General features: G+C 30.1%; 45 protein-coding genes, 2 tRNA genes and 1 pseudogene (1 of these 48 running past the window's edge). 31 read left to right on the plus strand and 17 right to left on the minus strand.

The genetic code is table 11. The features are described from left to right. Nucleotides 1-178 precede the first annotated feature (178 nt). Nucleotides 179-1,093, minus strand: a complete 915-nt coding sequence (gene pdaA, locus VIM70_RS18835; protein WP_331947321.1) for a delta-lactam-biosynthetic de-N-acetylase — start codon at nucleotides 1,091-1,093, stop codon at nucleotides 179-181. A 214-nt stretch (nucleotides 1,094-1,307) separates the two neighbouring features. Between pdaA and VIM70_RS18840 the strand changes: the two genes are divergently transcribed. Beyond that, a complete protein-coding gene (locus VIM70_RS18840) occupies nucleotides 1,308-2,807 on the plus strand; it encodes a LexA family transcriptional regulator (RefSeq protein ID WP_331947322.1) in 1,500 nt (499 codons plus the stop codon). A 114-nt stretch (nucleotides 2,808-2,921) separates the two neighbouring features. Here VIM70_RS18840 and VIM70_RS18845 read toward each other — a convergent pair whose 3' ends face one another. Then, nucleotides 2,922-4,160, minus strand: coding sequence for an MFS transporter (locus tag VIM70_RS18845; RefSeq protein WP_331947323.1), 1,239 nt, complete (start codon nucleotides 4,158-4,160; stop codon nucleotides 2,922-2,924). A 192-nt stretch (nucleotides 4,161-4,352) separates the two neighbouring features. Beyond that, on the minus strand, nucleotides 4,353-5,168 hold the full coding sequence (locus VIM70_RS18850; RefSeq protein WP_331947324.1) for a hypothetical protein: 816 nt from the start codon (nucleotides 5,166-5,168) through the stop codon (nucleotides 4,353-4,355). 399 nt (nucleotides 5,169-5,567) lie between these two features. Between VIM70_RS18850 and VIM70_RS18855 the strand changes: the two genes are divergently transcribed. Further along, entirely contained in the window at nucleotides 5,568-6,425 is an 858-nt protein-coding gene (locus VIM70_RS18855) for a DegV family protein (RefSeq protein ID WP_331947325.1), read from the plus strand. A gap of 93 nt (nucleotides 6,426-6,518) precedes the next feature. Here the strand turns inward: VIM70_RS18855 and VIM70_RS18860 are convergent, their stop codons facing one another. Beyond that, the gene (locus VIM70_RS18860; RefSeq protein WP_331947326.1) at nucleotides 6,519-7,400 is read right to left on the minus strand and encodes an FUSC family protein; all 882 of its coding nucleotides are present in this window, start codon (nucleotides 7,398-7,400) and stop codon (nucleotides 6,519-6,521) included. A 446-nt stretch (nucleotides 7,401-7,846) separates the two neighbouring features. Here VIM70_RS18860 and VIM70_RS18865 point away from each other — a divergent pair, with 446 nt between their 5' ends. The 10 genes from VIM70_RS18865 (at nucleotide 7,847) to argH (ending at nucleotide 22,282) form a co-directional block, all read left to right on the plus strand. After that, entirely contained in the window at nucleotides 7,847-8,893 is a 1,047-nt protein-coding gene (locus VIM70_RS18865; RefSeq protein ID WP_331947327.1) for a carbamoyl phosphate synthase small subunit, read from the plus strand. An 87-nt stretch (nucleotides 8,894-8,980) separates the two neighbouring features. Then, nucleotides 8,981-12,187: a carbamoyl-phosphate synthase large subunit gene (gene carB / locus VIM70_RS18870; protein ID WP_331947328.1), complete on the plus strand. Its 3,207-nt coding sequence runs from the start codon at nucleotides 8,981-8,983 to the stop codon at nucleotides 12,185-12,187. 334 nt (nucleotides 12,188-12,521) lie between these two features. Beyond that, nucleotides 12,522-12,689, plus strand: coding sequence for a hypothetical protein (locus tag VIM70_RS18875; RefSeq protein ID WP_331947329.1), 168 nt, complete (start codon nucleotides 12,522-12,524; stop codon nucleotides 12,687-12,689). 68 nt (nucleotides 12,690-12,757) lie between these two features. Continuing rightward, the gene (locus VIM70_RS18880; protein ID WP_331947330.1) at nucleotides 12,758-13,825 is read left to right on the plus strand and encodes a carbamoyl phosphate synthase small subunit; all 1,068 of its coding nucleotides are present in this window, start codon (nucleotides 12,758-12,760) and stop codon (nucleotides 13,823-13,825) included. 86 nt (nucleotides 13,826-13,911) lie between these two features. After that, nucleotides 13,912-17,118, plus strand: coding sequence for a carbamoyl-phosphate synthase large subunit (gene carB, locus VIM70_RS18885; protein ID WP_331947331.1), 3,207 nt, complete (start codon nucleotides 13,912-13,914; stop codon nucleotides 17,116-17,118). Between the two features lie 258 nt (nucleotides 17,119-17,376). Then, nucleotides 17,377-18,168 carry an ABC transporter substrate-binding protein gene (locus VIM70_RS18890; protein WP_331947332.1) on the plus strand — a complete coding sequence of 264 codons (792 nt, stop codon included), beginning with the start codon at nucleotides 17,377-17,379 and terminating at the stop codon, nucleotides 18,166-18,168. Between the two features lie 105 nt (nucleotides 18,169-18,273). After that, entirely contained in the window at nucleotides 18,274-18,921 is a 648-nt protein-coding gene (locus VIM70_RS18895; protein WP_331947333.1) for an amino acid ABC transporter permease, read from the plus strand. A 15-nt stretch (nucleotides 18,922-18,936) separates the two neighbouring features. Beyond that, nucleotides 18,937-19,668: an amino acid ABC transporter ATP-binding protein gene (locus VIM70_RS18900; protein ID WP_331947334.1), complete on the plus strand. Its 732-nt coding sequence runs from the start codon at nucleotides 18,937-18,939 to the stop codon at nucleotides 19,666-19,668. Between the two features lie 65 nt (nucleotides 19,669-19,733). Continuing rightward, complete coding sequence (locus VIM70_RS18905) at nucleotides 19,734-20,939, plus strand: argininosuccinate synthase (RefSeq protein ID WP_331947335.1); 1,206 nt, start codon at nucleotides 19,734-19,736, stop codon at nucleotides 20,937-20,939. Between the two features lie 29 nt (nucleotides 20,940-20,968). Beyond that, entirely contained in the window at nucleotides 20,969-22,282 is a 1,314-nt protein-coding gene (argH, locus tag VIM70_RS18910) for an argininosuccinate lyase (protein WP_331947336.1), read from the plus strand. 119 nt (nucleotides 22,283-22,401) lie between these two features. Here argH and VIM70_RS18915 read toward each other — a convergent pair whose 3' ends face one another. Beyond that, a complete protein-coding gene (locus VIM70_RS18915) occupies nucleotides 22,402-23,412 on the minus strand; it encodes a patatin-like phospholipase family protein (RefSeq protein WP_331947337.1) in 1,011 nt (336 codons plus the stop codon). 198 nt (nucleotides 23,413-23,610) lie between these two features. Between VIM70_RS18915 and VIM70_RS18920 the strand changes: the two genes are divergently transcribed. The 6 genes from VIM70_RS18920 (at nucleotide 23,611) to VIM70_RS18945 (ending at nucleotide 30,048) form a co-directional block, all read left to right on the plus strand. After that, nucleotides 23,611-23,910 carry a hypothetical protein gene (locus VIM70_RS18920; protein ID WP_331947338.1) on the plus strand — a complete coding sequence of 100 codons (300 nt, stop codon included), beginning with the start codon at nucleotides 23,611-23,613 and terminating at the stop codon, nucleotides 23,908-23,910. Nucleotides 23,911-24,063: 153 nt separating this feature from the next. Then, complete coding sequence (locus tag VIM70_RS18925) at nucleotides 24,064-25,821, plus strand: DEAD/DEAH box helicase (RefSeq protein ID WP_331947339.1); 1,758 nt, start codon at nucleotides 24,064-24,066, stop codon at nucleotides 25,819-25,821. A gap of 101 nt (nucleotides 25,822-25,922) precedes the next feature. Then, nucleotides 25,923-25,997, plus strand: a tRNA-Glu gene (locus tag VIM70_RS18930). Nucleotides 25,998-26,012: 15 nt separating this feature from the next. Then, a tRNA-Gln gene (locus VIM70_RS18935) sits at nucleotides 26,013-26,087 on the plus strand. Between the two features lie 224 nt (nucleotides 26,088-26,311). Next, nucleotides 26,312-26,515, plus strand: a complete 204-nt coding sequence (locus tag VIM70_RS18940) for a cold shock domain-containing protein (protein ID WP_331947340.1) — start codon at nucleotides 26,312-26,314, stop codon at nucleotides 26,513-26,515. A gap of 245 nt (nucleotides 26,516-26,760) precedes the next feature. Next, nucleotides 26,761-30,048 (plus strand): DEAD/DEAH box helicase, encoded by a 3,288-nt coding sequence (locus VIM70_RS18945; protein WP_331947341.1) that lies wholly within the window; start codon nucleotides 26,761-26,763, stop codon nucleotides 30,046-30,048. A gap of 87 nt (nucleotides 30,049-30,135) precedes the next feature. Here the strand turns inward: VIM70_RS18945 and VIM70_RS18950 are convergent, their stop codons facing one another. Then, entirely contained in the window at nucleotides 30,136-30,960 is an 825-nt protein-coding gene (locus VIM70_RS18950; RefSeq protein ID WP_331947342.1) for an MBL fold metallo-hydrolase, read from the minus strand. Nucleotides 30,961-31,398: 438 nt separating this feature from the next. Between VIM70_RS18950 and VIM70_RS18955 the strand changes: the two genes are divergently transcribed. Beyond that, on the plus strand, nucleotides 31,399-32,706 hold the full coding sequence (locus VIM70_RS18955) for a UDP-glucose/GDP-mannose dehydrogenase family protein (RefSeq protein WP_331947343.1): 1,308 nt from the start codon (nucleotides 31,399-31,401) through the stop codon (nucleotides 32,704-32,706). 62 nt (nucleotides 32,707-32,768) lie between these two features. On the opposite strand, the gene VIM70_RS18960 is transcribed toward VIM70_RS18955, so the two are convergent. The 5 genes from VIM70_RS18960 to VIM70_RS18980 form a co-directional block, all read right to left on the minus strand. Further along, complete coding sequence (locus VIM70_RS18960) at nucleotides 32,769-33,764, minus strand: NAD-dependent epimerase/dehydratase family protein (RefSeq protein ID WP_331947344.1); 996 nt, start codon at nucleotides 33,762-33,764, stop codon at nucleotides 32,769-32,771. Nucleotides 33,765-33,788: 24 nt separating this feature from the next. Further along, nucleotides 33,789-34,925 carry a glycosyltransferase family 4 protein gene (locus VIM70_RS18965; protein WP_331947345.1) on the minus strand — a complete coding sequence of 379 codons (1,137 nt, stop codon included), beginning with the start codon at nucleotides 34,923-34,925 and terminating at the stop codon, nucleotides 33,789-33,791. Between the two features lie 12 nt (nucleotides 34,926-34,937). After that, a complete protein-coding gene (locus VIM70_RS18970) occupies nucleotides 34,938-35,942 on the minus strand; it encodes a CotS family spore coat protein (RefSeq protein ID WP_331947346.1) in 1,005 nt (334 codons plus the stop codon). A 21-nt stretch (nucleotides 35,943-35,963) separates the two neighbouring features. Further along, nucleotides 35,964-36,986, minus strand: coding sequence for a CotS family spore coat protein (locus tag VIM70_RS18975; protein WP_331947347.1), 1,023 nt, complete (start codon nucleotides 36,984-36,986; stop codon nucleotides 35,964-35,966). Between the two features lie 200 nt (nucleotides 36,987-37,186). Then, nucleotides 37,187-37,453 carry a hypothetical protein gene (locus VIM70_RS18980; protein WP_331947348.1) on the minus strand — a complete coding sequence of 89 codons (267 nt, stop codon included), beginning with the start codon at nucleotides 37,451-37,453 and terminating at the stop codon, nucleotides 37,187-37,189. A 260-nt stretch (nucleotides 37,454-37,713) separates the two neighbouring features. Here VIM70_RS18980 and VIM70_RS18985 point away from each other — a divergent pair, with 260 nt between their 5' ends. The 3 genes from VIM70_RS18985 to VIM70_RS18995 all read left to right on the plus strand — a co-directional run bounded on the left by VIM70_RS18985 (nucleotide 37,714) and on the right by VIM70_RS18995 (nucleotide 40,852). Beyond that, a complete protein-coding gene (locus VIM70_RS18985) occupies nucleotides 37,714-38,472 on the plus strand; it encodes an exodeoxyribonuclease III (protein WP_331947349.1) in 759 nt (252 codons plus the stop codon). Between the two features lie 134 nt (nucleotides 38,473-38,606). Beyond that, complete coding sequence (locus tag VIM70_RS18990) at nucleotides 38,607-39,620, plus strand: WG repeat-containing protein (protein ID WP_331947350.1); 1,014 nt, start codon at nucleotides 38,607-38,609, stop codon at nucleotides 39,618-39,620. Between the two features lie 293 nt (nucleotides 39,621-39,913). Then, complete coding sequence (locus VIM70_RS18995; RefSeq protein ID WP_331947351.1) at nucleotides 39,914-40,852, plus strand: glycosyltransferase; 939 nt, start codon at nucleotides 39,914-39,916, stop codon at nucleotides 40,850-40,852. A gap of 124 nt (nucleotides 40,853-40,976) precedes the next feature. Here VIM70_RS18995 and VIM70_RS19000 read toward each other — a convergent pair whose 3' ends face one another. The 5 genes and pseudogenes from VIM70_RS19000 to VIM70_RS19020 all read right to left on the minus strand — a co-directional run. Next, entirely contained in the window at nucleotides 40,977-41,099 is a 123-nt protein-coding gene (locus VIM70_RS19000) for a hypothetical protein (RefSeq protein WP_331947352.1), read from the minus strand. 3 nt (nucleotides 41,100-41,102) lie between these two features. Further along, nucleotides 41,103-41,426, minus strand: a complete 324-nt coding sequence (locus VIM70_RS19005) for a hypothetical protein (RefSeq protein WP_414648730.1) — start codon at nucleotides 41,424-41,426, stop codon at nucleotides 41,103-41,105. A gap of 31 nt (nucleotides 41,427-41,457) precedes the next feature. Then, nucleotides 41,458-41,736: a hypothetical protein gene (locus tag VIM70_RS19010; protein ID WP_331947354.1), complete on the minus strand. Its 279-nt coding sequence runs from the start codon at nucleotides 41,734-41,736 to the stop codon at nucleotides 41,458-41,460. 2 nt (nucleotides 41,737-41,738) lie between these two features. After that, the gene (locus VIM70_RS19015) at nucleotides 41,739-42,281 is read right to left on the minus strand and encodes a hypothetical protein (RefSeq protein WP_331947355.1); all 543 of its coding nucleotides are present in this window, start codon (nucleotides 42,279-42,281) and stop codon (nucleotides 41,739-41,741) included. Between the two features lie 67 nt (nucleotides 42,282-42,348). After that, nucleotides 42,349-42,429, minus strand: a pseudogene (locus VIM70_RS19020) (GTP-binding protein); the annotation flags it as partial. A gap of 219 nt (nucleotides 42,430-42,648) precedes the next feature. On the opposite strand from VIM70_RS19020, the gene VIM70_RS19025 reads away from it, so the two are divergent. The 4 genes from VIM70_RS19025 to VIM70_RS19040 all read left to right on the plus strand — a co-directional run bounded on the left by VIM70_RS19025 (nucleotide 42,649) and on the right by VIM70_RS19040 (nucleotide 48,984). Beyond that, nucleotides 42,649-45,027 (plus strand): U32 family peptidase, encoded by a 2,379-nt coding sequence (locus VIM70_RS19025; RefSeq protein WP_331947358.1) that lies wholly within the window; start codon nucleotides 42,649-42,651, stop codon nucleotides 45,025-45,027. Nucleotides 45,028-45,094: 67 nt separating this feature from the next. Continuing rightward, nucleotides 45,095-47,461: an endonuclease MutS2 gene (locus tag VIM70_RS19030; RefSeq protein ID WP_331947360.1), complete on the plus strand. Its 2,367-nt coding sequence runs from the start codon at nucleotides 45,095-45,097 to the stop codon at nucleotides 47,459-47,461. 33 nt (nucleotides 47,462-47,494) lie between these two features. Further along, nucleotides 47,495-47,974 carry a DUF523 domain-containing protein gene (locus VIM70_RS19035; RefSeq protein ID WP_331947361.1) on the plus strand — a complete coding sequence of 160 codons (480 nt, stop codon included), beginning with the start codon at nucleotides 47,495-47,497 and terminating at the stop codon, nucleotides 47,972-47,974. After that, nucleotides 47,971-48,984: an alpha-hydroxy-acid oxidizing protein gene (locus tag VIM70_RS19040; protein WP_331947362.1), complete on the plus strand. Its 1,014-nt coding sequence runs from the start codon at nucleotides 47,971-47,973 to the stop codon at nucleotides 48,982-48,984. Before VIM70_RS19035 ends, VIM70_RS19040 begins: the two co-directional genes overlap by 4 nt. 84 nt (nucleotides 48,985-49,068) lie before the next feature. Here the strand turns inward: VIM70_RS19040 and VIM70_RS19045 are convergent, their stop codons facing one another. Beyond that, the gene (locus tag VIM70_RS19045; protein ID WP_331947363.1) at nucleotides 49,069-50,559 is read right to left on the minus strand and encodes an aminotransferase class I/II-fold pyridoxal phosphate-dependent enzyme; all 1,491 of its coding nucleotides are present in this window, start codon (nucleotides 50,557-50,559) and stop codon (nucleotides 49,069-49,071) included. A gap of 328 nt (nucleotides 50,560-50,887) precedes the next feature. Here VIM70_RS19045 and VIM70_RS19050 point away from each other — a divergent pair, with 328 nt between their 5' ends. The 5 genes from VIM70_RS19050 to VIM70_RS19070 all read left to right on the plus strand — a co-directional run. Beyond that, the gene (locus tag VIM70_RS19050; RefSeq protein WP_331947364.1) at nucleotides 50,888-52,639 is read left to right on the plus strand and encodes a phospho-sugar mutase; all 1,752 of its coding nucleotides are present in this window, start codon (nucleotides 50,888-50,890) and stop codon (nucleotides 52,637-52,639) included. 106 nt (nucleotides 52,640-52,745) lie between these two features. Continuing rightward, entirely contained in the window at nucleotides 52,746-53,816 is a 1,071-nt protein-coding gene (locus VIM70_RS19055; RefSeq protein ID WP_331947365.1) for a tetratricopeptide repeat protein, read from the plus strand. Between the two features lie 282 nt (nucleotides 53,817-54,098). Then, on the plus strand, nucleotides 54,099-55,007 hold the full coding sequence (gene galU / locus VIM70_RS19060) for a UTP--glucose-1-phosphate uridylyltransferase GalU (RefSeq protein ID WP_331947366.1): 909 nt from the start codon (nucleotides 54,099-54,101) through the stop codon (nucleotides 55,005-55,007). A gap of 460 nt (nucleotides 55,008-55,467) precedes the next feature. Beyond that, nucleotides 55,468-56,784: a nucleotide sugar dehydrogenase gene (locus tag VIM70_RS19065; RefSeq protein ID WP_331947367.1), complete on the plus strand. Its 1,317-nt coding sequence runs from the start codon at nucleotides 55,468-55,470 to the stop codon at nucleotides 56,782-56,784. A gap of 169 nt (nucleotides 56,785-56,953) precedes the next feature. Next, nucleotides 56,954-57,671 carry the 5' portion of a Gfo/Idh/MocA family oxidoreductase gene (locus VIM70_RS19070; protein ID WP_331947368.1) on the plus strand. It continues 371 nt past the right edge of the window, so 718 of the gene's 1,089 nt are visible here — the first part of the coding sequence; the start codon lies at nucleotides 56,954-56,956; the stop codon falls past the right edge of the window.

The raw sequence follows: 57,671 nt of genomic DNA on the forward strand, positions 1-57,671 counted from the left end.
TAATCATAATTAAGACCTCCGAGTTACAAAGTTTGTATACTCTATATATTCGACATTGATGGTCCAAAATCCTTTTTGCCTACAAAAAAAACACTCCAATTTATTAGAGTGTTTTACATTTTATGTTTGTCAACAGTCTGAACCTATCTACAGATAGGTTTTTTTAGTTGAAATATTCTTATGGTTTTGAAGGTAATTCATCTAAGCTTTTAAGCACATATCCTTGGTTTTCCCATTCTGTAATTACATTATCTAATATTTCTGCATTAGTTTTTGATACTGCATGTAGTAACATAATTCCACCATTATGCGTTCTTTGCATAATACGTTTTTTTGCAGTTTCATGTGAGGGTTGATTGTCTTTAATCCAATCCATGTAGGCAAAACTCCAAAATATAGTTTTATATCCGTAGTTTTTAGTATATTGTAAGGATAATTCACTATATTTGCCCATTGGAGGTCTAAAATACATTGCCATCTTTTTCTGAGTAATATTTTCAAATGCTTCTTCTACATCAGAGAGTTCCTTTTTAAATTTTTCTTCATCCTTTATTGAAGCCATAGAGGGGTGATGATTACTATGGTTGCATACTAAGTGCCCATCAGATACCATTCTTTTGATTAATTCTGGGTTAGAAGTAATATATGGTTTTACAACGAAAAATGCTGCTTTTACATTATGTTTTTTTAGAACATCTAAAATTGGAGCAGTATAACCAGCTTCGTAACCTTCATCAAAAGTTAGATATAATATTTTCTTTGATGTATCACCCAAATAATAACATCCATATTTTGATATAAATTGACTGGTTTCTTTAGGCCCATCAGGGGGGGTATTGTCACTGCGGGGTTGGAAATACCAATTATATTCTTTAGTGCTTAAATTAGTTTGAATTTTATTATTACTTAAGACATTTTTGTAAATTTTTTTTATGGTAGGCATTTTCACTTTATCATTATTATGGTGCTTAATAAATTCATTTTTAGAGTTTTTATTTGAAATATTTGTTATATCTTTACTGTAAGTTATTTTTGGAAAACAATTAACAAAAAGCATTGAAGAAATAAGAATACTTAACATTTTCCTTTTCAAACTAATCACCTCGAGTTCATTCATTTAAAAATCAATTAATATACAACTTAGTATGCTCAGTAAATGTGTTTAGTTATTCATAAATCAAGTTATGATACATTGGTAATTTTTTTATATTTTTAAAAAATATTATGTTTTTATGGTTTTATAAAAATTTTACTTTAAGTATATTATTATTGTATACTATAAGTATGTCCACAGCGGAGGTGGTTAAATGCAACTAAGTTTAGAACAACAAAAAATGATTCACGATAAACCCTCAAGATATAACTTAATTAGAGGTATTCAAAGAACAGGCAAAACAACAGCAGCAATTTATAGAAGTCTTTATTTGGAAAATAATTATTGTTTATATGAAGAGGATAAAATATTAATGTTGACGTGTAAGGATGAAGACATAAATTACATTGAAAATTTATATAATAAGGCAGAGGAAGAAACAAGGTTAGACTATTTAACCCTATTTTCTAATAAAACAAGAAAATTTCATGTACTTACTTTAGAAAACATTTTACATAGATATTTTATAGAATACAAAAATGAACATAAATTAAAGATTAATATAATTATGGATAATAACAAAAAAATTAAAATTATGAAAGATTGTATAATGAAGATTAAAAACATTTATCCAAGGCTAAGAATATTACATACAAATTATATTCAATTTTTTTTAGAAGAGGTTAAGTGGATTAAAAGTTGCAATTACTTAAACGCCCAACTCTATTTACAAGTAAATAGAACAGGAAGAAAATGTGAAAGAGGACAAGGACCACAAAGAATTCTTAAAAATTCTACTGCTAGGAAAGCAATATTTGAACTTATGCTTATGTATAATGAAAGGCTTAATTTCGAAAATTTAGTTGATATTGAAGATGCTAATATATATGCATTACGGATGGTCGAGTCAAATACAATGGATAAGTACACTCATATTATAATTGACAATAGTAACAATTTAACTAAGGTTCAGTTAGATTTTATTAATGTCTTATTTAATGAAAAATCCTATTCTAGCATGTCGTTTATTGTTGACATGGATAGAACTCACAATACTAGTTCATGGATGCTAAAAGGTAAGAGGGTAAACACAAAGCCATTAGGAGAAAAGGTGAAACCTTATTCATTTAAAAACAATTATGAAACAGATGGAACCTTGGAAATAAATAAGGATATAACAAGCAAAAATCTAGATATAAATGCATTGGAGAACTTTAAGTATTGTGATATAAGACATAACAGAACATATGAATTTATGAGAGATTATAGTAGAATATCCGATATTATAGTGAATGATGAAAAAGGCAACTATGAGTATATAAATGAGGAATTATTGGAACTACCTGTCTACAGTAATATAGCTGCAGGTGAACCTATACAAATTAATTCTGAAATAGAAGGCAATTTTTATATTCCTAAATATTGGTTAAAGGGAGTGAAAACTCCATTCATTTTAAAGGTTAAAGGTGACAGTATGATTGGGGCTAACATTAATCATGGGGATTACGTAGTAATACGACAGGAGCAAGCTGCAAATAATAATGATATTGTGGCAGTTGATATAGGAGGTAATGCCACTTTAAAGAGGCTTTCTATAAGACGTGATAGAGTGTTACTTGTACCAGAGAATAAAAAATATCAGCCAATTTTAGTAGATAGTGAAGATACATACATTATTGGCATTGCTGTGGGAATTATAAAGCATAAAAATTAGTTTTTAAAAGAAGTTTAATTTGTATGAAGATATTTTTTATTTGCGATATAGAATATAATGTCATAATAGAAATAAAACACTAATACCTCAGGACACCCTGAGGTATTAGTGTTTCTAAGACAATTTTCTCTTTTCATTTAAATAGAGTAAATACATACAAGTAGAAGCTAAAACACCAAAAATAAATACAACAAGCCATGCTGAGTTTATTGGTCTATTTCTAATAAACAAGCCCATCATAAAGGGACCAACTGCAAAGCCTGTACCAGTAATTAATGGGATAACTGCATTAAACCTACCTCTATGGGACATGGGGGTATGATTTGCAATATATACTCCAGAATTGGTAGCAGATAATATTTCACCAATTGTCCATATAATTGTAGAAATAACAAAGACTATATATGTTTTTGCAAAAAATAACATTCCGAAACCTATGGAGAAAAACAAACCAGCTAAAGTAATATTAAATATAGGTTTAAGTTTTTTTGTTACAGCAGTTACTATTATGGTCATAGTAACGACAACTAGTCCATTAATAGACATTAGAGAACCATAAAGTTTTGGACCACTGCTGCTGAAAAGTTTATCTATTTGCATTGGTATTATGAAACCGTATTGAGAATACATGAATGAATAAATCATTGATACTAAGGCGAAGGCTATAAGATAAGGCCTTTTTAAAAGTACACATAATAAGGTACCTTCTTCAGCTTTTTCATTTTCGTTATAAAAATCAGTATTTACTTTTTCTTCAATATTTGTCTTAGAGGGAAGGGTTTCTTCTACAAATACAGCAACTAATATTAATGAAAGTATAGTTGTAGCGGCATCACCTAAAAACAAAATTTTCAAATAATGGTTGTATAAAAAGCCTGCAATTAGAGGGCCGAGTGAAAAACCTATGTTAATCCCTAAATATAAGAGCGAGTATGCTGCTTTTCTATTTTTAGTATTTGTTAAATCTGCCAACATAGCGCTATTTGGTGGTTGAGCAGCTCCGCCAAAGAAGGAGGAAATAATTAAAAGATAAGGGATTATTATAGATTTACCCAAAAATGCACAAGGAATCAAACATAATGCAGCCAAACTTTGAGAAATAATAACAATCTTTTTTCTACCTATATGATCTGCTAACTTTCCACCTATTAGTGAACCAGGTATAGAAGAAAAGGCTGCCATCATTAAAAATAAGCCTACAGTTTCAGTTCCGAGGCCTAAACTTTTAGTAAGAAATAGGGTTAGAAAAGGATGAACAAAGCTACCCATACTATTAATAATTCTAGCAAAAAATATAACATAAATACTTTTGGGTAAGCCAGAATAATATTTTAAAATATTAGAATTTTTCATTAGGACCTCCTTATTTTTATCCTTTTATTGGTTAGAATAACTTTAAAATTCAGTTTATATATAGTTTACTAAAATTGTTCGAAAATTTCCAGTTATAATAAAAAATAAATTAAACAAAGGATAACCATTTGGCTATCCTTTGTTTGCTTATTACAAAATTAATTACTTCTTTTATGATATTTCATTAATAGTTTATTTTCTAAGAAAGAAACTGAATTTATCCTTATTTGTAGTTGTAATGGATAAATTTCGTTTATGTAGCAAATAACCAAATTCTTCCACTTGTCCGTCAATTACATTGGCATAGTTAGTTTTGCCATTGCTTACCCAACCCATAAATACATATGCATGAGAAGGGACACCAGGTCTTTTCGGCATATCTGTAGTGAAGCATATATCACCTTTTTCTAATTTAGAGAAGTCAGTATTTTTTTTCCATTCCATAGAAGTTAAATCTATCACCAATTGTTTGATAGTAGATGTTTTCGTAGGTATGGCAATATTATTAGATCTTAAAATTTCTGCTAAGAGATATACAGTAAGACCCTTTTCACTTCCTTCGTTTAACTCAACTGCATTTTTTAAGACAGTTTTTTTATTTGCTTCTACATTTAAATATTCGAAAATTTTCGTAGGAGTATCAATAGGGTTAAGAGCTTTTTTCGCAGTAGAAGAACTATCGGTAGTATTGATAACGGCTTTACTTTCAACTACATCAGTTTTAGGTTTCATGAATGAAGTGTTCATGATAATAGAAAATATAATTACAGATACTATAATTACACCAAGTAATGAAACAACTACATTGTTCTTAAACTCGTTTTTGTCTGCTAAATCATGCATTTCTTTTATGTATTTTTCACTTTCTTCATCATGTTTTAATTTAACATTCCTACTATGCTCGGTACTTGAGTTATGTTTTTCAAAAACGGTATTATTAGAATACATGGTATTTATTATTTCATTATTTTCTTTATTTTCATTATTTTCCTTACTATTTTTATCCATTTTTCCCTGCTCAGAAATATAGGTTGAGAATAAGTATTTAACCTATATTTATGCAGCACCTCCCTTTGATTTATATTTATTATATTAAATCATTAATTTTAATAAATATTGATTTAAAGCAAAATATTTACTGAATTATGTATACCACCCACTTTTTTTCAATACTAGTATAACATATGAAGCGCCATATAAGTGCTATTTATAGGAGTTCAAAATAATTTAATAATTTTTGAAAAATATTACATTTATTATCTCTATAAATGTTTATTTAATTAAAAGACAACCATTATTTATAACAAAATTTGAATATTAATATGATAAGTCTGACGCTAAGGTATTGTTTAGCACAAGAGTGTAGTATAATATGGGTAATATTTAATAATAAGTGAGGGATTAATAATGACCGTAAAAGTAGTAACTGATAGTACCTCGTATATAAGTGAGGAGTTAAAAGAAAGATATGATATTTCTATAGTCTCTCTAAGTGTTATTTTTGAAAGTGAGGAGTTCAAAGAAATTGATATTAAGAATGAAAATTTTTATGAAAAACTTAATAAGAGTTTAAATATTCCAACCTCATCACAGCCATCACTTGAGGAAATGTACAATATCCTAGAAAAACAAGTAATAGATAATAATGAAGTTGTTGGTGTATTTTTGTCCTCTGAGATGAGCGGTACCTATTCAAATGCGTGCCTTGCAAAGAGTATGATTATTGAAAATTACCCGAATGCATTAATTGAAATTATAGATTCAAGATCCAATTGTATGCAATTAGGATTTGCTGCATTAACAGGTGCTAGGGCAGCTTGCCAAGGAAAATCAATAAATGAAGTAGTTGAAATAGTAAAGGACAATATAAAAAGAAGTAAATTTTTATTTATACCAGACACTTTAGAATACTTAAGAAAAGGTGGCAGAATAGGTGGTGCAAGTGCATTAATTGGTACCGTTTTACAAATAAAACCTATTCTTACTGTAATAGATGGAAAAACAGAATTGTATGATAAAGTAAGGACTAAAAAACGAGCAATTAAAGCTATGATTAATAAATTTATAGAAGATAAAACAGCACATGGACTAGGAGATGTAATTATACATCACATAAATGATGTGGAAGGGGCACTAGCTTTTGCAAAAACAATTGAAGAATATATAGGCAAAAAAGTAGATATAGCTCCAATTGGTCCTGTAATAGGAACTCATGTTGGACCTGGGGCACTAGGTATTGTATATTATACAGAGAAGAATTTATAAAAAAACATGCTGGGATATGCAACATGTTTTCTATTATATAATAATACGAGAAAAACATGAAATATAATTAATGAGTTATGATTTCTAATATTGCTAGTATATCTCACTTAAGATAGTTAAAGTTATAAGTAAATTTTGAAGATGGTAGTTAAATACTATGTTTATATCGTTTGTATTATATGGAATACTAAGTATATGTTCATCAAATAATTCATTTATTCTAGTGCAGTTACTTTCGGTAAAACAACGATTAAAGGGATAATGGGTTAGGGTTAAAGAGTTTAGTATAACTAAATGATTATAAGCAGTTTTTGAAAAATTTATGACTTTATTAATTTTAAGTATATGTTGGGTTTCAACATTCGCACTTTGTATTTCACTTAAGTACGAGTCTAGAGATTTTTCTAATTTGGATATTTGAATGTTTAATATAGAAAGATTAATGCTAACATTGCAATTAATCATCTCTTTAGAAATTTCAAAAACATCATGAGCTAAAGTTTTCGCATTTTTATGTAAGTTATCTAAGTATTTAGGATGGGATATAAGATAGTTTACTAAAACTGATACAAATATACCTAGAAAAGTTTCTGCAACTCTACTTAAACTATAAATAAGAGGTGTTGCGTCTTTAAGATTCGTCATTATTGCTATAAAAACTATGCAGGCAATACTGATTGATTTTTTTCGCTTAAGTAGATTCAAAGAGTAAATTACAAACACTATTCCAATTCCGGTAAGAAATATATTACTTGGACTTATTAACGCGAAAATTAATCCCCAAATTGCACCTATAATAGTACCTATCATTCTGTTTTTGCCTGTAGTAAAGGAATCATGGACAGCACTCTGCATTGTTATTACAGCAGCTATACATGCATAAAAGGGAGATGTATTGTGAAAAGCCCTTAATATTATTATACATAAAAAAACTGAAATTGCAGTTTTGATATTTCTCATTCCTATTTTTTGCATATTATTGCCTCCTGGCTATTTTATGTCGTAGATACATCATAAAGAATTATAAATAATTTTAGATACATCTAATATATTATCAAATTTGAATAAATTTGCAACTAAAAATAATATCTATGCATTGACAAATTATAAAATCTAAATTACAATGAGTAGAAATTATAAATAAAAGAGAAGTACACTTTTAAGTTAGTCCTGTGAGGCTAGGAAGGAGTATAGATGATTATGTTATGTGTTTTTTGTTCGGCCAATTTTGAATTTAATACTAATAAATATAATACAGTTAATGATTTTTGCAATAAAACTGTAAGTATATTTTCTATTTCGTTAATAAATGGGATTAATATATTAAGAAGGATAATAGAGGGATTATTTAGATAATCTCCCTATTATCCTTTATTTTGTTAGAAAAAATAAGCTTTTATTTTTACTTAGGAGGATTTAATATGAAAGGTAAGTTGATTTTAGAGAATGGAATAATATTTGAAGGTAATATATTTGGGTATTTAGGGGAAAGTGTAGGAGAAGTAGTTTTTAATACAGGTATGACTGGATATCAAGAAATTTTAACGGATCCATCCTATTATGGACAAATAGTAACTATGACATACCCACTCATTGGGAATTACGGAATTAATTTAGAAGATGTAGAGTCAAAGTCGCCTAAGGTGAAGGGTTTTATTGTTAGAGAGAAATGTGATTATCCCAATAACTTTAGATGTGAAATGGACCTTGAAGGATATTTAAAGCAAAATAAAATAATAGGACTGGAAGGCATTGACACAAGGGCATTAACAAAAATGCTTAGGAATAATGGAACTATGAAAGGAATTATTGCGACGACAGATTTATCGCAAAGTGAGATAGACGAAAAGCTAACGAGTTTTAATAATAGTGATGCAGTAATGAATGTTACTTCAAAAGAATGTTATACAATTGAAGGTACAGAGCAACATGTAGCAATTGTGGATTTTGGAATAAAAGAAAATATACTGCGTTCATTTAAGCATAGAAATTGTAAATTAACAATTTTTCCTGCAGATGCTACTGGGGAAGAAATATTAAAAGTTAATCCAGATTTAATATTTTTATCAAACGGACCTGGAGACCCAGAAGATTTACAAGAAGTAATTAAGATGTTAAAAGAAATTATAGGTAAAAAGCCAATAGTGGGAATTTGCCTAGGACATCAGCTTTTAGCATTAGCCCTTGGGGGAAAAACTGAAAAACTTAAATTTGGTCATAGAGGTTGCAATCATCCAGTTAAAGATATAGAAGAAAATAAAGTATATATTACATCGCAAAATCACGGATTTTATGTAAGTACATTGCCAAAAGATATGGAAGTTACTCATGTAAGCGTAAATGATGGAACAATAGAAGGAATGAGACATAAAAATCTACCGATATTTAGTGTGCAGTTCCATCCAGAAGCTTGCCCAGGTCCCAAAGATATAGATGTAATTTTTGATAAATTTCTTTCGCTAATATAGTGTTTAAATAAATGTAGATAACATATAGTTTAGAAAGTTTAGGATACACAAATAGAAGTCAAGAGATACCATATAGGAGGGATTCATATGTCATTAGATATAAGTATTAAAAAAGTACTAGTAATTGGGTCAGGTCCAATAATAATAGGTCAAGCTGCTGAATTTGATTATTCAGGGACACAAGCTTGCCAAGCATTAGAAGAGGAAGGCATAGAAGTTGTACTTGTAAATAGTAATCCAGCAACAATAATGACAGATAAAGAGATTGCGGATAATGTTTATATAGAACCATTAACAATAGAATTTTTGGAAAAGGTTATTAAAAAGGAAAGACCAGATAGTTTACTTGCTGGTATGGGGGGGCAAACGGGACTTAATTTAGCCGTGGAACTATTTGATAATGGTATTTTAGAAAAATATAATGTGAGAGTAATTGGAACCTCTATTGAGGCTATTAAAAAAGGGGAAGATAGAGAGCTTTTTAGAAATCTTATGCTGGAAATTAAGCAACCGGTTGTTGAAAGCACAATTGCTACAGATATAGCAGGGGGAGTAAGTTTTGCAAGTACGATAGGTTATCCTGTAATCGTCAGACCAGCATACACTATGGGAGGAAGCGGAGGTGGAATTGCTGAAACAGAAGAGGAATTAATTGAAATTTTAAAATTAGGTTTAGAATTAAGTTCAATCGGGCAGGTTCTTTTAGAAAAGTCGATTAAAGGGTGGAAAGAAATAGAATATGAAGTTATGAGGGACAGTAATGGCAATTGCATTACAATATGTAATATGGAAAATGTAGATCCTGTTGGAATACATACAGGAGATAGTATTGTTGTAGCACCAAGCCAAACCCTTTCAGATAAAGAATATCAAATGCTTAGAAGTGCTTCCATAGATATTATAAACAGTGTAGGCATAGAAGGTGGCTGCAATGTGCAACTTGCACTCGACCCCAAAAGCTTCGAATATGCAGTTATAGAAATTAATCCAAGGGTAAGTAGGTCCTCTGCACTAGCTTCGAAGGCTACAGGATATCCCATTGCAAAAGTAGCAGCGAAAATAGCGCTTGGATATACACTGGATGAAATAAAAAATGCAGTAACACAAAAAACATATGCGTGTTTTGAACCTTCATTAGATTATGTAGTTGTTAAAATTCCTAGATGGCCTTTTGATAAGTTTGATGGTGCAAATAGAGTACTCGGGACAAAGATGATGGCTACTGGAGAGATAATGTCAATCGGGAGCAATTTTGAAGCAGCTTTATTAAAAGGAATACGTTCTTTGGAAATCGGACAGTATTCAATGCAATACGATTCGCTTTCACAAAAAAGTTTAAAAGAATTGAAAAAAAGAGTAATGGCACCTGACGATGAGAGAATATTTCATTTAGCTGAAATGCTTAGACGTGATTATAGAGTGGAAAAGGTTTCGGAAATTACAGGGATAGATAAATTCTTTGTAAATAAGATTAAGTGGATAGTAGATGAGGAGGAAAAGATAAAAAACTCCTCACTTAAGGATATGAATAAAGAATGGTTATATTTATTAAAGAAAAAAGGATTTTCAGATAAAGGAATTGCAGACTTATTGGGTGTAAGTCCAGATGTTATTTATGAATTGAGAAATACATTGGATATTAAACCTGTATATAAGATGGTAGATACATGTGGAGGGGAATTTGAAGCCTTATCGCCATATTACTTCTCAACTTATGATGAATATGATGAGGTTGAGGTAAGCAATAGGAAGAAGGTTATGGTAATAGGCTCAGGTCCTATAAGGATAGGACAGGGGATTGAGTTTGATTATGCATCAGTTCATAGTGTAATAGCCCTTAAAAAGCTAGGAATTGAAACTATTATTGTAAATAATAATCCAGAAACGGTAAGTACAGACTTTAATATTTCAGATAAATTATATTTTGAACCTCTAACTGAGGAAGAAGTATTTAATATTGTTGAAAAAGAAAAACCAGATGGAGTAATACTTCAATTTGGAGGCCAAACCGCTATTAAACTTGCTAAATTTTTAAGTGAAAAAAATATTTCCATATATGGAACTAAGCCTGAGCAAATAGATGCTGCGGAGGATAGAGAAAAATTTGATGCACTTTTAGAAGAGTTAAATATAAATAGACCAAAAGGAAAGGCAGTCTGGAACTTAAAAGAGGGCTTAAATGAGGCTAAAAAAATAGGTTATCCGGTTTTGGTTAGGCCATCTTATGTACTAGGCGGACAGGGAATGGAAATAACTTATGAAGAAAAGGAATTAAAACATTATTTAAAGCATGCATTTATTAAAGATAAGAAAAATCCTGTTTTAATAGATAGATATTTATTAGGTAGAGAGATAGAAGTTGATGCTATTTGTGATGGCGAGGAAATATTAATACCAGGTATTATGGAACATCTAGAGAGGGCAGGAGTTCATTCCGGAGATAGTATTACAATATATCCAAGTCAAAACATATCAGATAAAATAAAAGAAAAAATATTAGAATACACAAAGAAGATATCTATAGGACTCCAAGTAATTGGCATGGTTAATATCCAGTTCATAGAATTTAAAGATGAATTATACATAATAGAAGTTAATCCAAGAGCTAGCCGTACAGTTCCATATATTAGTAAAGTTAGTAATGTTCCAATAGTAGAGCTTGCAACTAGGGTTATGCTAGGCGAAAAGTTAAAGGACTTTGGTTATGGAACTGGAGTTTACAAGGAACCTAAATTAGTGTCAGTTAAAGTTCCGGTATTTTCTACTCAGAAACTACCAGAGGTCGAGGTGTGCCTCGGACCTGAAATGAGATCCACAGGAGAGGTTCTAGGAATAGGAAGAAATTTTGAAGAAGCATTATATAAAGGGTTTGTTGCGTCTGGAATGAAAGTTAAAAAAGAAAAGGGAGTTATCTTGGCGACAATAAATCAACAAGATTACGAAGAGTTTTTGTATATAGCTAAAGGTTTTAGTGAATTGAATTATAAATTCATAGCGACGAAGGGGACAGCTAAGCTGTTAAAGGACAACGGAATAAATTCAATAGAAGTTAAAAAAATCACAGAAGGAACCCCTAATATCATAGATGTAATAAAGAACAGGCAGGTGGATTTAGTGATAAATACCCCTACTAAAGGAAATGATTCGAAAACAGATGGATTTAGAATTAGAAGAACAGCTATAGAAAATAACACATCAGTTATTACTTCATTAGATACTGCAAACGCATTAGTAGAAATAATGAAGAAAAACATTGTGAGTGCAAATTTAGAAGTATTTAATATTGCAGATTAGTAAAAAAAGGTTAGAATAAAAATATAAATGTGGTCGCCCTTAGCTAAATATTAGCTGAGGGCGATTTTTCAATTTTATTATAACTAAAAATAATTGAATAGAAGAAGTAGATTAGTTAGTTTTATTTGTCGTTATGAATAAATATTATACAAAATGAATAATAATAAACACAAAATCATTGCAATATTATTAAAAACAATATATAATAAATAAAAAGAAGCCAGTTAAATCAATAATATGAGTTTAGAAACAATTCAGTGAGAAGAAATAATATATATGCACAAACATGAATAAATATTCATAAATTAGATAGGCATAAATGGGAGTGGTACAATTGAAAAAAAATACGTCGTTAATTTTTTGTCCTAATGAATTTGAATTTAATAATATTAAATATAATGCAGTTATTGATTGTCACAATAAACCTGTAAGTATGTTTTTTATTTTATTACTAAATATGATTAACATGTTAATAAGGATAACAGAGAGATTATTTAAATAATCATTTTGTTATCTTTCTTAATATATCTGGAAAATGATTGCTTTTATTTATACTAAGGAGGATTTAATATGAAAGGTAAGTTGATTTTAGAGAATGGAATAATATTCGAAGGTAATATGTTTGGATATATAGAAGAAAGTGTTGGGGAAGTAGTTTTTAATACAGGTATGTCGGGGTATGAAGAAATTTTAACTGATCCATCTTATTATGGACAAATAGTAACTATGACATATCCACTTATAGGAAATTATGGAATCAATCTAGATGATGTAGAATCAAAGTCACCTAAGGTGAAAGGACTTATTGTTAGAGAAAAGTGTGATTCACCTAATAACTGGAGATGTGAAATGGATTTAGAGGGATATCTTAAGCAAAATAAGATAATTGGCCTGGAAGGCATTGATACAAGAGCATTAACAAAAATACTTAGAAATAAAGGAACTATGAAAGGGATTATTGCTACAAAGGAACTTACAAAAGGTGAAATAGAGCAAAAGTTTATGGATTTTAATAATAGAGATGCAGTAAGATCGGTTACTTCAAAAGAGGTCTACACAATTGAAGGTGCGGGACGACATATAGCTGTTATAGATTTTGGAATAAAAGAAAATATACTGCGCTCCTTCGCTGCGAGAAATTGCAAAATAACGATATTTCCTGCATATTCTAAGTCAGAGGAAATATTAAAGGTTAATCCAGATTTAGTATTTTTATCAAATGGACCTGGAAACCCAGAAGATTTGCAAGAGGTAATTGAGATGGTAAAAGAAATTATAGGTAAAAAACCAATAGTTGGGATTTGTCTAGGACATCAACTTTTAGCTTTAGCCCTTGGAGGGGAAACTAAAAAGCTTAAGTTCGGTCATAGAGGTTGTAATCACCCAGTTAAAGATATAGAAGAAAATAAGGTGTATATTACATCACAAAACCACGGTTATTATGTAAGCAGACTTCCAGAGGATATGGAAGTTACTCATGTAAGTGTAAATGACGGAACCATAGAAGGAATGAAACATAAAAATCTACCTATATTTAGTGTTCAGTTCCATCCAGAGGCTTGCCCGGGACCTAAGGATATAGAAGTAATCTTTGATAAATTTCTTTCATTAATAAGGGTAGCTACTTGTAACTTATAGTTTGGAATTAAATAAAAGTGAAAATAATATAAAAGTACGAGATTTACAAATGAAATTAACAATAAATAACGAATAGGGGGATTATTATGCCATTAGATAAAAGTATTAAAAAAGTATTAGTAATTGGATCAGGTCCAATAATAATAGGGCAAGCCGCTGAATTTGATTATTCTGGAACGCAAGCTTGTCAAGCATTAAAAGAGGAAGGCATAAAAGTTGTACTTGTAAATAGTAATCCAGCAACAATAATGACAGATAAAGAGGTTGCGGACATTGTTTATATAGAACCATTAACTATAGAATTTTTGGAAAAGGTTATTAAAAAGGAAAGACCAGATAGTTTACTTGCTGGTATGGGAGGTCAAACGGGACTTAATTTAGCAGTTGAACTATTTGATAATAACATATTAAGTAAATATAATGTTCGGGTAATTGGAACATCTATTGAAGCCATTAAAAAAGGTGAAGATAGAGAAATTTTCAGAAATCTTATGCTGGAAATTAAACAACCAATTGTTGAAAGCACAATTGCTACAGATATAGCAGGTGGGGTGAGTTTTGCAAGCCTGATAGGTTATCCTGTGATTGTAAGGCCGGCATATACTATGGGAGGAAGTGGAGGTGGAATTGCTGAATCAGAGGAGGAACTAACTCAAATTCTAGAATTAGGACTAGAATTAAGTTCTATCGGTCAGGTCCTTTTAGAAAAAAGCATTAAAGGGTGGAAAGAGATAGAATATGAAGTTATGAGGGATAGTAATGGTAATTGTATTACAATATGTAATATGGAAAATATAGATCCCGTGGGAATACATACTGGAGATAGCATTGTTGTTGCACCAAGCCAAACTCTTTCAGATAAAGAATATCAAATGCTTAGAAGTGCATCTATAGATATTATAAACAATGTGGGAATAGAAGGCGGGTGCAATGTGCAACTTGCTCTTAATCCAAAAAGCTTTGAGTATGCAGTTATAGAAATTAATCCAAGGGTAAGTAGATCTTCAGCTCTTGCTTCAAAGGCCACAGGGTATCCTATTGCAAAAGTTGCAGCTAAAATAGCACTTGGATATGCGCTAGATGAAATAAAAAATGCAGTAACACAAAAGACTTATGCTTGTTTTGAACCATCACTCGATTATGTAGTTGTTAAAATTCCTAGGTGGCCTTTTGATAAGTTTGAAGGGGCAAATAGGGTATTAGGTACAAAGATGATGGCTACTGGCGAGATAATGTCAATTGGTAGTAATTTCGAAGCAGCTTTATTAAAAGGAATTCGCTCTCTGGAAATTGGAAAGTATTCATTACAATGCGATTCGCTTTCACATAAAAGTTTAAAAGAATTAAAGAAGAGGGTAGTGGCTGCTGATGATGAGAGGATATTTAATTTAGCTGAAATGCTTAGACGTGATTATAGAGTTGAAAAGGTTTCAGAAATTACAGGAGTTGACAGTTTTTTTGTAAATAAAATTAAGTGGATAGTAGATGAAGAGGAAAAGATAAAAAAATCTTCAGTGAAAGATATGAATAAAGAATGGTTACTTTTATTAAAGAAAAAAGGATTTTCAGATAAAGGGATTGCAGATTTATTACACGTAAACCCAAATGTAATTTACGAACTTAGAAATAACTGGAATATTAAACCTGTTTATAAAATGGTTGATACATGTGGAGGAGAATTTGAAGCATTATCACCATATTATTACTCAACTTATGATGAGTATGATGAAGTTGAGGTAAGTAATAGAAAGAAGGTTATGGTAATAGGCTCAGGTCCAATAAGAATTGGGCAGGGAATTGAGTTTGATTACGCATCTGTTCATAGTGTAATTGCTCTTAGAAATCTAGGAATTGAAACAATAATAGTAAATAACAATCCAGAAACGGTAAGCACAGACTTTAATATTTCTGATAAATTATATTTTGAACCATTAACAGAGGAAGAAGTATTTAATATTATTGAAAAAGAAAAACCAGATGGAGTAATACTTCAATTTGGAGGTCAAACGGCTATTAAACTTGCTAAATTTTTAAGTGAAAAAAATGTACCTATTTATGGAACTAAACCTGAAAAAATAGATGAAGCAGAGGATAGAGAAAAATTTGATGCACTTTTGGAAGAATTAAATATAAATAGACCCAAAGGAAAGGCAGTTTGGAATTTAAAAGAAGGATTAAATGAGGCTAAAAAAATAGGCTATCCGGTTTTGGTTAGGCCGTCTTATGTATTAGGTGGGCAGGGAATGGAAATAACTTATGCAGAAAAGGAATTGAAACATTATTTAAAGCATGCATTTGAGAAGGATACAAAAAATCCCGTTTTAATAGATAGATATTTATTAGGTAGAGAGATAGAAGTTGATGCTATTTGTGATGGACGAGATATATTAATACCAGGTATTATGGAACATTTAGAGAGAGCTGGAGTTCATTCTGGAGATAGCATTACAATATATCCTAGTCAAAACATATCAGATGAAATAAAAGAAAAAATATTAGAATACACAAAGAAAATAGCAATAGGACTCCAAGTAATTGGTATGATTAATATTCAGTTTATAGAATTTAAAAATGAATTATATATAATAGAGGTTAATCCAAGAGCTAGTCGTACAGTTCCATATATCAGCAAGGTTAGTAAAGTGCCAATAGTAGAACTTGCTACAAGAGTTATGCTAGGAGAAAAATTAAAGGATTTCGGGTATGGAACTGGAGTTTACAAGGAATCTAAATTAGTGTCAGTTAAAGTTCCAGTATTCTCAACTCAAAAACTTCCTGAAGTTGAAGTATGCCTTGGACCTGAAATGAGATCTACAGGAGAGGTTTTGGGGGTAGGAAGAAATTTTGAAGAAGCTCTATATAAAGGATTTATTGCGTCTGGAATGAAAGTAAAAAAAGAAAAAGGAGTTATATTGGCAACAATAAATCCTTTGGATAATAAAGAATTTTTGTATATAGCCAAGGAGTTTAGTAAATTGAATTATAAATTTATAGCAACAGAGGGCACAGCTAAGTTATTAAAAGACAATGGCATTGATGCCTTAGAGGTTAAAAAAATATCTGACGGAATCCCTAATATTATTGATGTAATAAAGAATAGACAGGTGGATTTAGTAATAAATACACCTACTAAAGGGAATGATTCGAAAACAGATGGTTTTAGAATTAGAAGAACAGCTATTGAGAATTCTCTAGGGGTTTTAACCTCCTTAGATACTGCAAAGGCGTTAGTAGAAATTATGAATAAAAATATTGTGAGTTCCAATTTAGAAGTATTTAATATTGCTGATTAATTTTTACTTAAAAAAGTTAAATAAATTAGCTTTACAAATTTTCATTATTTAATATGCATAAATATTATATAAAATGAATAGGTATTAAGAAAAAGCATTGCATTATTATGAAAAGTAATATATAATAAACAAATGAAGACTAGTTAAACCAATAATAAAAGCATGCATAAAGCTAATGAAAAAGAGCAGACGAAAATATATACTATGCATAACAATGCATAAATATTCAATAATATTATAAATGGGGGAGTGGTAGAATTGAAAAAAAATATATCAATTATATTAACAGTTATTATGGTAGGGGTATTACTTGTAGGATGTGGGCAAAAAAAGGAAACACTTAATTCGCTACAAGAAGTTCAAAAGGCAGGTAAATTAACTGTAGGATTAGATGATTCTTATCCTCCAATGGAATTTAGAGATTCTAAGAATGTATTAGTTGGTTTTGATGTAGATTTGGGAAATGAAATAGGAAAAAAATTAGGTGTGAAGACAGAATATACTTCTACTGATTTTAATGGAATAGTTTTAGCACTTTCCTCATCAAAATTTAATATAATACTTTCAGCGATGAGTATTACAGATGCTAGAAAAAAGAGTATAGATTTTTCTGATTCTTATGTAATGGGTGGTCAAGTTGCGGCTATAAAACAAGGGAATACAACAATAAAAAGCTTAGCAGATTTAAAAGGCAAGGTAGTAGCTTGTCAGTTAGGATCTACAGGAGATACTGCAGCTACAGCAATGAAGGGCTTAAAAGAAGTTAAAAGGTATGATAAAATTACTGAGGCTTTCCAGGAATTATCAATTGGAAGAGTTGATGCGGTAATTATGGATGCACAAGTTGGTGGATATTATGTAGCAAAAAAACCAGGACAGTATGAGGTTTTAACAGAAAAAATTAGTGAAGAACCTATTGGAATTGGATTTAAGAAAAAGGATGTAGAATTAAAAGTAGCAATACAAAAGGCACTTAATGAACTTAAAGTTGATGGAACACTTTCTAAGCTTTCTATTAAATGGTTCGGATTTGACGCATATAAGAAATAGCTATCAAGGTAATAATAAATAATTGTTACCCCGCACCAGAGGAATACTAGGGGGATAACAATTAATAATTGTTATCTGCCACAGAGGAAGGCTAGGAGGTCAAGAATGGATATAAATGTTTTAAAAGATATGTTTCCTTTGTTAATACAAGGAAGTTTAATGACTATAGAACTAACAATAATATCAGTAGTATTCGGAACAATAATAGGAATACTTACAGCATTACAGAAACTTTCTAAAAATAAGTTATTGGCTAGTGTGGCTGGATTTTATACTTGGATTTTTAGAGGAACACCTATGCTACTTCAATTATTTGTTTTATATTATGGGTTTCCATTTGTAGGTATTCAGCTTTCACCATTTCAAACGGCAATAATAGGACTTAGTTTAAATTCGGGAGCTTACATGGCAGAAATAATAAGAGGTGGAATACTCTCAGTAGATAAAGGGCAATTTGAAGCTTGCAAGTCATTAGGTTTTACTTATTTTGATACTATGAAAAGAGTAATACTACCCCAAACCTTTAAAATAATTATTCCATCGGTTGGCAATGAATTTATAACAATGCTTAAGGATACTTCTTTAGTGTCAACTATTGCTATGGAAGAATTGATGAGGAAAGCACAACTCTTATATGCATCAAGCTTTAGACCTTTGGAAGCTTTCTTTGTTACTGGATGTTTATATCTATTAATGACAACAATTTTTACTACAGTTTTTTCATATTACGAAAAAAAACTGTCAGTATATTAGCAGAGGTGATATAGGATGTATATGATAGAAACTAAAAATTTAACTAAAAAGTTTGGTAACCTAACGGTGTTTGAAGGATTAAATGTAACAGTTAAAAAAGGAGAAGTACTAGTTATAATAGGGCCTTCTGGTTCAGGAAAAAGCACATTTTTAAGATGTTTAAATCACCTTGAGGTTCCTAATGGTGGAGAAGTTTTTATTGAGGGAGAAAAGCTTGATGTTAAAAACAAAAAGCATATGAGAAATACAATAGAAAAAGTAGGAATGGTATTTCAAAACTTTAATTTGTTTCATCATATGACTGTACTCGAAAATGTTATTGAGGCTCCAATTATCGTTAAACATGAAAATAGACAAGAAGTATTAAAGAGAGCTAATGTAATAATTGAGAAGGTAGGTCTTAAAGAAAAGGTTGATGATTACCCGTCGAAGTTATCAGGAGGGCAAAAGCAAAGAGTAGCTATAGCAAGGTCACTCGCTATGAGACCTGATATAATGCTCTTCGATGAACCAACATCTTCCTTAGACCCAGAACTTGTTGGTGAGGTTTTGGGAGTAATGAAAGATCTTGCAAAAGAGGGTATGACTATGGTTGTTGTAACTCATGAAATGGGGTTTGCACAGGAAGTTGCAGATAGAGTTATATTTATGGATGGTGGAAAAATTGTAGAAGAGGGAACTCCTGAAGAATTTTTCTCAAGTCCCAAAGAGCAACGAACTAAAGAGTTTTTGAATAAGATACTTTAAGATAGAAAATATGTCAATATTAATATATTAAAAAAATATTAACTAAATCGGAAGGGGATAAAAAAATGAAAGAGAAAGTAGTTTTAGCATATTCAGGAGGATTAGATACTTCTATAATAATAGCGTGGCTTAAGGAAAACTATGATATGGATGTTATAGCAGCTTGCATTAATGTTGGACAAGAAGATGATATGAAGGCAATTGAGAAAAAGGCTTTAAGCTCAGGGGCAGAAAAAATATATATCGAGAACGTAACAGCTGAATTTATAAAAGATTATGTATTTAAAGGAGTTAAAGCGAATGCTGTATATGAAGGAAAATATTTATTAGGTACAGCTTTTGCAAGACCATTAATAGCTAAAAAACTTGTGGAAATCGCTCATAAAGAAGGGGCAAAATATATATGTCACGGATGTACCGGTAAAGGTAATGATCAGGTTAGATTTGAAGTTGCAATAGCAGCAATAGATCCTTCTATAAAGATTATTGCACCATGGAGAATTTGGGATATAAAATCAAGAGAAGATGCTATTGATTATGCTAATGCTCGTGGCATAGAAATATCAGTTACCAAGGAAAAAATATATTCAGTTGATCAAAACTTATGGCATGCAAGTCATGAAGGTGGAGATATTGAAGACTTTAAAAATGATCATAAACGTGATATGTATCTTATGGTCACACCTCCAGAAAAAGCTAAAGATGAGCCTACTTTTGTGGAAATATATTTTGATAAGGGAATTGCAACAAAAGTTGATGGTATTGAACTCGAACCAATAGATATCGTTACGATATTAAATAAAATTGGTGGAGAAAATGGAATAGGTATTGTAGATTTAGTAGAGAATAGACTTGTGGGAATGAAATCTAGAGGAATATATGAAACACCAGGTGGTACTGTTCTTTATGCAGCTCATAAGGAACTTGAGGAAATAACTATAGATAAAGATACTTTGCATTTTAAATATCAAATATCACAGAAATACGGAGAATTAGTTTATGATGGGCTTTGGTTTACTACTATGAGAGAAGCACTTGATGCATTTGTAGATAAGACTCAAGAAACCGTAACAGGCTCTGTTAAATTAAAGCTGTATAAAGGAAATATTATGGTAGCAAGTAAAGAATCACCTAATGCATTATACGATGCAAGTATATCTTCATTTGGTTCAAGTGTATTATATGATCATAAGGATGCAGAAGGATTTATTAATTTATTCTCATTACCAAGCAAAATAAAAGCATACAAACATTTAAATAATTTTAAATAAAATTTACAGAAGGTAAAGTAGGTGATAATATGAAACTTTGGGGTGGAAGATTTATTGAAAAAGAAAGTAAGCTTATGGAGGACTTTAACAGTTCTCTTAGCTTTGATAAAAGATTATATTATGAAGATATTATGGGAAGTATTGCTCATGTTAAAATGCTTGCAAAATGTAATATTTTAACGAATGATGAAAGCCTTACTATAGTTAATGGTTTGAATTCTATTTTATCAGATATTCAAGAAGGAAAACTTAAAATTGAAGGTGATTATGAAGATATTCACAGTTTTATGGAAATACAACTTACAAAACTTGTTGGTGATGTGGGTAAAAAACTACACACAGCAAGAAGCAGAAATGATCAGGTTGCAGTTGACATGAGGTTATATTCAAAATATAAAGCCTTTGAGGTTATTGATAATTTAGATATTATTTTAAGTACCATAAAAAAAGTAGGTAGTGATAATGCTGTCATAATGCCAGGTTATACACATATGCAAAGAGCCCAGGTAGTAACTTTTAAGCAACATATTATGGCATATTTCAATATGGTAAGCAGAGATAAAAAAAGGCTTATTAGTGCTGTTGAGATTATGGATGAAAATCCTCTTGGATGTTGTGCCCTTGCTGGAACAACTTACGATACAGATAGAAGTAGTACAACAAAGGAATTAGGGTTTAAAAAACCTGTAGATAATTTTATGGATGGGGTAAGTGATCGTGATTATTTATTAGAACTTTTATCTAATTTTTCTATAATAATGATGCATTTTAGTAGATTAAGTGAGGAATTTATTTTATGGTCGACTAAAGAGTTTGATTTTATTGAAATTAGCGATGAATTCTCTACTGGTAGCAGTATAATGCCACAAAAGAGAAATCCAGATGCAGCAGAATTAATACGAGGAAAAACTGGAAGAGTGTATGGTGACTTAATGAGTTTACTTACAACTATGAAAGGAATTCCACTTGCTTATAATAAAGATATGCAAGAAGATAAAGAGCCTTTCTTCGATGCAGTTGATACAGTTTTAAGTTGTATAAAGGTAATGAATGAGATGCTAGGAACCTTAAAAATTAAAAAGGATAATATGCATAAGGCAGTTAAAAGAGGCTTTTTAAATGCTACGGAAGCTGCAGATTATCTTGTAAAAAATGGAATGGCATTTAGAGATGCTCATGCAGTTATAGGTACTATTGTTATTCACTGTGAGAAAAAACAAACGGCAATAGAAGATTTAACTTTAGAAGAACTCAAAAGCTTCAGTGATTTATTTAATCAAGATGTATATGAATTTATAGATTATGAAAACACTTTAAATAGGGGTATAAAAAAAGAAATGTAAAAACTACCATAGTTATGGTGAAATACCCCTTTTAAATAAAGCACGTAGCAGGTGGACCCCCCAACTGTTACGTGCTTTTTAACGACTTTTACTGGATATGTGTAATGAAATTACTATTGTTATTTAAAAGAATCCCCTCTCATTAGACGATGTTTTCTATAATCGACCTCCCAATTCTCAAGAAATTCTTTTGCACAAGTTTCACCTGAGTTATATAAATCCATAATTTTGTTATCAGAGATATTAAAATCTGTAGTTTTAATATCAAGAGTATTAATTTTTACAGTTCGCAAATAATCCATTTCTCTTATATGAATGTCATCTTGTGCTTCTAGCATAGTTTCAATGATTGAACTAGTAAAATTTAATAAATTTGTGATTTTATGTTCTCGTATTTCTGTATTTCCTCCGAGTTTAAAGCCAATAGTTGGCCATCGAGGAATACCATTTACATCAAAAAGCCAAACTGGGTAGTTGCTTAAAACACCCCCATCAACAATGAAAGACTTTTTATTAGTATTTACATTGTTTAATTTTACAGGTTGAAAAAAATAAGGAATAGATATACTCATTCTGATTGCTAAACTTACCTGAAATTCATCAGGATTTATCCCGTAATCTGCAATGTCTTCTGGTAGGATTAGCATCCGTCCATTACTAATATCAGTTGCTATAATATGCAATTTGTATTTTCTTTTATACTTGTTATTATTTAAAAGGATACCCTTTTCTTCAGGTATAATCAAATCTCCAAAGGTTACTTTTTTTCTATTTAAAGAATTAAGTTTAATCGAGAGAGCTTCATCAACCCAGTTTTGTATATAATCACCTTTAAAAATCCCTTTTTTAAAAAGAAGTCTTAGAGTATTAGAGAATATAGGTATATTAAAATGGCTTTTATCAGAAATTTTTGTGTAATCTAGCTGCATCATTAGATTTTTTATCTCATCGCTTGAGTATCCTACTGCAAGTAATGCAGCAACAATAGAACCAGCAGAGTTTCCGGAAATACTTTTCCATTGATATCCATTTTGCTCAAATGTTTTTAATGCACCTACAAGTCCTATACCTTTAATTCCACCGCCTTCGAATGCAATGTCCGCAAATTTCCTATTGTTATAAGTATTCATATAATACCACCCCTTTATGAGTAATATATGAATAAACATATTTTCATGTTATCTTTTTGAAAAATAAATTTTAAAGATTATATATTATATAATTAAACCGTATATTTAATAGGTAATTAAATAAAGAACAAGTAATCTCTACACTTTATTTATATTATGAATATAATATAATATAAAATTGTTTAAAAGGGGCATTATATGAAAAAAATAGATGAATACACACCAACTGAATTAGCTACATTAGCAACGATCGTTGGAATTATATTGGCTTCTAAGTTTAATGTTAACCAGCAAAATGTAGTAGCTAATTTTTTATTTGGTGTTGCTCAGAGCATTTTTATAATTGCAGCTCAAATTCAAAATCTTAAAGCACAGGAAGAAGATAAAAATGCAGCTAATGGGAATAACAATTCAGGTAGTACTAGTAAGAATTTGCAAAAACAAATTGACGAACTTAGAGAACATATTAAAAAATCCGAAGAAGATTTAAAATGTTAAAGAAACGCATTGAATAAAAAATGCGTTTCTTTTATGGTTTGGCAAAATAATTTATTGGTTGATTACAAACAGTCGAAAGTAAATTTAAATGTATGATAAATTCAATGTTGTGAGAAAATATAATATTAAGGAGTCAATATTGGAGGAAATATAATGAAAAAAGGAGCACTAGATAGGAATTTTAAAAAAATAAAAAGTCAGTTTGCTCAGATTCAAGAAATAGTTAAGCATACTAAATCAAATGCTTTATGGGAACATGAAGCAGCAGTAAGAAAGAAATTAAAGGAGTTAAATGAGTTTAAAATAGGAAATTTCAAAGAATATAAAAAAATCCATGAAAATTATTCTCAATTATTGGAATATATATCTATAAGGCTTCTTGAGGATTACAATAATAAAAATAATACAAATTTTAATTTTCAAAACATATTAAAAAATAGAAGTGAAAGTTATTTAAAATCAGGAATTATAAGTGTTTTAATAACTGAGCATATTCCTGAGATTATATCTTGTGAATTTGATAGGGTGTTTCCAACTAATCCTAAAGATGAATATGAGGGATCTAGGAAATTCAAGAGAAAATTTTATCTCCATTTAGGTGATACTAATACTGGGAAAACCTATAATGCCATGGTTAGACTTAAAGAGGCGAAAAATGGGATTTACCTTTCTCCTTTAAGAATATTAGCACTTGAGAATTTTGAAAGACTAAATAGAGAAGGTGTAAAATGTAATCTTGCAACTGGAGAAGAAGAAGTAATAGTTCAAGATGCGGCTCATATATGCTGTACTATAGAAAAGTTAGATATAAGTGAGGAGTATGAAGTTGGTATTATAGACGAAATTCAAATGATAGATAATGACCAAAGGGGAGCTGCTTGGACAAGAGCTATTTTGGGATTGAAAAGTAAAGAGATACACATTTGCGGAGCGGCAAATGCAAAAGAACTGCTAATAGAAATAATAGAGGATTGCGCTGAAGAGTACGAGATTATAGAGTATAAAAGAGATATTCCTCTTGCAATGGAAGATGAACCTTTTGTATATAGGAATATAGAAGATGGTGATGCACTGGTTACTTTCTCCAAGAAGAAAGTGTTAGAATTAGCCTATCATTACTCAAACTTAGGTATAAAAGTAAGTTTAATTTATGGAGATTTACCGCCAGATGTAAGGAAAAAACAGTATAATCAGTTTATTAAAAAGGAGAGCACAATTTTAATATCTACTGATGCCATAGGTATGGGAGTTAATCTTCCTATAAAAAGAATAATATTTATGGATATTAAAAAGTTTGATGGTAATGAAATAAGATATTTAACATCTCAAGAAGTAAAACAGATAGCTGGTAGAGCAGGTAGAAAAGGGATATATGAGATTGGATATGTAGCATCTTATGGGAATACCCAAGATTTTATAAGAGAGAGTTTAGATAATTGTGATGTAACTATAGAGGAAGGAGTAATAGGGCCAAGTGAAGCTATATTGAAAATTAATAGTCTATCACTTAGAGAAAAATTAGCCTTATGGAGTACAAAAGAAGAAAAAATATCTTTTTATAGAAAAATGGATATTAGTGAGTATTTGGTTGTATTAGATAATTTAAGGTGTTATAAGTTGGAGGAAAAGAATCAATGGAGACTGCTAAAAATACCTTTTGATGTATCTAATGATAGAATGATGATTGCATTTTTAAATTATGTAGATGAATTATTCATAGCTAAAAGAGAAATTGTCTCAAAACCACAGTGCCTTTTAGAAGATCTTTATGAATTAGAGCTTTATTATCAAAAAATAAATCTTTATTATTCATTCTCAAAAGTATTTAACTTAAGTTTTGATGAACTATGGGTTTACGAGAATAGGGTAAAAGTTAGCAATGATATTAATAACATATTAAAAAGCATATAAAATAAATTAGATTGGGAGCAAGTAATTAATTATACATCTATTACAATTATAGTTGACTTATATATAATTAAGTAGTATACTATATCTCGTAGTGTTAATCAGGCTCCTTGGTCAAGAGGTTAAGACACCACCCTCTCACGGTGGGATCAGGGGTTCAATTCCCCTAGGAGTCACCATTAAATTTTTAGTATTGGGGTGTAGCCAAGTGGTAAGGCACTAGACTCTGACTCTGGCATTCGCAGGTTCGAATCCTGCCATCCTAGCCAAATTTTTTTTAATAATAAAATAATGAATATAGATAATCCTAGCATAAAGTTATTTGCTGGGATTATTTTTTTATATTGCAACGCTGTAAGCGATAATTTCACAAAATATATTTTTATAGAAAGAGTTTATTCTTTTTAGAAGTATTAGTTAGACACTTATAGCTAATACTATACTTAAACTTTGAATTGTTTTGTACTTCAGAGAACGACAAGGAGGGAAAGTTATGATAACAGGTATAGTAAAATGGTATGATGTTGAAAGAGGATATGGATTTATCTCCGCTCAAGAGGGTGAAGATGTATTTGTTCATCATTTAGCAATAAAAGAACAAGGACCAAGAAAGGATTTACATGAGGGTGAAGAAGTACAATTTGATGTAGTAGATGCACCTAAAGGTCCTCAAGCTATTAATGTTCAAAAAATGTAAACTTGATTTTTAGGACTATACTATAATAGAAATTATAATATTTTGGCACACTCATTTAGTTTTTTGAGTGTGCTTTTCTAGTTATGAATTTCAATATTCGTAAAAAAATATTGGCTTATCATACTTATTTAATAAAAATATAGTTTAGTTCTAAGGGTGTAGGAAATGTGAGAGTAGTATATAATGGTAGCTAGTATTAATAATTATAAGATACAAGAACTAGAAAATTTGGTGGGGTGAAACTTTTGATTGATGTTAATGATATTACTGAAGATATCATACTAAATAATACCGATAAAGTTACTTATAAAAGAGGGAAAGATTACTATTTAATAAATAAGGTTAAGGATATAGATGTAGAAATAAAAGAGCACGAGAACTATACTCAAACGAATATAACTTCTAAAGTGGAGTCTTCCGATCTTACTTTGTATAAGGTGGATGCAAGTTTTGATAATATTGATTGTTTTATAAATTATAATTGTGAATGTAACAATTATAATTTTACTCATGGTTATTATCGTCAGGCAAATATGTGTAAGCATGTAGTGGCTACATTATTAAAATATATTAATGAGAAAGAACAAATTATAAAAGTGAAAAGAATGATTAAAACAAATAATTTAATTCAACAAATAACTAAAAGTATAAGCGGTGTTCCAATGGGTAAATCATATTTAAATGTAGACATAAAATATGAGCATGAACCTTGTGGGGATAATACAAAATCTTTTGTAAGTCTAAAGATTGGGGAAGATAAACTTTATGTAGTTAAAAACATAAAAGAATTTTTTAATTGTTATAGTAAAAGTTTCGAGTCTATGGAGTTTGGTAAAAAATTTACATACAATCCTTACATTCACACTTTTAAGGAAGAAGATTTAGATATTATAGAACTTTTTAAAGAATTAAGTGAACTAGAATCTATGGCAGAGGCTGCAGGTACATATAAGAGTAATACCATAAAGTTTTTGTCTGGTAAAAAAGCTTATTTTACAGATAGCATGATTAAAAGGTTATTTAGATATTTATATAATAGAGAATTAACAGTGGTAATAAAGGGCGAAGTATTTACTAATGTACATATAAAGCAGGAACTAATGCCTCTAGAGTTCCAAATCAATAGAGAAAATAATAAATTTATACTTGATCAAAATGACCATGTGCCTATTGCGCTAAGTAGTAATGGTGAATTCTTTTTTGATGAAGGTGAAATATATGAGCCTCCTATTGGTCAAAGGGACGCATATTTGCCCTTTTATAATAGATTTAAAGAAGAAAAAAACAAATGTATAGAATTTTATGAAGAAGAGAAAGATGATTTAGCATCATTTGTACTTCCAACTTTAAACAAGATAAGTAATAAAGTAGATATAGATACATCATTAGAAAATGAATTTTATATAAAAGAACTAAAAGCAATTGTTTATTTTGAAAAAAAGCTTGAAGATATAGAGGTGTTTATAACTTTCAAGTATGGAGATATAGAAATAGATCCTTTCAATAGGAAAGAAAACAAAGCACAAGAGGGAAAAGCACTTATAAGGGACATGGAAAAGGAAATGAGTATCATAAATCAATTTCATGAATTTGGGTTTGTTAAAACGAACAAGGGTTTTGAAATGCAAGATGAAGAAAAGCTTTTGGAGTTTTTAGTTTTGGGACTAGAAAAACTTAAACAGTTGGCAGAAGTATATTATTCTGAAGAATTCAAAAAAATCAGAGTGCATGGAAATGCTGGATATAAGTCAAATATAAGGCTTAATAAAGACAATCTTTTAGAATTCAACTTTAGTATTGAGGGTGTAGATAATATTGAACTTAGTAATATTTTCGCATCTTTAAGAGAAAAGAGAAAATATCATAGGCTTAAGAATGGAAGTTTTGTATTATTAGATTCAAATAATATATTAAAAATTGCTCAAATGATTGAGTATTTAAATATAAAGGATAGCGATATTGCAAAGAATAAAATTCTTCTTTCAAAATATAATGCCATTTACATAGAAGAAAAACTAAAACGAGAACAAATGGATTTCGTAAATACAGATAAAAAATTTAAAGATTTGGTTAATGCGATTAAGGATATAAAAGAAATAAAAGTACTTGTACCTAAAACCTTAGACAAAATAATGAGAGATTATCAAAAGGTAGGATTTGTTTGGTTAAAAACTCTTGCAAATTGTGGATTTGGAGGAATACTGGCAGATGAAATGGGACTAGGTAAAACACTACAAGCAATAGCACTTATTCAATCGGAAGTTGAAGATAATGAAAATAAACAACCATCTCTTGTAGTATGCCCCACGTCAGTTGTGTACAATTGGAAAGATGAAATTGAAAAATTCGCACCAACACTAAATTGTATAGTAATATCTGGAAACAAAAATATTAGGGAAGAACAAAAACGAAATATTAATGACGCCGATGTAGTTGTTACTTCCTATGCACTTATAAGGCGGGACCTTGATGACTATGAAAAAGTGAAATTTAGATATTGTTTTTTAGATGAGGCACAATATATTAAAAACTTTAATTCACAAAATGCGTTTTCTGTAAAAAATATAAATGCTCAAAGTAAATTTGCGCTTACAGGGACGCCTATTGAAAATTCTCTTACGGAACTTTGGTCAATTTTTGATTTTATAATGCCTGGTTATATGTTAAAACATAGTGCCTTTTCAAAAAAATATGAAGTACCAATTGTAAAAGATGGAAGCCGGAAAGCACTTCAAGAACTTAATAATCATGTAAAACCATTTATACTTAGGCGGACAAAGCTCGAGGTTGCAAAAGATTTGCCGTTGAAAATAGAACATAGAATTTCAGTAGAAATGACGGAGCAGCAGAAGAAGGTATATTTAGCCTACTTAAAGGATGCAAAAGGAGAATTAGAAGAAGATATTAAGGCGAAAGGGTTTAATAAAAGTAAGTTTAAAGTGCTTTCAATATTAACAAGGTTAAGGCAGATATGCTGCGATCCTTCTACTTTCATAGAAAATTATAATGGAGGCAGCGGCAAAATGGAGGCTTTAGATGAAATTTTAGAAAACAGCTTAGAAGAAGGCCATAGAATATTGATATTTTCTCAATTTACAAGGGTGCTAAGGAACATATCTAATAGGCTAGAAGATAAAGGGATAAGGTATATGTATCTTGATGGGTCAACTAAAGCAGAAAAAAGAGTAGAAATGGTAAAAACTTTTAATGAAGGAGATTCGCAGGTATTCTTAATTTCTCTAAAAGCTGGGGGTACGGGCATAAACCTTACAGGGGCAGATATGGTAATACATTTTGATCCTTGGTGGAATCCAGCTGTAGAAGCTCAAGCTACAGATAGAGCTCATAGAATTGGTCAAAAGAAAACAGTAGAGGTAATAAAATTAATAGCAAGAGGAACAATAGAAGAAAAGATATTTAAATTGCAACAAAAGAAAAATAAAATTATTGAAAGTGTAATAAATGATGAAACAGGATCAGAATTATTATTATCTCAGATGAGTCAAAATGAAATCGAGGATTTATTTGTTTAACGACATTTCAATATTTAAGAGTATTATTTAATAGAAACAGGCATAGATCTATTTATTAGTTCTAATGCCTGTTCTTTATTTAGAATCTTATAATTTTACAGTTTGACCGATATCAATAATTTTTATACTTCCATCATTTATTTTGTTTAAAGTATCACAGGTAACATCATCATCATCTTGAGCTAAAATATAAGTTTTATAATGGATTGGAATCATGAATTTAGATTTTGTCATTTTAAACATCTTAAAACTTTGTTCTGGCGAACAATGCATTTCTTGAAATTCATCAGGTTTATAGCAACCCACGGGCATGATAGCAATATCTGCCATTATATCTTTATATAAATCTGTATAGGCAGTATCTCCAGCAAAAAAAATCTTTTTTGAATTACTTTCAATTGTATATGAATTACTATCAACTTTAGTGCCCAAATAATATCTTCTACCATCATGATTTGCTTTTAAAGCTTTTATTTTTATGTCTTTGTCACTATATATTTCATCATTTTTTAAAAGAATTATATTTTTAAATCCTAAAATTTTCAAGGAAATATTTAAATTTTTAGGAGCAATAACTATAGCACTTTTATTTATTTTAAAAAGTGTAGAGTAACTCATATGATCCATATGACCATGAGACAAAAGTATATAATCAATATTAATGGAGGCTAGATCTAAAGAGGGTTTAACTAATCTTTTCATTTGGCCAAGATTCATACTGGTTACAGGGTCGGTAACTATGACCTTTCCATTTAAATTAATAACTACAGTAGCGTGGCCTACCCAATGGATAGAATTTGTTATTAAAGGCTCATGTGATGGATTGAGTGTAGGTTTAAAGTACAAATTAAAGTTTCTACGGTGTAATTCATACATATATCCAAATTTTTTAGCAAATTTATTAAAACTCATTTTATACCTCTTCATTTCTAATATTTTGTTCAAATCAAATGTTAATATTTTACTTTAAAGTTTAAAAAAATGTCTAAATCAATTATAACATAATATCTTATAGGATTTAAAGGGAGCCAATAAAACGTGAAAATGTATATTTTAAATTTAAAGCAATATGTAATTAAATAAAAGGAGGAGTATATTGTAAATCACAATATACTCCTCCTTTTAAAACTTAAAAATTCAACGAACTTTCACCAATTTATGAATAACCTCATATAGTATTTATATAATGAGTATCAGGCTTTAAATTCAAGTAATTATAAGTGTGATCCTCAATAAAAAAATTAATTAAAATACAAAAACAAATTATTATTTACTAATGAAAACAATTGATAAACAGGAAAGTGTAGATGATAAAAAATGTGATACTATCAAAGAGGAGAATGTGATTGTATGAATATATGCGTTATTGGAGCTGGATATGTAGGACTTATAACTGCATTATGTTTTGGTAAAAAAGAAAATAAGGTGATTTGTGTAGAAAAGGATATAGAAAAGTTGAATATGTTAAAAAATGGGATACCAACTATCTTTGAAGAGGGATTAGAAGACTTATTAAAAGATTCGTTAAATATAGAAAGTGTTCAGTTTACTGATGATTTGCTACTAGGAATTAAATCTTCAGATATAATATTTATTGCAGTAGGCACTCCAACAAAGGAAAATTGGGACGTAGATATTGGACAAGTAGATGAAGTAATAAATTTAATTTCACCTTATATAAATGAATATAAAGTAGTAGTAACTAAAAGTACAGTGCCAGTGGGTACTCAAAAATATATACAAAACAAGTTACTAGAAAATCATGTACCAAAGGAGTATTTTGATGTGGTTTCTAATCCAGAATTCTTAAGAGAGGGAAAAGCTATATATGATTTTTTCTATGGAGATAAAATAGTTGTAGGCTGTGAATCACGAAAAGCTGAAGAAGCAATGAGAAAATTGTACGAGCCATTTAAAATAAAGATGGTGTTTGCAAGCCCAGAAACAGCAGAATTAATTAAATACGCATCTAATGCATTTCTGTCAGTTAAAATTTCTTTTATGAATGAGATAGCTAATCTTTGTAATAAAGTTGGAGCAGATATAGATGTAATTGCCTATGCCTTAGGACTGGATAAGAGAATTTCACCGTTGTTTTTAAATGCAGGTATAGGTTATGGTGGGGCTTGCTTTCCTAAGGACACAAAAGCTTTAGTTAAAATGTCTGACAGTTATAATTGTAGTCTTAATATTGTAAAAGTTACTGTTGATGTAAATGAAAAACAGAGAGTCTTACCAGTAGATATATTAATGGAGCATTATAAGGAAATTGAAGGCAAAACAGTAGCTATATTAGGGTTAACGTTTAAACCAAATACAGACGATATTAGAGAGGCTCCATCTTTATATATAATAGAAAAATTATTGAAAAATAATGTCAATATAAAAGCATATGATCCGATGGTAACGAAGACGATAAAAAAGTTATTTCCAAATATAATTTATTGCAATGATATGTATGAATGCTTAGAGGACTGTGATGCAATGATAATTTGTACAGAGTGGAATGAATTTTATGGTATTGATTTAAATAAGGCTAATGAATTGATGAGTCAATCTGTTATAATTGATGGGAGAAATGTACTGGATATAAAGAAAATCAAAGAAGCTAATATTAAAGCATATTATTCTATTGGAAAAGGAAATATTAAAAATTAAAATATATAAACAAAATAGCTAGTACTTTAAATATTAAAGTACTAGCCATTTTATATATATGATTAATATAATGGATTGGTTTTAAACCATTTTACAAATTTATAGATACCATAATCAAAATTTGTTAATGGATCATAACCTAGAATTTTCTGTGATTTAGAAATATTAGCATAAGTTATTTTTACGTCACCAGGTTGCATAGGTAAATATTTCATGATAGCTTTAATACCAATCTCAAATTCTAATCTTTTCACCATATATTTTAACATGACAGTATCGGATCTTCCTAAATTGAAAATTTCGTATTTATTAGTACCAGTATTTGTCCATGTTATGGCTTTATCTATTCCTTGAATTATATCATCTATATAGGTGTAGTCTCTCTGAGTAGTGCCATCTCCGAAAATAAAAATTTCTTTTTCTTTTAATATAGATTCTGTAAATTTGTAAATAGCTAAGTCAGGTCTTTGTCTTGGGCCGTATACAGTGAAAAATCTTAGACAGGCTATATTAAATCCATATAGATGACTATAAACATGACAAAGAAGTTCACCTGATTTCTTAGTAGCTGCATAAGGTGAGATTGGGAAATCTACAGAATCTGATTCAGTGAAGGGAAGTTTTTTATTGTCCCCATATAAAGAAGAAGAGGAAGCAAAGATAAGTTTATTTATGCCGAATTTATTACATAAGCCTAATAAATTTAGTGTTCCACGTATATTTACTTCGTTATATAAAAGTGGGTCTATAATAGATGGGCGAACTCCAGCCATTGCTGCAAGGTGAACCACAACGTCTATTTTGTAGAAACTAAATACTTTTGTTAAAAAATCTAAATCTCGTATATCACCTTCTTCTATTATCAAATTATCATAAGTGATGTTGTTAATTTTCATTAAGTTTTTCATATTGGTAATATTATTTCTTTTTATTAAAGGATTATAGAAATCATTAAAATTATCAATAATTATTATTTTATTATTGTTTTTTAATAAATAATCACAGAGGTTTGAGCCGATAAAACCTGCGCCTCCGGTCACTAAAATCGATCTACTCAACATTGCACCTCCGATTACTTGAAATTATTTAACACTATTAAAAAGTTTTAATAAATCATTAGCTAATCTATTAAAACTATACTTTTCCTCAGCTAATTTACGACCGTTAACTCCTATTTTAAGTGATAACTCTTTATCATCTAGAAGGCGAACTATATTTTTTTCTAGTACTCGTGGATTTTCATAATCATTAATTACAAATCCATTTACGCCCTCCTCCATTACTTCTGCATTACCACCACGATTTGTGGTTATAATAGGCAATCCGGCAGCCATAGCTTCATAGTGAACTCTTGCTAAAGGTTCTCTCCATTGAGAAAGATTCACGAAAATATCTCCAATGCTATAATACTTTGGAATTTCATTTGGGTTTAGGAAACCTGTAAAAATAACTGGACCTTTTAGCTCTTTAGATGTTCTTTTTAGCAATCTGATATAATCAGTAGGTTCATCTCCACCATACCATTTACTTCCTATAATCATTAAAGCCGTGTTTGGGTGTGATTCCATAACAGAATTCATTGCATCTAATACTATATGGGTACCTTTTTTTGGAGTTAACCTACCTACATATAATATCGTTTTATAATTTTGAAGGCCATATTTTTCGCGTAGTATATTTCTATAGGAATTTTTATCATCATCCCAAATTGGTTTATATATATTACAATCTACTGCAGAATACACAGGGTGAAGTTTACTCGTAGCTGATGGATACAACTCTTTTACGCCATTTGCAATAAACTGACTTACGGTTGTAATAAAACTTACTCTATTAATACAGGAATTTGCTAACTCACTACTGATTTTTTTTAGCGGAAACATTTCATTATGCAAACTTAAACTAAAAGCACAATTTAAATCTTTGCTTAAAAAGGGAACCCAACGTGGCCTATTAAATACATGCACTAAATCGAAATCATTTGAAAGGTAATTTTTTACTCCACGGACATACTCTTCTTTAGTGCTTGCAGGTAATCGTATAAATTTTACACCTCCCTCAATAGCGCTGTTAGGTAGTTTAGGATCTTGTATACTAAAAACAGTTATTTCATGAAGTTTTGATAATATGGGCAGTGCACCTTCAAGATACATTTGAACAGCCCCTCCATTAATAGGAGGAAAGGCAAGCTTTTCAGTGCAAATCATTGCTATTTTCATTTTAGACCTCCCTTAAAGCCATTTCTGTAAAGCAGAAAATTTATTTTGCTCAAAGATTGCAATTGCAGAAATTTTATCACCATTTATTGAATTGGCATTCTTATGCAAAGTTTTCACTAAGCCAAAGAACCAATGCGGGAACATTAAATCAATTTTTAAAACCTCTCTGTGACTCGGGGATAGGACATTATTTATTTCATAGAATTTTAATATAGTTTCAATGTTCTTTATACTGTAATCATTAAATTTCATCATTCTCTTTCCAATAATCTTTCTTAAATCTCTAGCAGGTAAGTCATAGGTTACGCTATCTAAATCTATAACTATGCCTTTGCCCTCAGATAGCATTACGTTTCCAGTGCCGAAATCCTGATGACATAAGCAGGAATCTCTTTGATTTATACTACATAGATCACTATAAGGAGAATTATTAATTAAATTAATAGTTTTGTTGCAAATTTCTATGACAGGATCTATATGATTTACAAAGCTCGAATAGGCTGTATTACTTGGAGTTTGTATACAAATGTCTTTTATTTTTAACATTCTATTTTTCATAGATTCATATTGTTTTGGCCAATTTCCAAGCTTAGATGATATTTTAGAATTAATTGGTGGGTCATAGCCGATAGAGTGTAGGTGAAAATTTGATAATGATTGCATAGCTAAGGTTAGATCTTTAGGATTATCTATATTCATATCGCGTCCATTAACCCAACTGTATAATACAAATAATTGCCCGTTATATTCAGTTATAAAATTCCCTTTGGTATTAGGATAAACCTTGGGTACTTTACCACCATTGCTTAATATATATATTTGTGCATTAACGGAGAAAAGAGCCTCCTCGTAAGATTGATTTAACCTTTTAAGGCATAGGGGTGTATTTTTATACGTTAATTTCCATAATGTTTTCAAACCTTTACTCTGAAGCATTTTTAAATTCTGTGGATTTATAGCATACTCTAGAAGGACCTTACTACCAAGTGATAAATAATTAATTGATTCGTTATCCAATTTAATGCCTCCTATATTAACCTAAGATGGAATAATTCTTTCAAAATCTTGCAGAATAGGCTCTATAGATTTTTCTGTTTTAATCATCCCTTTTAATCTTTCAATATATCTAGCTTCAGGCCAATTTAATTCTCTTTTCTCATAATATTTGCTCATTATTCCTACAAAAAGATGAGGGAAAATTAATGTTTCTTTTAACACTTGCCATTTCCAGTGTTCTAGTGGATTTAAGTCATTGTACCATTTTAGTATTTGTGATGTTAATAGTAAATCCCATTTGCCTTTCTTTTTCATAATTTTATTTAAAAATTTTCTTATGTCTCTAGTAGGCAAATCTACAGTAATAGAATCTATATCTAAAACAAATATATCTTTTGAACTGGTAAGAATGAGGTTACTAGCAGTAAAATCTTGATGACAAAGACAATTTGTACTTTTAGCCTCAAGGGACCATTGATTGTATCCTGATTTCTCATTTTCCTTTATAGCTAACTGCATTCTTTTATTAAAATAAGGAAATTCGGTTATAATAATTTGTCCGAATTCTGAATGTTTAGGAACAGACATTTCAAAATTATAAAAATCTTTTAATTTGATCATTTGATTTTCAAATTCTTCCTTTTGATGGCCTAAATGAATCCTTGCCTTGCAGTCATCTGGAAAGGCGAAATTTTTAGAGGCATGATGGAAATTAGCTAGTCCCTCTACTATCATTTTTAATTCTTGAGGTTTGTCCTCATTTGGAGTATTGCCAATTATAGCTTCACTTAAAACATAACAGGAGTTAACTCCTTTTACATAGCTATTATTGTCTTTTGTCTTAATAATTTCAGATAAATTAACTTTCCCATTTTTTAAGTGTTCAACAGCTGATAGAATGAATTCAAGTGTTTTAGCTGAGCAAGAGTGTTTTTTTAAAATTTTATCGCCGGTAGTTGTTTTTATCCACCAGACTGCTTTTTTACCTTTATCAGACTGCTGTTTTATATCAACAATATTAATATTGTATTTAGATAATATCAAATTTATATTTTCTTGTTCCATAATGTGGCCTCCTTGTAACACTCTTAAATAGGTAACAAATAATAAATTTTAGATAAGCAAATAAATTTATAGTTATATATAAAACCCTGAGGAGTCTTAATAGGTATTGAGGGAAAGAAAAATTATGCAAAATTATATTAGGTAATTAATAATTTAACATTTTTATAAGGCATCCTCAGGGAGTTTTAATTTAAATTTTATTAAAATTCAAAGGGTTGTTTTTCATAATCTTCGTTATTATTTTCTTCTAATTGCTCAGGTCTTTGTCCCCACTTAACTTTAATTGAAAAATCTCCGTAATTTTCATCGGCATCAAGTTTAATTTGAAAATCTAATTCTTCATCATCTGGTATAGAAACATCGTTTCCTTCTATTTGGAGTTTGTCTTTAAATAATTTTATAACTTCATCCTTTAAAAAGAAATAAAATTCTTCTTTATTTCCAGTATATTTTTCTCTATAATTCATGGATAAAGCCCCCTTCCACTATAAAGTATTCCGATTTAACAATAAGGGTGATAGTAATTGCATATATTTTTAAAAATACAAAAAAATTATTTTAAAATTAAAATGCCTGTTGCTAAGCAATAATAGCAATAGGTAATTTTATAATACTCAATAATATGATATATTATATTAAGAGATTTACATACTGTGTTAAAAATAGTAAATAATAAATATAGAGGTAATTTAATTGTAAAAAATAGCTTTATAAGGAAGGTGTTTTTATGAAAATTTATTCATGGAATGTGAATGGCATAAGAGCCATAAAAAATAAAGGGTTCATTGAATGGGTTACCAGTGAGCAACCAGAGGTTTTATGTTTACAAGAAACAAAAATTCAAGAAGATCAAATAAGTGATGAACTTAAGAATATAGAGGGATATTACTCTTATTTTTCTTGTGCAGAAAAGAAGGGTTATAGTGGTGTAGCAATATATACTAAGCAAAAACCAATATCTGTAAAGTTTGGTATTGGAATAGAGAAATTTGATAGTGAAGGGAGAATATTAATAACTGAGTTCGAAGAGTTTACCCTTTTTAGCATATACTTTCCTAATGGTCAGAAAGATGAGGACAGATTAAATTATAAAATGGAATTTTATGATGCTCTATTGGATTATTGTGAAAAGTTGAGAGAAAACGGGAAAAAGTTAATTATTTGTGGTGATTATAATACCGCTCATAACATAATTGATCTTAAGAATCCAAAGGCAAACGAAAAATATTCAGGATTCTTACCTATAGAGAGAGCTTGGATGGATAAATTTATATCTTATGGTTATGTTGATACTTTTAGATATCTTCACGAGGTAGAAGTAAAATATTCTTGGTGGAGTTACAGATTTAAGGCTAGAGAAAAAAATGTAGGATGGAGACTTGATTATTTTTTTGTAACGACGGATTTATTAAGCAAATTAAAGGAAGCTTCTATTTTAAATGAGGTTTTAGGATCAGACCATTGCCCTGTATGTATTATTTTATAGTCACATTTAAATCTACATTTAAAGTAGCGTTTGCAAATTACTTATTTAAAATATTTCAGTGTATAATGATATTTGATGTTATAAACTTATAATTTTTGGCACTCTACCACTAAAAATGAAAGGAAGTTTTAGTTATGGACAATGAGAGAAATTTATATCCTGTGAAATTTAAAAAGAGATATGGGTATATAGACAAGGAAGGTAATATGGTTATAGAATGTAAATTTAATTATGCGTTGGAGTTTGAAGGGAACCTCGCAATAGTTAGTATAGATGAAAAGTATGGTTTTATTAATAAGAATGGCGAGTTTGTAATAGAACCGAAGTATGATGAAGTTTCACAGTTTAATGAAGGCTTTGCGGTTATAAAGTTAGAAGGCAAAAAAGGATATATTAATTTAAGTGGGAAACTTATAGTGGAACCTAAATATGAAGAAGCTAATTTCTTTATGGAAGGAAGAGCTGCAGTAAAGAGTGGATATATGTGGGGATATATAGATAGTGAAGGGATGGAAATAGTGCCACCTAAATTTTTAGATGCTAATGATTATAGTGAAGGATTAGCAGCAGTGCAAATAGGAGGTAAGATAGCATATATAGATAAGGATGGTAAAGTTATAATAGATGCAGTTTATGATTATGCTTATGCATTTAATGGTGGGATAGCACCAGTTTGTTCTAATGGAAAGTATGGGTATATAAACAAAAGTGGTGAAACCATTATACCACTTCGATATAATGTTTGCGGAGAGTTCAATGAGGGCCTAGCATCAGTTGAAATGAGAGAAAAATACGGGTATATAGATTGTAGCGGAGAGATTATTATAAAACCTAGATTCCAATGGGCAGATAGATTTTATGAAGGTATAGCTATAATTTGTGAGAATGAAAAATATGGTTGTATTAATAAAAATGGAAATATTACAATACCTACAATATTTGAAGATATAGATATTATGAGCGAAGGATTGATAGCTGCTCAGATAGGAGAGAACTGGGGTTACATAAATTGCCTAGGTGAAATAGTAATTGAGCCCAGTTTTGAAGAAGCTTACGAATTTACTGATGGAATTGCAAGAATAGAAGTAGGTAAAAGAATCGGATATATTAATAAAGTAGGGGAATACGTTTGGAAATTACAATCTTAAATTTTATGATGAAGCATCTATATATATTATAGATGCTTTAACTATACAATCATATATTTGCCTCTTAAATTAATTTATTACTTTAGTATAATTAAACTTAGATTTAGTATATATAAATTTAATAATGTACTTTACATAATTATGTAGAAACTTTTACTGTATAGGTTAATAGTATATAAATAAAAGAATAGAAAACAAGAACTAATATATAAATTATTTTGGTGAAATATAACAAATAAGCCGGTTAGCAAAGTTATTTTATAAAAATAGCAAACTATAGGGGGAAATGCATAATGAAGGTTCTATTGTGTGTTAGACAAGATTATTATAGAAATTTTGCAGTGGATTCTATGAAGGTAATAAAGACAGCTGAATATTTGCGTAAATTAGGTGTAACCGTGGATATAAATGATGGGGGAATATATGATTATTCTAGTTATGATATAGTACATTTATTTAATATTGATACTGCAGGGGAGACGTATAGATACTATAAGATTGCACATTTTTACAAAAAAAACTTAATTATATCTCCAATGCACTGGGATATGAAAAAATATCAAATGTTAAACAATGAAATTGAAAGGTTGAAGCTTTATGAAATGTGTAGTAGTTATAAAGAGGAGATTTTTAAAAAAAGTAAACTTATTATTTGTAATAGTGAATTGGAAAAGGACCTTATTCAGAGTGAATTTCATGTGAATACCGAGTGCAGAGTCATATATAATGGTGTAGAAGTAGAAAATGAAGATATACCTTTATATAATTTTACCGAGAGATATAATTTAAACAATTATGTTTTATGTGTTGGGAGAATAAACGAGAGTAAAAATCAACTTGCTATATGTACCATCTGTGAGCAGCTTGGAAAGCAATTAGTTTTAATAGGAAATGTAAATGACAATGAGTACCTTAAAAAATGTACTAATTTCAAGAATGTAATTCATTTGGGATTTATGGATAACTATAATGTATACAATGCATATAGATTCGCAAAGGTACATGTGAACCCAAGTTTTATAGGAATGCCAGGCTTATCATCCCTAGAGGCAGCAGCAAGTGGGTGTAATATAGTGTCAACAAAGGAAGGCTGCGCAAAAGAATATTTTAAAGACATGGCGTTATATTGTGATCCATATGATAATAATAGTATGTACGATGCAATAAAGAAGGGGTTTGAAAAACGTAAGGATAACACGCTTAAAAATTATGTCAATGAAAATTATAACTGAGAGAAATTAATAAATGATTTATATAAAACTTATTTGGAAATTCTTAGTTAAAATTTTCATATATTATGCTATAACAAAAACTAAGATACAGCTATTATTTCAATAATAACTGCATCTTGTTTTTTTACAATGCATTTCGCATAGAGAGAATAAATTTAGCTCTATCTAAAGGATTAACTCCAATTCTTTCTCTTGCTGCTCCTATTTCTAAGGGACATGGCTCATAAGCAGAAAAGCCAGTTGTCATTATTCATTTTCCGGAAGATATCTTACTTAAATCTCCTGGATATTCAAGTGAGGTAGATACAGGCATTTTTCCCTCTATTGTAAAAGAGTCGTTGTGTATTATTGGACTATCAAATTTCCCACGCATTTTTATAATATCATTTAAAACTCTTCCACCTACATTCTGAGGCACAGTAATCCTAAACTTGATTATAGGTTCAAGTAGTGTAGTGCCTATTTCATTTAGACCTCTCATTATGCCCATTGCGGCAGAGGTTGCGAAGTCCCCTGAACGTGAATGCATAACATGGTCTTCTCCTTTTATAAAGGTTATCTTTAAATCTGTCACTGGCCATCCATAAATACCTTGACTTAAGATTTTACCCAAATATTTCCATTAGAATAGCTTCAATATATTCAATCTGAATTTTACCCATAATCCGAATATGAATCTCTTTTTTTTCTTTTATCCATAACATGTTAAGCAGTGGATCTTCCTCTTGTAGAATAGTTAAAGCTTCAACTAAAGTTATATAGTCTTCTTCAATTTTCGGATAAATTCTTAAGGTAAGAAGTGGAGTTGTAATTACTTGAAGTTTCGGAATATGAGTTTTGCTTCCCAGAATATCGTTGGTACTACAATTTAACCCGCTAACCATAACTAAAATTTCTGATTAATTATTTTTTTTATCATAGTAATTTTTTCACTTTTGTTTGTAGTTACATTTAAAATATCATCTCTAGTTGATATTGACCCACTAAATAGTTTTATATGGGCTATTTTACCTAAGGTTTTATTATGAGAGATTTTATAGACCAGTGCCGAGAGATTTGAACTATCTAAATCCTCTGGGCCAGGGAGATAATCTATTATTCCATCAAGCAAATCTTTAATTCCTTCACCTTTTAGAGCAGTGCCATAAAGCACAGGATAAATTATACCTTTATTAGCCTGCTTTGCTATCTCATTTTTTATGTTTCCTAGGGTTAGAGTATTATTAAAGAATTGTTTTAAAATCTCTTCGTTATTATCACCTAGGATATCTATTATATCCTCAAGTAATCGTGAACACGATTCCTCATTTATATCTAATATATTTTTTGCGTAATTGCTTTGATCAAATATGTTCTTAACAATAAACTCGTTATTTATTTCATAAACAAATTGAAGTGGCACAAGCCTTTTAGTAAGCAACTTTTTCATATCATTAATTGTAATAGATGGGGAGGCTCCAATACGATCAAGTTTATTTATGAAAAAAATAGAAGTGTAGTTGTTCTGTTAAAGTTGTTTTTCCAGCATCTACATGGGCAACTATTCCAATATTTCTAATGCTATTTTTTATAGTCATATTTATATCTCCATTAGATAATTTTTTAGACTAGGATTCTAAAAAAAATAACAAGAACCCGACTAGTCTATTTTTTATTATATTCTATTATTTTTATTGTGTCCATGGTCATAGAATAGTGAAGGTCGTGTTATATTAATGTAAAATGTTCTAATGTCTTAATTTATTACAACTTTTACTGTATAATAAGATATATAAGACTTATTAGGAGAGATGCAAATGAAAAAGATTGAATTACTAGCTCCGGCTGGTAGCATGGAAAGTGTATATGCTGCAGTACAAATGGGGGCAGATGCAGTTTATATAGGAGGAAGCAAATTCTCGGCAAGAGCTTATGCTTTTAATTTTGATGAAGAGAATATAACGAAAGCAGTAGAATATTGTCATATTTATGGAGTACGTGTATATGTTACTTTAAATACATTAGTAAAGGACAATGAATTAAAAGAAATTATGGAATATGTAGGATTTTTATATAACGCATGCGTAGATGCATTGATCATTCAAGATGCTGGATTAATATATTTAATAAGAAATAATTTTCCTAGGTTTGAGCTTCACGCATCAACTCAGATGACAATTCACAATGGTGAAGCTGCTTTGTTTTTAAAAGAAATGGGATTTGCGAGGATAGTTCTCTCGAGAGAACTTAGTTTAAAAGAAATAAATTATATATCTAATACTTTAAATGTTGAAACAGAAGTCTTTATTCATGGAGCTTTATGTGTATGCTATTCAGGGCAGTGTCTAATGAGTAGTATTATTGGAGGTAGGAGTGGGAATAGAGGTAGGTGCGCTCAGCCATGCAGATTACCTTATACACTAATAGATGCAAATACTAAAAAAGAACATAAGGCATACCTTTTAAGTCCTAAAGATATTTGTACTATAGATAACCTAAAAGATATGGTTGCAAGTGGCACATCTTCACTAAAAATAGAGGGAAGAATGAAAAAACCGGAATATGTTGCAGGAACAGTAGAAATATATAGACGGGCATTAGATAATGTTTATAATGACAAAATAGAAAAGTTAGATAAGGATACTAAGGTTTTAACACAATTATTTAATAGAGAAGGATTTTCGAAGGCATATTTATACGGTAACACCGGAAAAGATATGATGGCATATAAAGTTCCTAAAAATTCTGGACTACCAATAGGTAGCTCAAATAAAGATTTGTCTGTAACCCTTTTAGAAAACATCGCTTTAAAAGATGGCGTAATGTTTAACGATGATGGGTTTACTATTTTGAAAATTATAAAGGATGGAATGGAAGTTCAAAATGCAGTAATGGGGGATAGAGTTTTATTAAAACCAGCTAAATTTAAAGCTGGAGATTTTTTATATAAAATTTCAGATGTCCAATTAATGGAGGAACTTTCAAGAAGTTATAGTGATAAATTCAAGAAGAAAATAGAACTAAATCTTTCAATAGAATTCACCACTAATAAACCTTTAAAAATAAGTACTAGTTACAAGGGGAAAAGTTTTAATGTTAAAGGTGATCTTGTTCAGGAGGCACTAAATAAACCACTTAGTAGAGAACGTATCATTCAAAATTTATCTAAAACAGGAGATACTCCATTCATAATAAATGAAGTGAATTTTGAAGATTTTGAAGGAGGTTTTGTTCCGATGGCATCATTGAATTTAATAAGGCGAGAATTAATAGAGAATGTTCAAAATGATATAACTTTAAAATATAAAAGAGGAAAAAATACAACTCAGATTAATTATAACAAAGGTCTTAGTCTTCTAGGGGATAAAAATAATTTAGAATATAAGGATAAAAAAGTTACAAGTATACCGGAGACACTTATATATGTCACTAAAGAGGAACAACTAAAAGCAGTACTAGAAATGGGCTTTGATAATATTGCTATAAACCCTTTTATGAGAAGGTGTAACATAGAATTTAATAAATATGATTTTAATGTTTATTTAAAGGTTCCCAATATTATTAAGGAAGAATTTGAAAGTATTTGTGAGTTTATTGAAAACAATTTAGGTAAAGTAAAAGGTATTATTACCGCTAATTTAGGTATAATTAGTAGATTTAATAAAAAAACAATTATAATTGGAGATTACAAATTGAATGTTTTTAATAGTTATGCAGGAGATTTTTACAAGAGTTTTCTAACGGGGACTTGTATTAGTGCAGAGCTTAATGCAGCGGAGATCAAAAAGATTGCATCTAAAACTTCTTTGCCACTTCAAATTATGGTTTACGGAAAATATGAACTTATGGTAAGTGAATACTGTGCTATAGGAAGTGTATTTGGTAACAAAAGTGATAAAAAGGCTTGCATGAGAAATTGTGTTAAAGAATCATATACGCTTAAAGATAGAATGGGAGCAGAATTTAGTATTGATACTGATAAATATTGTAGAAGTTATATTTACAATAATGTGCCTGTGAATTTAATTTCTAATATAGATGAAATAAAGAAAAACAATATTTCATCTTTTAGATTAGATTTTATTCAAGAAAATTATGAAGAGACTATTGAGGTTCTAAAAAATTATATAGAAAGATCATGGCAAGGTGAATTTAAAAACTATACTAGAGGGCATTATAAAAGAGGGGTTGAATAATTGGAGATACATAATAGTGGATATATAATAGATAATAAATTATTAACAAATGAAAGATGGTGGAATTGTGAACATAAAATCATTAAAGGTTTTAGAATATTACAAAATTAAAGAAAAAATTAAAGAATATGCGAAAACTACTGCAGGTAAGGATATTATAAGTGATTTAGAACCTTACACTAATATTTATGAAGTAAGAGAACATTTACAAGAAACTAATGAAGCCCTTTTACTTTTATCACAAAAGGGAAGTGCTCCTTTTGAAGGTATATATGACGTGCGGGATGCAATAATTAGGGCATCTAAAGGTGCTTCACTTATGCCAATGCAGCTTCTTCACATAGCTCAAATGCTTAGGTGTGCTAGATTATTTAAGAATTATGTTGGTGAATCAGTGGGGGAGGATTCCTCTAGAGTTTTAGAGGATATATGTATTGGAATTGTTCCAATTAAAAAATTAGAAGATGAAATTTTTATAGCAATAATAAGTGATGATGAAATTTCTGATAGGGCAAGTAGTTTGCTTTTTAGTTTAAGAAAATCCTTAAAAGATAAAAATGCTTCCGTAAAAGAAAAAGTAATTTCATTAGTTAGATCAAATGCAAAATATCTTCAAGAAAGTCTTTATACTATAAGAGGAGATAGATATGTAATTCCCGTTAAGATAGAACATAAAGGTAGTGTTCCAGGTCTTGTGCATGATCAAAGTTCATCAGGAGCTACACTTTTCATAGAACCTATGAGTTTAGTGAACTTAAACAACGAAATCAAGGAAATTATGTTAAAGGAAAAAGCTGAAGTTGAAAGAATTTTATCTGAATTATCCTATAAAATATATGAAAATATAAATATTGTTCAAAATAATGCAAATATAGTATGGGAACTAGATTTCATTTTTGCAAAGGCGGGATATGCAATAGAGATTAATGCTATTATTCCGAGGGTTAATGAAGATGGAGTAATAGATATAATTGAGGCTAGACATCCTTTAATAGATCCTAAAGAAGTTATTCCTAGTAATATTTATCTGGGAAGAGGATTTACATCACTGATAATAACAGGACCCAATACTGGTGGTAAAACAGTAACGTTAAAAACTGTAGGATTGATCCAGTTAATGGCTATGAGTGGTATTTTAATCCCAGCTAGAGAAGGCTCCATGATAAGTTTTTTCCATGAAATTTTTGCAGATATAGGAGACGAGCAAAGTATTGAGCAAAGCTTATCTACTTTTTCGTCACATATGACTAATATAGTAAATATAATTGAAAAAGCAGATATAAAATCCTTAGCGTTGTTTGATGAATTAGGAGCTGGCACAGATCCCACAGAAGGAGCTGCCCTTGCTGTTGCAATACTAGAAAATTTAAGGGCAAGAGGCACAAAAGTAGTTGCAACTACCCATTATAGTGAATTAAAAGGATATGCGCTGAAAACTACAGGTGTTGAAAATGCTTCTGTAGAGTTTAATGTAGACACACTGAGCCCAACCTATAGACTTATAATTGGAGTACCAGGTAAATCAAATGCTTTTGAAATTTCAAAGAGATTAGGGCTACCTGATTATATAATTAAAAATGCTAAAGAAAATATTTCTAAAGAAACTTTAGAATTTGAAGAGTTAGTTCAAAGTTTACAAGAAAAAAGCATCAAGGCAGAGAGTGATGCTAGAGCATCTGAAATTTTGAAACTAGAAGCTAGCAAACTTAAAGAAAAATATCAGGAGAAATTGTACAAACTGGAAAACATTAGAGAAAATGCAATGTATGAAGCACAAAGGGAAGCTAAGAGACTTATAAAGGATGCTAAGGAAGAATCAGATGTCATTCTTAAAAATATGAGACAATTAGAAAAGCTAGGTTACTCATCCGAAGCAAGGCAAAAACTCGAAGAGGAAAGATCGAAAATTAAAAATAAGCTTGAAAGCTTAGAGAGACATGTAGAAAAAAGTAATGAGGTCTTCGGAGAAAAGCTAAAAAATGTAAAACAAGGTGAAGAGGTATATTTGCCATCTCTTGACCAAAAGGTTATTGTGATTTCCAAGCCTGATAGAAAAGGCGAAGTACAGGTTCAGGCTGGTATTATGAAGATAAATGTAAAAGTAGATGATCTGCGTAAATCAAGGCTTACACAGGAAGACAAGAAAAAGGCAAAGATAATTAAGAGGGAAATGAAGCTAAATATAAGCAATGTATCAAATTCTGTAGATCTAAGAGGTATGGATTCTCAGGAGGCTATATTTACTGTTGATAAATTCTTAGATGAAGCTTATTTAGGCGGACTTAAAGAATCTACAATTATTCATGGTAAGGGCACAGGAGTTTTAAGAAAAACTATTACAGATATGCTTAAGAGACATGGTCATGTTAAAACTTATAGATTGGGAAATTATGGTGAGGGTGGTAGTGGAGTTACCGTAGTAGAACTTAAATAGTTCATGGTTAATTTAATAAAGGATGGTTAGGATATGATTATTGTAAGTGCTTGTTTATGTGGAATTAATTGCAAGTATGATGGTGGGAATAATTTAGATGCACGGCTACAAAAGCTCTTTAAAGACGGAAAAGTTATCCCTGTTTGTCCAGAACAACTAGGGGGACAAGAAACTCCTAGGGCTCCACATGAAATTGTGAATGGGGATGGACTCGATGTGCTAGAAGGAAAAGCTAGAATTCTTGGACCAAAAAAAGATGACGATCAAACATCAAAGTTCTTAAAAGGTGCTTATGAAACTTTAGAAATTGCAGAAGTAGTTGGAGCTAGTATTGCTATTTTAAAAGCACGAAGTCCTTCTTGTGGAGTAGGAACAATATACGATGGAACTTTTAGTGGTACTAGAAGAAAGGGTAATGGAGTTACAGCACAGTTATTAATATCGAAGGGTATAAAAGTTTTTACAGAAGAAAACTTAGATGATTTAGAATTACAAAAGGGGGAAATAAAATGAATTATAAAGATGTTTTAAAAGATGCTAGAGGAAATTTAAACAAAAGTTGTAGAGTTTGTCCTATATGTAATGGAGTTGCTTGCGCAGGCGAAGTACCCGGAATGGGAGGTAAAGGAACTGGTGGTTCTTTTAAAATTAATATAGAATCATTGGAAGCTTATAAACTTAATATGAGAACTATACATGATGCAAAAAATCCTGATACTTCTATAGAGATGTTTGGTATAAAAATGGATATGCCAGTATTTGCTGCCCCGGTATCTGGAACTACCCTAAATATGGGTGGCAAATTTAGCGAAGAAGAGTATATATCTTGGGTTATTAGTGGATGTATTAAAGGGGGAATTTCTCCAATGGTGGGAGACACTGCTGTAGATTCTTTTTACACAACTAATCTTGAACAGTTAGAAAAACAGGGTGGGAATGGCATTGCAATAATAAAACCTTGGGAAAATGCAAAAGTTATAGAGAAAATTAAATTAGCAGAAAAAGCAGGTGCCTTTGCTATAGGAATGGACATAGATGCTTGTGGTCTTCTTACTTTAGCACTTGCTGGTAAACCAGTTATGCCTAAAACCGTGGATGAAATTAAACAAATTGTTGAATCAACTAAGCTTCCATTTATTTTAAAAGGAATAATGACAACAGACGAAGCAGAACTTGCGGTTGATGCAGGAGTAGCGGCAATTGTAGTATCAAATCATGGAGGAAGAGTATTAGATCAAACTCCGGGAGTTGCTAATGTTCTTCAAGATATTGCTGAAGTGGTCAAGGGAAAAGTAATTATTTTAGCTGATGGTGGAGTTCGAAATGGTGTCGATATACTTAAAATGATAGCACTAGGTGCAGATGCAGTTCTTATTGGCAGGCCATTTGTAACTGCATCATTTGGTGGTAAGGCAGAAGGCGTAAAATCTTACATTGATTTGCTAAAAAGCGAATTAAAATCATCTATGGTGCTTACAGGGTGTAAATCTATAGGAGATATTAATAATAGAATTTTATATTAAATATAATGTGAATAAATAAAGAAGAAAGCCATTATTTATAAGGCTTTCTTCTTTATTTGTTAAGATATAACACCTAAATTATGTTTATTCAACAGTTATGTACACTGCATCTTCTTCGAGAACAACTTTGATATATTCAACTTCAGGGTCTTCAGTTCCTTGAACATATAATCCAGTGTTTTTTAATTTTTCAACATAATCTACAATCTCTTGAGTTATTCTCTCTCCAGGGCAAAGTACTGGAATGCCAGGTGGATAAGCCATTAAGAATTCCCCACTTATCATACCAACACTTTTTTTAATTTCAACAGCTGTATTTACACTGTTGAAAGCCTCACGGGGAATTTGAACTTGTTCTGGAATACTGGGAATATCAATAAAATCAGATTTTTTTGTTCCTTTGCCATAATATTCATTGCTTATTTCTCTTAGAGCTGAAAGTAATTGTTCCATTCCATCTTTTGTATCTCCAAAAGTACCAACTGCTAAAATATTATAAAGATCAGATAATTCCATTTGTATATGATATTTGTTAGCAAGTATCATATCTAAGTCATAACCCGTTATACCTAAATCCCTACAAGTGATTGTGATTTTAGTTGGATCAAAAGCATAAGCACCGAAACCATCTAGGACTTCTTCTCCAAAACAATAAAACCCTGGTATTTTATTCACTTCACTTCTTACATAATTACATAGATCAATAGTCTTTTCTAAAAGTAGCGTGCCATCTAATGTAATTTGTCGCCTTGCACAATCTAATGATGCCATTAGTATGTAGGAAGGTGACGTTGTGTGCATTAAGTTTATTAGTTGTTTAACTCTAGCAGGGTTAACTCGTTTTGAACTAACATGTAGCATAGAACTTTGAGTTAATGAACCTATAATTTTATGAGTGCTTTGAGCACAGATATCTGCACCAGCTTCCATTGCGGACATTGGTAACCTGCTATTAAATTTAAGATGAGGGCCATGAGCTTCATCAACTATCAGAGGAATGTCGTATTCATGAACTATATCTGCAATTCTCTTTATATCTGTTGAAACTCCATAGTATGTGGGGTTAATTATAAGCACAGCTTTCGCATCAGGATTTTCCTTCAATGTTTCTTCCACAGTTTCTGGGGAAACTCCATGTGCAACCCCAATTTTTTTATCTAGTGCAGGCTGCATATAAACTGGCACAGCACCTGATAAAATGATACCACCAGTTATTGATTTATGTACATTTCTAGGAACAATTATTTTATCGCCAGATCCAACTACAGACATAATCATAGCTTGAATAGCACCAGAAGTTCCATGAACTGAGAAAAAAGATGCATCAGCACCATAAGCATCAGCTGCTAATTCTTGCGCCTTTTTAATAGGTCCAGTTGGGTGGTGAAAACTGTCAACAAGTTTAAAAACAGTAACATCAATTTTAAAAGGATTATCTCCCATAAAACTTCTAAATTGTTCATCTGCCCCTATTCCTTTTTTATGCCCAGGCACGTGAAAAGGTAAGGTTTCTCTATCTACATATTCCATTAAAGCATCAAATAATGGAGTTTCATTTTGATTTAATCTATACAATTTATACACCCCTTCCAAAAGAATTTATATTAGTTTATTAAATCACTATTTAAAGTATAATCATTCAGTCAATTTATAATTATAAAGTATTAGATATGTAAATACAATTATAATTATAAAATAATGCACAATATCATATTTAAAGTTGGAAAAATCAGCTTTAAATGACTACGTTATAACAAAATATGGGAAAATAGGTTATTAGTGAAAATTCCTTTTATTTGTAATGGATTGATAGTATAATATGATAGACTAAAGAGAGATTAATACAGGTGTAAATTAACATAATAACTGTTATCGGATTCATAGTAACAAAAGGAGGTATTATATGACATATACAGAAAAGTATAAAAGTTGGATTAACTCTAAGTTTATAGATTTAAAATTGAAGAGTGAATTGGAACATTTAGTAGATGAAAAAGAAATTGAAGATAGATTTTATAAAGATTTAGAGTTTGGTACAGGAGGATTAAGAGGTGTAATTGGTGCAGGAACAAATAGGATGAATATACACACAGTAGGCAAGGCAGCTCAAGGCTTAGCAGACTATTTAAATATAAAATACAAAGAAAAGATATCTGTTACCATAGCATACGATTCAAGAAATATGTCAATAGAATTTGCAAAGGCAGCTGCAGAAACACTTTGCGGCAATGGTATTTTTGTTAATTTGTTTGAAACTTTAACACCGACTCCAATTTTATCTTATGCAGTTCGAGAACTTAAAAGTAAAGCAGGTATTGTAATTACTGCATCACATAATCCTAAAGAGTACAACGGATTTAAGGTATATGGTGATGATGGTGGACAAGTTACAGATGAAGTAGCAAGCAGAATTACAACCTGTGCAGATGGAATTAAAGATTTTTCTAAAATAAAAACAATAGGAATCAATAAAGCAAAAGCAAATGGAATGTTAAAAATAATTGGGGAAAACCTTTATTTATCGTATATTGATAAGACTAAAAATTTAACTATTAGAAAAGACTTAGTTAAGAAATATGCTAAGGATTTGAAAATAATTTATACTCCTATTCATGGTTCAGGAAACATTCCTGTGAGGAGAGTTTTGAGTGAATTAGGTTATGACAAAGTGTTTGTTGTAAAAGAGCAAGAAATGCCAGATGGTAATTTCACTACAGTTTCATATCCTAATCCAGAACAATCAGAGGTATTTGAATTAGCACTTAATATGGCGAGTGACATCAATCCGGACATTATTTTTGGTACAGACCCTGACTGTGATCGAATTGGAGTTGTTGTTAAAGGTGAAAAAGGTCAATATAAGGTTTTGTCAGGTAATCAGACAGGTATATTATTAGCTAATTACATTTTAAATTCATTAAGTGAAACTAACCAATTGCCTAAAAATGGTGTTGTAATAAAAACTATTGTTACAACAGACATGATAGGGAGTATAGGAAAAAAATATAATGTTGAAGTATTAGATGTGCTAACAGGATTTAAATATATTGGGGAGAAAATTAAAGAGTTTGAACAGGAGGGTAAAAAAGAGTTTATATTTGGTTTTGAGGAGAGTTTTGGTTATTTGGCAGGAAATTTTGTGCGTGATAAAGATGCGGTTATAGCTTCCATGCTAATTTGTGAGATGACACTTTATTATAAAAATAAAGGTATGAGTTTGTATGATGCTTTGTTGAATATTTATAAAGAGAATGGATACTACGAGGAAAGTTTAGTATCCATAGAACTTAAAGGAAAAGATGGTGCAGAAAAAATAGGTAATATTATGCAGTATTTAAGAAATTCAATGAATGGATTAATAGGTAATAATAAAATTGTAAAAAAGATGGACTATAAAACCGGATTGGAATTAGATTTAATTAAAATTAATGAGAAAACAATTAAATTACCAAAATCTAATGTATTAAAATTTGTGTTAGAAGATGGTTCTTGGTTTGTAGTTCGGCCTTCTGGTACTGAACCAAAAATAAAAATTTATTTATCAGTAAAAGGAAATAGCTTAAAAAATGCATCTGAAAAAATAGTTAATCTAAAAGAAAATGTTATGTCAATAGTTGATATGGGATGTATAAATTTAAATACTGTCAAAGAATAGATTTACTTGTAATCATTTTATAAGGTTTACAAATTATTCTTTGTATATTATTATTAATAGTAACAATTGTAGCAGAAATATTTGAGATTAATAGGAAGGTGTAAGCATGGACGTAAAAACATATTTTTCTGAAAAATTAGCAGCTATTCTTTTTTTAGAAATAAAGAAGAATAGCAAAATTAATGAGTTTGTCATAATGGATGATTTATACTTCCCAGTGAGAACAAACGAAATGATCAAAAAGGTAAAGGAAAAAGAAGATTTCGATAATATACCAGTTAATTTATTTATAGAAGGAATGTTCTATGTAATAGGCGCAGATGAACTTTTTAAATATAATGAAGAATATAAAGGGATTATAAATGGTGTTCCAAATTCCATACCATTTATTAAAGGTGTAATATTTAAAGAAATTAAAAATGAGAATTATGAAGAAGCATATATTATTTTAAAAGGACTATTATCATTGCAAGAGAATATAGAAAATTATGATAAAATTTTTATATTAGTTGATAAATTAAGATTGAAAAATATTATGTTTAAGGATGAGGAATTAAGACTTATAGAAAAGGCTAAAAAAATCACCAATTACGCTACCCCCTATTTATATGAATCATTAGTTTTTAATAGTGAAAGTAAACATGACTTAGCATTGCTAGCTTTAAGAAATTATATTATAAATGGTGGTGAACAAACCACAGAGGTCATTGAATTAAAAAATGAGTTAGAAACCATTACAAGTTTTCAAAAGGGAAAAGATCTAGTATCTGAGAATCCTAAAGCGGCACTTGAAATTTTAATACCCTTAATGGAGCAATTAGGAGATAAACCAGATGTATATTATAACTGTGCTATAGCTTACAGAATACTGCAAAATCACGAAAAAGCTATATACTATCTAAATGAAGCGATGGCAATTGATAAAGATTTAATAGAAGTAATAAATGAATTCGGTATTAATTATGCTTGCCTTGAAAATTATGAGGTAGCTATTCAGTATTTTAGGAAGGCCTTTGAGGTTACAAAATCTATAGAGATATGCACAAATCTTGTTATGTGTTATTTAAATGTTAAAAATATTGAGCAAGCTAAAATACATTTAGATATAGCAAAAAAAATAGATGCAAAAGATGAAATTGTAATCCAGCTAGAAAAGCTATTTACGGATGTTAAATAAATTTAGAGAGTTTGTTAGGTGATTATGGAGAAGAAGTTGAAAAACAGTTGAAAAATTCGTAAAAAAGATTTGGCACATATTCTCTGTAGCGATGGACATAATATTACAAGTAGAAAAACTAGGTTAAAATAAGTTTACTCAACATTAAAAGAAACAAATAGAAATTTAAAATTTTTAACATTTTCAAATAGATTTTTTAAAATAAGTTTACAATCTAGGAGTATGTTTGGCATCTGAAAAAAATAACATATAAAGGATGTCTTAATTAAGGAGAGATGAACTATGAGAGTTAAAAAAGCTATAATACCCGCAGCAGGACTTGGAACAAGATTTCTGCCTGCTACAAAAGCACAACCTAAAGAAATGTTACCAATTGTTGATAAACCAACAATACAGTATATTATAGAGGAAGCCGTAGCATCTGGAATTGAGGAAATATTAATTATAACAGGAAGAAACAAAAGAGCTATCGAAGATCATTTTGACAAATCTATTGAACTTGAATATCAATTAGAGCAAAATGGTAAAAATGATGTCTTGAAAATGGTTAGAGATATTTCAAATCTAGCAAATATTTATTATATAAGGCAGAAAGAGCCAAAAGGGCTTGGTCATGCTATAAGTTGTGCAAAAACTTTTGTTGGGAATGAACCTTTTGCTGTAATGCTTGGTGATGATGTTGTAGATAGTAAGGTGCCTTGTTTAAAACAACTAATAGACTGCTATAGCAAATATAGAACCTCAATATTAGGAGTCCAAAAGGTTCCATTAAGTCAAGTTAGTAAATATGGTATAGTAAATGGAACATCAATAGAAGATCGGGTTTATAAGGTAGCAGATGTTATTGAAAAACCCAGTGCTTCAGAAGCTCCATCAAACATAGCCATTCTCGGAAGGTATATTATAACACCTAGAATATTTGATATTTTAGAAAATACAAAGCCAGGTAAGGGTGGAGAAATTCAACTTACTGATGCCTTAAAGACTTTAATAACAGAGGAAGATATGTACGCTTATAATTTTGATGGTAGAAGGTATGACGTAGGTGATAAAGAGGGATTTTTGGAAGCAAATGTGGAATTCGCACTCAAAAGAGAGGATTTGAAAAAAGCTTTTATGCAATATCTTTTAACTATCAAGGATAATGAGATGTTTAAAGAAATTTACAATGAGTGCAATAATAAAATATAAAGAGTAAAAGTAAAAAGCTAGATAAAACTAGCTTTTTTATTTTTGTATAAATCATATATTGTCAAGTGTGGACTATACAAAAGGCTATTAATAAAACTTATGGGGAGAAAGGTCACAATTTATTGAGTGAAAACGTTTTATTTATGAGGAATTATAAATAAATAGTTAATATACTCCTATAAATTATACAAATAGAATGATTTAGGATATAATAATATATGCTAAGATACGTTATGGTAAAAGTAAAAAAATGTTGAATAATTTTAGAAATGATGTAAAATGATTAAGGAACTCGTATTTTTAAAATTTTCTATTATTCCTGTGGTAATTTTGATAATAGATTTTAATAAATATTTGAATTGTATCGAAATATATGGAAATACACTTCAATAGAATAATTATTTTATACTGTATAGTAAATATATTAAATTAAACCTTTAAGGTTATAGGAGGTAACAAAATGTCTCAATATAAAGATGAATTATTGTTAAAATTAAAAAATAAAACAGCTAAACTTGGTGTAGTGGGCCTTGGATATGTAGGTTTACCACTAGCAGTAGAGAAGGCTAAGGTAGGATATAAAGTAATAGGGTTTGATGTTCAAGAGCAAAAGGTTCAAATGGTAAATGAAGGACATAATTATATTGGTGATATTGTAGATTCAGATTTAACTAGATTAGTAAAAGAAGGAAAACTTAAAGCTACTACAGATTTTAGCTTTGTTAAAGATGTTGATACAGTGTGCATTGCAGTTCCTACACCACTCGATTTATATAAACAACCAGATTTATCATATGTAGTGGATTCAGCTAAAAGTGTAGCTAAGTATTTACATAAGGGAATGCTCGTAGTACTCGAAAGCACTACATACCCAGGAACAACTGAAGAAGTATTAAAACCAATACTTGAAGAATCAGGTTTGAAATGCGGTGTAGACTTTTTCCTAGCGTTCTCTCCAGAGAGAATTGATCCAGGTAATAAAAAATTTAATACAAAAAACACACCAAAAGTAGTTGGAGGATGTACGAAAGATTGTACTGAGGTAGCGGGAATGTTATACAGAAGTGTGCTTGAGGGAGATATAATGGAAGTGTCTTCTCCAGCAGTAGCTGAAATGGAAAAAATTCTTGAAAATACTTTTAGGAATGTAAATATAGCATTAGCTAATGAAATGGCTATTTTGTGTAAAAGGATGAATATTGATATTTGGGAAGTAATTGATGCAGCTAAAACTAAGCCTTATGGGTTTATGCCATTCTATCCAGGTCCAGGTCTTGGTGGACACTGTATACCACTTGATCCATTTTACTTAGAATGGAAAGCGAAAGAGTTTGATTATCATACAAAGTTAATAGAAGCATCAGGTATAATTAACGATTATATGCCTGAATTTGTGCTTGAAAATGTTATGAAGCTTTTAAATAGTCAGAAAAAGGCACTAAACGGAGCCAAAGTTCTTCTAATGGGCGCAGCTTATAAGAAAGATATAGATGATATGAGAGAATCACCAACATTAAAAGTTATTGATCAATTGGAAAAAAATGGTGCTGATATAATAATAAATGACCCATTTATTCCAAAGTTCATGCATAAGGGCAAAGAATATGTATCTGTAGATTGGGAAGTTGAAATAAAGAATGCAGATATAGTAATAATAACTACAGATCATAGCTCATATGATTATGAAAAAATAGTAGCAGAAGCTAGTTTATTATATGACACTAGAAACGCTACAAAAGAAGTTTTAAACAATAGAGAAAAGATAAATAAACTTTAGAAATAATTTAAATAAGGCATGCAAACATTGTAATTTATTATAATATTGCATGCCAAAATTTTAGAAAATCATTATTTTCTTGTCAAATAGATAGAAAGAGTATGAGGCTGTGGAGGATAATAATATTAAAATGTTATATTTTTCAGAGTAATTATAAGGAGGAATTTTAATGAAAAAGTTAAAAATTGCAATAATCGGTTGTGGAAGAATATCTTACAAACATGTAGAGGCAATAAATCAAAACAAAGCAGAAATTGAACTTACAGCAGTTTGTGATGTGGTAGAAGCTAACGCTATCTCAAAAAAAGAAGAGTACATAAAAGCAATAAACGAAGATGTAAATGTAGAAGTTTATATAGATTATAAAGAAATGCTTGAAAAAACGGATATTGACATGGTTGCAATAGCTACAGAAAGTGGATATCATCCAGAAATAGCTATATATTGCATGAATAAAGGAAAACATGTAATTGTTGAAAAACCAATGGCTTTATCTACCCAAGATGCAGATAGAATGATTGAATGTGCAAGAAAAAATAATGTAAAGCTATGTGTTAGTCACCAAAACAGATTTAATGAGCCAATACAAAAATTGCGAGCTGCAGTGGAGGAGAATAGATTTGGTAAATTAGTTAATGGAACAGCAAGAATCCTTTGGAATAGAAATATGGGATACTATCAACAAGCACCTTGGAGAGGAACATGGGAATTAGACGGTGGTACTTTAATGAATCAATGTATTCACAATATCGATTTATTACAATGGATGATGGGTGGAGAAATTGATACGGTATATGCTCAATGTGATACTTTCCTTCGAGATATAGAAGCAGAGGATTTTGGAGCAATAATGATAAGATTTAAAAATGGGTCTATAGGCATAGTTG

The organism is Clostridium sp., assembly GCF_036569345.1.
GTDB lineage: Bacteria > Bacillota > Clostridia > Clostridiales > Clostridiaceae > Clostridium_AD.

Bases quoted from the DNA above. Each gene is read 5' to 3' on its own strand.
- VIM70_RS18840 (WP_331947322.1), top strand. From the start codon at position 1,308: ATGCAACTAAGTTTAGAACAACAAAAAATGATTCACGATAAACCCTCA.
- VIM70_RS18845 (WP_331947323.1), bottom strand. From the start codon at position 4,160: ATGAAAAATTCTAATATTTTAAAATATTATTCTGGCTTACCCAAAAGT.
- VIM70_RS18850 (WP_331947324.1), bottom strand. From the start codon at position 5,168: ATGGATAAAAATAGTAAGGAAAATAATGAAAATAAAGAAAATAATGAA.
- VIM70_RS18855 (WP_331947325.1), top strand. From the start codon at position 5,568: ATGACCGTAAAAGTAGTAACTGATAGTACCTCGTATATAAGTGAGGAG.
- VIM70_RS18860 (WP_331947326.1), bottom strand. From the start codon at position 7,400: ATGCAAAAAATAGGAATGAGAAATATCAAAACTGCAATTTCAGTTTTT.
- VIM70_RS18865 (WP_331947327.1), top strand. From the start codon at position 7,847: ATGAAAGGTAAGTTGATTTTAGAGAATGGAATAATATTTGAAGGTAAT.
- carB (WP_331947328.1), top strand. From the start codon at position 8,981: ATGTCATTAGATATAAGTATTAAAAAAGTACTAGTAATTGGGTCAGGT.
- VIM70_RS18880 (WP_331947330.1), top strand. From the start codon at position 12,758: ATGAAAGGTAAGTTGATTTTAGAGAATGGAATAATATTCGAAGGTAAT.
- carB (WP_331947331.1), top strand. From the start codon at position 13,912: ATGCCATTAGATAAAAGTATTAAAAAAGTATTAGTAATTGGATCAGGT.
- VIM70_RS18895 (WP_331947333.1), top strand. From the start codon at position 18,274: ATGGATATAAATGTTTTAAAAGATATGTTTCCTTTGTTAATACAAGGA.
- VIM70_RS18900 (WP_331947334.1), top strand. From the start codon at position 18,937: ATGTATATGATAGAAACTAAAAATTTAACTAAAAAGTTTGGTAACCTA.
- VIM70_RS18905 (WP_331947335.1), top strand. From the start codon at position 19,734: ATGAAAGAGAAAGTAGTTTTAGCATATTCAGGAGGATTAGATACTTCT.
- argH (WP_331947336.1), top strand. From the start codon at position 20,969: ATGAAACTTTGGGGTGGAAGATTTATTGAAAAAGAAAGTAAGCTTATG.
- VIM70_RS18915 (WP_331947337.1), bottom strand. From the start codon at position 23,412: ATGAATACTTATAACAATAGGAAATTTGCGGACATTGCATTCGAAGGC.
- VIM70_RS18920 (WP_331947338.1), top strand. From the start codon at position 23,611: ATGAAAAAAATAGATGAATACACACCAACTGAATTAGCTACATTAGCA.
- VIM70_RS18925 (WP_331947339.1), top strand. From the start codon at position 24,064: ATGAAAAAAGGAGCACTAGATAGGAATTTTAAAAAAATAAAAAGTCAG.
- VIM70_RS18940 (WP_331947340.1), top strand. From the start codon at position 26,312: ATGATAACAGGTATAGTAAAATGGTATGATGTTGAAAGAGGATATGGA.
- VIM70_RS18950 (WP_331947342.1), bottom strand. From the start codon at position 30,960: ATGAGTTTTAATAAATTTGCTAAAAAATTTGGATATATGTATGAATTA.
- VIM70_RS18955 (WP_331947343.1), top strand. From the start codon at position 31,399: ATGAATATATGCGTTATTGGAGCTGGATATGTAGGACTTATAACTGCA.
- VIM70_RS18965 (WP_331947345.1), bottom strand. From the start codon at position 34,925: ATGAAAATAGCAATGATTTGCACTGAAAAGCTTGCCTTTCCTCCTATT.
- VIM70_RS18975 (WP_331947347.1), bottom strand. From the start codon at position 36,986: ATGGAACAAGAAAATATAAATTTGATATTATCTAAATACAATATTAAT.
- VIM70_RS18980 (WP_331947348.1), bottom strand. From the start codon at position 37,453: ATGAATTATAGAGAAAAATATACTGGAAATAAAGAAGAATTTTATTTC.
- VIM70_RS18985 (WP_331947349.1), top strand. From the start codon at position 37,714: ATGAAAATTTATTCATGGAATGTGAATGGCATAAGAGCCATAAAAAAT.
- VIM70_RS18990 (WP_331947350.1), top strand. From the start codon at position 38,607: ATGGACAATGAGAGAAATTTATATCCTGTGAAATTTAAAAAGAGATAT.
- VIM70_RS18995 (WP_331947351.1), top strand. From the start codon at position 39,914: ATGAAGGTTCTATTGTGTGTTAGACAAGATTATTATAGAAATTTTGCA.
- VIM70_RS19000 (WP_331947352.1), bottom strand. From the start codon at position 41,099: ATGACAACTGGCTTTTCTGCTTATGAGCCATGTCCCTTAGAAATAGGA.
- VIM70_RS19010 (WP_331947354.1), bottom strand. From the start codon at position 41,736: ATGGTTAGCGGGTTAAATTGTAGTACCAACGATATTCTGGGAAGCAAA.
- VIM70_RS19015 (WP_331947355.1), bottom strand. From the start codon at position 42,281: ATGAAAAAGTTGCTTACTAAAAGGCTTGTGCCACTTCAATTTGTTTAT.
- VIM70_RS19025 (WP_331947358.1), top strand. From the start codon at position 42,649: ATGAAAAAGATTGAATTACTAGCTCCGGCTGGTAGCATGGAAAGTGTA.
- VIM70_RS19035 (WP_331947361.1), top strand. From the start codon at position 47,495: ATGATTATTGTAAGTGCTTGTTTATGTGGAATTAATTGCAAGTATGAT.
- VIM70_RS19040 (WP_331947362.1), top strand. From the start codon at position 47,971: ATGAATTATAAAGATGTTTTAAAAGATGCTAGAGGAAATTTAAACAAA.
- VIM70_RS19050 (WP_331947364.1), top strand. From the start codon at position 50,888: ATGACATATACAGAAAAGTATAAAAGTTGGATTAACTCTAAGTTTATA.
- VIM70_RS19055 (WP_331947365.1), top strand. From the start codon at position 52,746: ATGGACGTAAAAACATATTTTTCTGAAAAATTAGCAGCTATTCTTTTT.
- galU (WP_331947366.1), top strand. From the start codon at position 54,099: ATGAGAGTTAAAAAAGCTATAATACCCGCAGCAGGACTTGGAACAAGA.
- VIM70_RS19065 (WP_331947367.1), top strand. From the start codon at position 55,468: ATGTCTCAATATAAAGATGAATTATTGTTAAAATTAAAAAATAAAACA.